This window comes from Streptomyces sp. NPDC001407, from assembly GCF_042895325.1.
Lineage (GTDB): Bacteria > Actinomycetota > Actinomycetes > Streptomycetales > Streptomycetaceae > Streptomyces.
The window spans coordinates 113,182-168,746 of the sequence record NZ_JBIAWF010000013.1 but is presented as its reverse complement, the minus strand read 5'-3'; the positions used below and the strand labels follow the sequence as shown (position 1 = coordinate 168,746).

Here is a 55,565-nt window from a genome sequence, read left to right as displayed (position 1 = left end):
GGCGTGTCCGGCCCTTCCCTACGAAGGGCCGGACACCCGCTTTCGGTTGGGCTGCCGGGATGGAAGCAGTTCGGCGCCCCAGGAAGTCCCTGCCGAAAGCGGAGTGGGTACCCGCCCCTGCCGAGATTCCGAATTGATGCGGGGGAGCATGTTTCGGTGACGTTCGGCAGGGACGGGAGATTAGTTGCGGCCGGTCGCTGCTACAGCGATTACGAATCCGCAAGAGCCGCTGATAGCGATGATCAGCAGCGGACCGGCGAAGGCGGCAACGCTGGCGTAAATACGTTTCATGGCGTGCTCTCCTTATCTCGGCATCCCTGCTTGCAGTTCTCCCACCGGCAAGGCACATGCTTGGAACCACGCGGGATGTAGACCACGCCGGAACGCACGTCCAGCGCTCCCCCGTACTCCGTCCACCACCCCTTGGGGCTGTTCTCGTACGGCGTGCCTTTGAAGGGGTCCACGGTGGTCTTCTCGGCGGTCGCAGTGGTCACCGCTCGCCCTTCTCAACGGGGGTGTCGTCGTGCTGGGGGTGCCGCCGCAGCAACACCCGGCAGTCAACGGCTTTCGTCTGGTCGCCGGTCCGTTCTGCTTCCGCCAGTGCGGCGCGTAGCTTTTGGCACTTGTGGCAGCTCACAGCCGCTCCCGCTTCTGACGGGCCATTTCGGCACGCACCCGCCGCATGGTGGGGCTCTCCGAAAGGTCGTCGGCCGCGCGGTCGTGCTGGGGCTCGTCGTCGCCCTGGTGGCCGTCGGGGCACTCCGGGTGCTGGCACATGCACGGTGGCCACTTGAGCGCCGACAGAATCGGGGGCTCCCCGTGTTCGGGGTACTCAGCGTTCACTCCTCCACCCCCTCGTTCGTGATGCGTCGGTGGGGGTGCTGCCTGATGATCCCGTTGAAGTCCCGCACGGTTCCGGCAGCGCTACGGGCACGGGCGGACGTACGGCCGTTCGCTGCCGCCTTGCAGATCACGCACCCGTCCACGGGGACGGGCTCAAGGGTGGGCATGCGGACGGCCGGGGCCTCTTCACTTCGGATCACGGCTAGCAACCTCTCCAGACCGGCCAACGTCGCTTGCAGGTTGGTGCGCGACGCTGCGGCGTACGGGCCACGGTGGACACCAACGGGGTACGGGGCCCAGTGGTTGAGCCACGTCGCGGAGGTCTCCGGGTGCAGTCGCCAAAAGGCACCCACCGCTATGCGTGCGTGCAGCTCGGTCACGCCGTTGTGCGCGTCGCGCTGCGGTAGGTCTCGGCTGGACTGCTGAGGGGTAGTCACCACTGGGGAACCTCTTGCGGTCTGTGGTCGCTCCTGCTGGGGCATCACCGTCTGTACCCCAAGCGTTGCGCTCCGCGCGTACCCTCAACAGGGGGAAAGCCTTAACACTGCGGAAGTTAAGAGACCAAGATCAACAAGGGGGTCGCACACTCGTGCCACAGGAAGACGACAACGGCCAACCCGACGCGCCTGCAAGCCTGTTGGCCTTCTTTGGTAGTCGAGTCTTCAAGCTGCGCAACGAACGCGGCTGGTCACAAGCTCAGTTAGCTCATGAGGCGCACACGACCGGGGCAATGATCAGCTATGTGGAGAACGCGAAGCGGGTGCCAAGTGCTGACTTAGCACGTGATCTTGATGCGGCGTTCGGCACGGACTTCTTCGCCGAGTTCTTCCCGTTCGTCGTCCGGTACGCCTACCCGTCGTGGTTCTTGCCGTTCATCGAACTGGAGCGGGATGCCGCACGGCACCGGGTGTTTGAGAGCCAGATCATCCCGGGCCTTCTCCAAACCGAAGACTACGCAAGGGCCATGCTCACGCCCGTGCGACCAGACAACTTGGATGACCTCGTTGCTGCCCGCATGACTCGACAAGCCCTGTTCGAGCGAGACGACCCGCCGCGTACCTGGTTCATCTTGGATGAGCAGGCGCTACGCCGGACGATCGGCGGGCCGGAAGTGATGGCCGCTCAGTTTGAGCGCCTGCTAGCGGCCGGGCAGCACCCCAGAACCGTGATTCAGGTGGTGCCGGACACAGTGACCGCGCATCCGGGGCTTGCTGGACCGTTCACGCTACTGAGCTTCGACCAGGGCGAGACTTCCCAAGATCGTGAGCGCAAGCCGCCGCATGATGTGCTGTACGTGGACGGCTTCTCACAGGGGCGGACAGCCTTGGACACGGCCGAAGTCTCAGACGCCGCCCGCGCCTATGATCTGCTCACTAGCTACGCACTGTCGCCGGAAGCGTCAGCCGAACGCATCGGCGAACACTTGAAAGGGTTGAAGAGATGACCAGCGCAAGCAAGTTGCCCGTCCGCTGGCGCAAGTCCAGCCACAGCACCAACGGCGGCAACTGCATCGAGATCGGGGAGGGAATCACTGGTGTCGTTCCCGTCCGAGACAGCAAGGACCCGAACGGCCCCGCCCTCATGTTCGCGCCCGACGCATGGGCATCGTTCGTGGGCGATGTGCAGCGGGGGGAACTTCCCACCGTCTGACGTCTGTCCCCTGAGCTGAGCCCCGCCATCCTCCCCTTCGGAGCGGCGGGGCTCTTCGCTACCCTGCGTGAAAAATTGGGCCGGAGCCGGCAAAAAATCCCTAGGGCGAAACGGACATGCCGGGCCCCGCGGCCTCACTTTGCGTGATTACGCGGCGGGTGCGTAGTCGTCCCTCAGCACGTCGGACACCGTGGCGACGGTAGTGACCGTGGCGACCACGGTGACGGCTTCCACCGTGGTCTTCTGCTCCGTCGTCACGCTCTCCCCCGTGGCCGTGTTGGTCACCTCAACGGCGACCGTGGCGGGCTCGTTGGGGGTTTTTGGGGCCGGTGGGGTCACCGTGACCGCTACCTCAAGGGGCGCGCTCTCAGACGGGCCGTCAGCGGTCGTCAGCGTGGCCGTCACGGTCACCGTGTCCGTTGCCGGGTCGGTGGCTGTCACCTCAAGCTGAACGGGCGTTCCGGGCTCAGCCATGGTCACCAGGAACGACCGGAACGGCCAAGCCCAGTCGGGCACCTTCTCAATCATGTCTTCGGTGCCCGGCATGAGCTTGTCCAGCGCACGGCCCACGGTGTCCTTGCTGAGCATCCCGCCGCGCTTCTCCGGCTTGTTCTGCGGCTGGTCGTCCTTGCCGTCTTCGCCGTGGTGCTTGGGCTTGCTGGCGCGGGGCTCGCGCCGGACCTTCGGGCGGGCCGTGGTCGCTTCGGCGGGGCTGGTGCCTTCGTCGTCGTCCTGGTCGGCATCCTTGGCGGGCTCTTCGGTGGGCTCAGGAGAGTCGGCCGGGGCCGTGGGGGCAGCCGGGGCTACTGGGGGCGCAGACCGGCGCTGAGCGGTCTTGCCCGGGGACGCCGGGGACGTGGCCCCGTCGTCGTCCACCATGGGCTCAGTGACGGGCTCAGAGCTGACCCTTTGGGGCTTCACAGGGTGGGGAGTTGGGCCAACCACGGTCATGAGGAACAACAGTCCCCAGACGGTGACCACCACGCCGAACACGACGGCGGGGCGGGCGAGTTGGCGGTGAAACATGTGAAACCCCCTTGTTGCATGACCCGTGTTGGTGGGCCGGTGGTGCGTCGGCGCTGAGCGTCGGCGTATCTCCTGCGGTGAGTTGGTAGCGGCAGCCGGTCACGCGGCGAGCGTGATCGTGGGCTCTTCGTCGTCCTGGTGGTGGTTGTGCTGGCCGTAGTCGCACGCCGACCAGACCCCGCCGGGGTACGGCAGATATGCGCCCGTCTCCGGGCTCACGTACCACTCTGAGAACCCCACAAGGTCCCCTGAGCGGGCGTGGTTTGCCAGCAGCCGGAAGCCGTCGTAACGCGGCCCCCGCTCCAGCAGACGGGCGACTAGCGCCCCCTGAGCACGCAGCAGCGCACCAACCCCTTCGCACGTCGTGACGGGCTCTCCCGCCAAGGGCGAAGGGAAGTCGGCACACGGGTGCCAAGCAAGGCGGTTGTCCCCCAGCTTCGGCGCCCAGACCGACACAAGCACGTCCCGTGCACTCTGTGTAGCCATGCGTTAAACCTAGAACAACCTTTCGTATTGGGGAAGTAAATATCCGGAAACCCATACCCATGGGTAGCAAAGATCGTTTAGCTCCTCCTTTAGGCGTACAAGCCCTACTACCTGCGACGTTACCCCCCACCACTGACAACGCCACCGGGCTGCACTTGTTACAGAAGTGGTCATGTACAGGTAAATTATTAGTTTCACTAAGTAATGTTATGCGGACACAAAGAAAGCCCCCGCCATTTCTGACGGGGGCCCAGTTTGGGGCACCGACTCACGTGAGTCGGTGGTCTATTCGTTGGCGGCTATCAGCATTTCGAGACCTCCCCGAATCACCCACTTGCGCCGGGTGTCGTCGGCCGTCTCTTCATAGTTCGCAATCAGCCAGTCGCAAGCACCCTCCCAATTGGTCGAGTTGCCCAGCTCACGGGCGCCGCCTTTCGCCAACTCATACGCTGCGGCTGCCTGTTCGGGGGTGGTCACATCCCCCGCCGCCTCACCGAAGCGAGCAAGGAACTCCGAGCGGTCATCCTTGGTGGTCATACCTTCATCCCTTCCATTCGTTGCGGGCACCGACTCACGTGAGTCGGTGGATACCGGCGAGACGCGGGCTATGCGGCGGCAAGCCAGAGTTCGGCAAAGCGGTCTTTGGCCTTGCTGCGGACTATGCGGACTTGGTGAAGCGGTATGCCGTGATCGCGCGAAAGCTCTTCGTCCCGTTCGGTTCCGTAGAAGTCCACGGGGAGAATGCCGGTCAGCGCCATGAGTACGGTTCGCTGTTGCTCGCCCATTTTGAAAAGCGTCTTGCGTACCTTCACGCTGGTTCGCTTGCTGCGCTCTCGCGCGAAGTCGTTGGGCTCAAGAAGGTCGGCGGGCACTTCGGCCTCAACGGCAAGCCGATCGGCAAGCGTCACACTCTCACCCGTCTCCGTCTCGCCAAGCGGTGCGTCCAGATACTCAACACCCTGGTAGCTCAGACGGGCCGCGTACGCGGTATCCGCGCTGAGTCGCCGGTCCCCCATGGCTTCCTTTGTGGTAGCCAGCCATTCAGCCTCATAGGGGTCACCACCGGCCAGCGAGAGCGCACGCTCAAAGGCAGCAGCGACAGAGCGGGAAACCCCCTGCCTCATCTCCTCCTTGCGTGTGTCGCTCATGACGCCCTTGAGGGTCCGGTCAATGAAGGTGAAGAACTCCGCCACCGTGTGGCCATTGAAGCGGCTCAGTCCCTGCCAAACGGCTATTCGGCCCTCTTGGGCAAGGTGTTCGGCAAGGGTCTGGTCCGTACGGCCGCCACCGGTCGCGTACTTCCATGCGAGTTGCTTCACTCGCTCTTCCGTGGCCTGAGCGACTGCCGTGATTGCCTCGATGTCGTTCGACTTGGCGGCGGCAATCTGGTCTTCGGAAAGGTCTATCAAGGAGTGCTCCGCGTGTTCCTGGGCTGGTTGCACTCCCGTGGGGAGCGCAAGGGTTGCCCGGAACGGGGCAGAGCGCGCGAGACCGATTGGAGACCGAAGTCACCGAAGCGTCAGGACATGCAGGGGCATGGCAAAGCCCCGTCCGGGATCGCTCCGAACGGGGCTTGCGCATTGCCTTCGTCGTTGCGTTGGCGTTGAACCTAGGCAGCGAAAAGGACACCGACAATCGCGTTGATGCAGGGTTTGACCGCTGGTCTTTTGGAAGGTTGTAGAGAGTTCCGAAGGCGAGACCAGCGCTCACCCTTCGGAGGTAGCGAACCTCTTTCCTGTCATCCTTGAGTAGGAGTCAGATCACGGCGCGGTAACGGGACCACCGACTCACGTGAGTCGGTGGTCAGTAGTCGGCCCCATACAGCGAGCCCCACGAACGGCCCCCCGCATCCGCCTTACTGACAATGGGCACGCCGAAGAGATCAAAGGTCATGGCTTTCTCAAACTCCCGCGCGAACTCTTCCGCCTCACTCGCCGGAACTGACGCGAGGATTTCGTCATGAATCGGCAAGCGCATGGCGTCGAGAAGACCGGCACTCTCGGCGTTCAACAGGGCTTGCCCCAGCAAGTCACGTGCCGCCGACTGGCATTGGTAGTTCACGACGGCATAAGCGCGGTCCCGGTCCAGCGGCATTCGTCGGCCGGTTGCAGACACGGTAACCATGCCGGTTGCGCGTGCTTCTCGCTGCCAGCGTGCGGACGCTCGCCGGATCTCCGGGAACGTCTGGTCATAGGCGTTGACGGCTCGCCTGATCTCATCCTCAGTCGCGCCGGTCTGTCTCGCCAGCGTCGTAATACCCCCGCCGTACACCTTTCCAAAGCCCGCACCCTTGAATAGCTTCCGGTCTTTGTTAGTGGCGGACGGCCCCTTGATGAGCTGAGCCGTGAACATGTGGATATCGAAATCAGACCCGCCGGACTGAAAGCCGTCTTTCATTCGGCGCACGTCGGCCAGCGCGGCGAGTACGCGCATTTCCACGGCCTGAAAGTCCGTGCTCACCATGACGTGACCTTCGTCGGCCAGTAGGCAACGCCGGATCATCTGGTCACTAGACGGCAGCGTTTGAAGCGCCGGGCGAGTGATGCTCATACGTCCCGTGCGTGCGGCCAGCGCCCCTATGAAGGGGTGAATGCGGCCGGTGCCGTCCACAGTGTCTAGGAACGTCTGGGCATACGCCGAACGCCACTTGCCCGCGCGCTTGCTTCTCAAGACCGCTTCGGCAAGCGGGTTGGGCGTGCGGATTCCTAGGCGCTTCCAATGCAAGTCCATATCCGCCAGCGCGAGCAAGACGGCTTTATCGACCTTGACGGCCCCGCCTGCCGTCCGCTCCGTCAGTGACTCGCCCATACCGGCGAGAGCTTCCGCAATCTGCTTGTTCGAGTTGACCGAATCGACGCCGTACCGGGCGGCCAATTCGGCGTTCTCGCGTGCATCCTCGCTGAGAGCGGCGTCTAGCTGACGGGTGAACTCTTCATCAAGGATGAGCCCCTTACGCTGCATGTGCGCGCATATCCGGGCTATCTCGTGCTCATAGTCCACAAGCCGAGAACGGACTTCTAGCCGGGTCAGCTCAGCGGAAAGGCAGGGTTCCAGCCGGGCCGTAAGGATCACGTCTAGTCCCGCGTACAGGTTGTAAGTCGGGTGATCTAGGTCGATGCCAGCCCAGCCGGTTTCCTTCGTGAGCCCCAGCCCCCGGAAGACCGCCGTAAGGTCCCCCTGAGTGTCCGGGGCCGTCCGGTCGATGTAGTACCCGGACAGGGGCTTGAGGCCCGTTCCAATGCCCCCTTCCTGGGGTTGGCGCGGGTCCACTAGAGCGGCCATCACCTTTGTGTCTCGGGTCCGGGGTGCAAGGTCTTCCAAGGGAATGCCCGCGTGCCGATCAAGGACCAGCCAGTCAAAGGCAGCGTTGTGGATACAGAACCGGCGAGCCTTCGTCAACACCTCAAGGGCGGCGCGCCGGAAGTGGCCGCCCCGCTCCCAGTGAATGACCCACGCGTCATGCGTGTCGCCAAACTGGACTGTGCGCAAGCGGTACCCGTCGCTGAACACATCAAGGCCCGTGGTCTCCGTGTCCAGCGCGATCGGCCCGCGTTCCGTCGCCCGCTGAGCCCAGCTCACGAACGTGTCTAGCTCTTCTGGGGTCGCCGGTACGTGGACGTTCACCACGTCCCCGGCTACAGGGTGTCGATACGTCAGCACGGGCACGCTCCTAAACGCAGACAGACCACCGACTCACGTGAGTCGGTGGTCTGCTTGGGTGGTGGGTTACTTGGTGAAGATGCCGGGCCCGTCTGCGGGCGGCGCCGTTTCGGCCACGCGCACACCTGCGAGAGCGACACCAGCGCGCTTGATCACGCGCGTTACGCCCCGTTCCTCAAGAGCGCCGTAGAAGGTCCGTCGCGTCCACCTCTCCTTTTGGGGCAAGTTCTCTGCCTCGCACCAATCCAAGTAGTGATTGAACGCGTCGTTGCCGTTCATTACGTGGGTGTCGTCGCACTGCTCAAGAACGCCGGGCAGGAAGCCCGCCAGCGCGTCACTTGTGCGCCGATATTCGCTGCTGGCCTTTGTGATTACGTCCGGATCCTTGAGCCCACCCCGGTACCACTCGACCGCACCGCGCACCGCCCATGCGGCTATCCCTTCGGCTTCCTGCATGAGCTTGGTATCAAGGCCGTAATCCCGCTGGTGTCGTGCGAAGTATCGCGTAAACGGGATCATCTTCACGCGCCGCCAAAGCCCCTCGTCCTGCCCTTTGAACTTGGGCTTGTGGTTGGTGGCGAGAAGCAATAGGAACGTCGGCTTGAAAGTGAAGAACTCTTGCCTCAGAAAGCGGGCGGCTATCTCGTCCTTTCCGGTCACTCGCTTGAGTACGCTCTCAGACATGGGCTTGCCGGACTCACCCTCAGACGCCATGACGAGACGCGAACCCCTCAGCGCAGCAAGGTCGTTCGGAATCCCTCCGGACGGCTTCTCTTCAAACGTGGCAAACGGCGTGGTCCGGCTGATAGCCCGGAAGACGGCCGTAAGGGTGTCGGTCGCCACTGACTTGCCGTTCGCCCCCTTTCCCCAGAGAACACAGAAGCACTGTTCGGAGTTATCGCCCGTGATGCCGTAGCCAATGAGCCGCTGAAAGTAGCCGGGCAACTCAGGGGCTCCGGGGAAGATTTCCGTGAGGAACTGTTCCCAACGGGCGCACTCCGCTTGGGGGTTGTAGTCGAGATCGAGCCGGTACGTGAGCATGTCGCGCTTGTCGTGCGGGCGGAGTTCGCCGGTCCGGAGATTCACCGTGCCGTTCTTGAAGCTCAGCAAGTCCGGCCGGTTGTCGAACTCTGCCGCATCTACATGCACGGTCGGCACGCTGCGAAGCTCCGTCATGAGGGCATCAATCCGGGTGGTCATCGTGAACCCCCGCGCCTTCTGAGTCTCGCCAGCAAGAACCAGCGCGGCCCCCATACGGTGAATCTCCTGTCGTACGCGGACTTCTGAGCGCTCCCATGTGCGGCCGTTCCACACGTAGTAGCCCAGTCCCGGCGCGTAGCGAATGCAGCCGTCCGACCACGCAACCAACGCATGTGCGTTCATGGCGTCCGACTCGCCATAGCGATTGATGAGCCCGGCCAGAATGCGGGCCGCTTCGCTGCCTTCGTCACGGGTCACCACGTCCGTGCCGGTCCGGTCGGTCAGCTCAGCCGACACCGCTTCGGCTTGCGCTTCCACCGAACTCCCTACGGGGCGGGCGGACTTGACCGCATGGTGAAGCGCGAGGGGGAACGCGTGCGGGTCACGCTCTCGCCAATCCGTAAGGTCGTCACCGGAGTTGGGGACCGTGAGCGTGTAGACGGCAACCCCGTGGTCGGCAAGCCCTTCGGCAAGGCGCTGAGTGAAGCCACGCCCGGCAGCGTCGTTGTCACCGGCCACGATGACTTGCGAGCCCTTGAGTCCGTCAGCGAGTTCGGCGGCAAGGTCCGGGTTACCGGCCAGCGACGCCCCCCGGACGGCAACCGCGTCATAGCCCACGGCGCACGCTGTAAGCGCGTCTCCGGGCCCCTCAGTGACCAGGGTGACCCCATAACCACCCTGCCCCCTGAAAACGCCGTACGGGGCCCACCGCTGGCCTTCGGGGTTGCGGAGCGAGACCCACCGGCCTGGGCATCCCCCGCTCAGGTCCCGACCCTGCAAGCCACGGGCCACGCCCCGGAAGTCGAGAAGGGGCACGGTCAGCCGAGGGTATCGGGTGAACGCCCTTGACCGATAAGGGAAGTTGGGCACGCCGAACCCGTCATCGGCCCCAAGCCTCAGTTCGTCGGCAAGGTCGTCGTCCACGCCGAACCGCTGAGCCGCGTAGGCAATGGCCTGAGCCCCAACCTGGGACGACGGGTCATTAAGCCACTCAACGGAGCGGTCAACGTACAGGGCGAGCAGGGCCGTTGGGCCGGGACCGACCATTGCCGGACGCTCGCGCGGCACGGTCGCGCCGGGGCCGGTGGCGTCGAACAGGTCTCCCCATGTCAGCTTCACCGCGCTGACCACGGCCTCAGTCGGGCACCCTGCCCGGCACGTAATGCGGACCTTGTTGTCATCCCCCCGCCAGATACGCAGCGAGGGGCGCGAGTCCTGGTGTGCCGGGCAGAGCGCGAGGTAACCCCCGTCGTTCTGTTCGGTTACGTCTGTGAACCGGGCGAGTATCTGAGCGAACTTCATTCTTTGGCACTCCTTCGTTCACTCACCCTTGAGCGCGAAGGTTGCTCAGATCAGCCCGTCACTCTGCGTCCGTTCCGCGGGGCCCGACATGTCCGTTTCACTCCCATAGGCCCGGCGCCGGCATTCCCGCGGTTCTCACCGTGCGTGACGGAGTTTCCGCACGTCGGCAAGGAGTAGCCGGAAGTCCTCAAGCTCTGTGGTCATGTACCACTTGCCGGAATCCAGCCCCCGAAGCGAGACCGTGAACGCGTACTGGTCTGCAAACGCACGAGACGACAGACCCAGCGCGAGCCGTACGCGCGTCCATGTCCGGACGCTGAAATGCACCTTGCCGCGCCGGACGTTCAGCCGGGGCACCTTGACCACGGCAATCCCGTACGGGAATCCGGCATGCACGGCCTCAACTTCCGCTTGCCGCAGGAAGGTTGGGACGCTCGCGCGCTTCACGTTCTTGCACTCAAGAATGAACGGCACCGCGTGCACGTCGCCCACGTCGGCCGCCCCTTCTTGCGCCGGACGCCGGACGTTGTGAGCGTCGAACGGGTCCAGGAACTTGCCGTACTCATCTGCCAGCCCTAGCGCGGCGTTGAGGTAGTCGCGCACGTCTGATTCCCACTGAGTCCCCTTCACCTTGTTCGGGTTAGCCACGTCGGCACCGCCCCGCGACCAGGGCGACGGCCACGCCGACCACGCCCAGCGCTGACCCAGCGAGCGCCAACACCAGTGCGACCGCGAACGGTTCCCCTGCCATCAACGCGACCACCGAACCTCAGCGCCACGCGTGACAGCCGTTGCCGCCGCGTCGAGATACCGGCCCCAGTCGGCGCGCCCCTCAACACCGGGGGCGAGCCATACCGTGTCGCCCCGGCCCATCTGCCGAACGTCCCCCAGTGCGGGGGCGGCGTCGGCCGCTATACGTCGTTCCATCTCTCCCCTGTCCACCGACTCACGTGAGTCGGTGCCGATACGCCAAAGGGCCGGACAGTCCCCGGATTTGGGAACCGTCCGGCCCTGGTGTGCCTGTCAGTCGTCGTCGCCCGTGGCGTTCGCCATGATGAGCCGCGCGTGTTCCGCGCTGATCCACTCCGCGCGCATGGTCCGGCGCTTCGTGAATCCGCTCTCTGTGCCGGTCGGCTGCACCTTGAGCATGGGGCGGAGCCGCCCGCCCTCAAGTACGGCCGTCACTTTCTCAATGATCGCGTCGGACACCCGTACGCGGTTCCCCTGCCGGGCCGCGTAGTTGATGAGGTCACCGGGGTATAGCTCTTCCCCGGCGTAGTCGGTAACAACGCCCCTCTTAGCCAACAGCTCTTTCCTTTCGTGCTGCAACCGCGCGGCGTATATTCTCTGACGGGGTCACGGGCTCAAGATGTGCAGGATTTACGCAGAGCGCATTACGACATAGATGGTCAATCTGTAGCCCGTCCGGAACTTCCCCCACCATCAGTGAATACGCGGTTCGATGCGCATAGGTCATGCGCCCCCGGTAGTGGAAGCCCCCATATGGCTTGCAGCCTGCCCGGAACCGATTGCCGCGCAGTACCCCGCGCCACACCCAACACCCCTGATTGTTTGGCTCATAAAGTCCGTGGAGCCTGCTGAGGGCTCGCCGGTCGTACTCATCCTTCGTCACGGCTCAAGCCCTTCGTCATCGTCCACACCGAAGCGCCTACGCCGTTCATGAATTACCGCCTTGCGCGCTTCCGGCGGGAACTCCCAAATGGGCGACGCAACCGTTTCGTCGGTCGCCCCCTTGAGCGTCTTAGCCCAGTCGTACGCGGGCCCCTGATCGAGCTTTGCCACCGGCTTTACCGCTCGTCCGCGATGGCGTCGTTGTAGCTCTTGAGTACGTTGATTACGGGCTTGTAGTAGCTGACGTTCAGCCCCTTGTTCTTACCCTTCTTGATGGTGAACTCGACCAGCTCAAGCGTGAGTTCGGCCAGCGCGGGGCCGTCGATGGCGCGAAGGTCGTTGTCGTACTCGTGAAGAACGGACGCCATGACCCAACTGGACGACTGGAAACGGAACTTGCCAAGCTCCGGGTCATCGGCCAGCCGGAACGTGACGGTGATGGACGGGGCCGGGCCCATGAAGTCCTTCGCTGCCGCCTTCCGCTCAGCGAAGAGTTCCGGGCAGTGGCACGGCTTGCCCTTCTTCTCTTCCGGGGAAAGGAAGTTGGAGCCGTCGCAGTGGTGAACCAGCTTGTTGCGGTTCCAGAGCTTCATGTCCGCGTAAATGGCCTTCGGGCCGTCGAGAACGACCAAGACGGTTTCCCGGTCCGTGAATACGTCGATGAAGTTTTCGCCGGTCGAATCCGTCTCGATGGGCTCGCCCCCGAAGAGCTGAGCAACAGACTTGGCAACCACAGGGTCGCCCGTGGAAATGCGCCACTCCGAAAGCGCTTCGGGCTGGCCGTCCACCTGTCGGCCGGAATGGAAACGGCCCACGGTGTCATCACTGAACGTCTGCTTGGGCTTGGGCTTGGCGTTCGGGTCGGTCTCAAAGATGGTCAGTAGCGACATGCGCGCTTGCTCCTCATTGCTGCGGGATGAAAGAGGGGCGAGCGAGAGGGACCACTAGTCACCGACTCGCGTGAGTCGGTGGGGTCAACCTCTCGCCCGCCCCTTCTAGTTGGCCTAGAGCGCGGGTGTTGCCCGCCTACTTGGCGCGGCGCTGAGTGCCAGTCACGAGACCGCCAGCGCTCTTGGCGATAGCGCGACCGATGACCGTCTTAGAAACGTCACGGTCCCAGGTGAACACCTTCCGCAGCGCAAGAAAGGACGAGAACACCTCTTCGTCAACGCGTACCGGCTTGAACTCCCAGAGTTCCGGCGTGATGTGCAGAACGGCGGCACCGTCGAATTCCGGCATGGGCTCACTCGCGCCGTCCGGTGAAATGATCCGGTCGGCGTTCGCGTAGGCGCTCATCTGTAGCGCCACGTCCGGGTAAGTGGCCTTGCTGGTCTTCCAGTCGGCCATAAGCAGATGTGGCGTACCGGACCGGTCCGGGGTCGGGTTGCCGTCTTCGTCCAGCCATACCGTGAGCACGGCGTCAAAGCTTCCGGCGTACCCATGGGCATCTGACCACGCCACGTCTTCCGCGCGCTCAAGGCGGGGGTTCACGGCCTTGAGGAAGGCGGCGAAGTTGTCCCGGTACGGCGCAAGGTCCGGGTGGACGCTGCCGACGCACTCACCCCGGATCATGCGTTCAAACAGGTCGTGCGCGTCGCTGCCCACGTCGGCGCGCATCTTCGTGTAACGACGGCTGGCACCCTTGAGGTAGTCAACCGCCCCTTGCCGGTCCCGCTCGGCCATCTGAGCCACGAACGGCAGCGAGTCAACGGCGAGTTCGGCCGTCATCTTCGCGGCCCAGAACATCAGGAATGGCTTAGGCAGCATGCCGACCACGCTGGTTACGCCGGGCACCTTGATTTCCGGCCGTTCCGGGTGGACGTAGAAGCGGCTGCCGCCGCGCTGGATTGTGCGTACGCGTCCCACGCGTACCCCCTTGGTCTAGGTGGTCTGTCACCTAGTGGGGAGCGCGAGGGTTGCCGTGCCCCTGAGAGCCGCTGTACGGCCGTCTGTGGACATGAAAGAGCCCCGCCGGACCCACGGGGGCCAGACGGGGCTAGAAGGCGCTCAGGCGGGCACTCGGAGCTTTCGGGGAGACCCGTAGCACTCGGCGCAGTATCGCCGGTTCGGGAGCGCATTCCTAGCGCAGTGCTCAGCCGGGCGCACGCCGAGAATTGCGTTCACCTTGATAGCGGCACACTTGCGTTCACTCATGCCATTACCTCCTAGGCACCGACTCACGTGAGTCGGTGGTCTAACACGGAAACCCCCGGCCCTGCATTGAAGAGTCCGGGGGCTTCCGTTGGCGTCCGGCCGGTCAGCCCTTGATCTCCTTGCGGAGCACAGTAAGAAGGGCGGTCAGTTCGTCCAATGCCTCTTCCTGCTCCTCCGCGTCCTCAAGCGCCTTGATCTCCTTCACGTGCTTCTTCCACGAGTTCGTCATGCGCTTGATGTACGCGGCGCGAATCTCCTTGGGGGTCTTCTGCTCTTCGCCCCCGCCGCTCAGCGTGGCTTCCGCCTCTTCCTCGGAGAGTTCGCCAGCCTTGACGGCCTCTTCGACCTTCTTGCGCTCAAGAGCCTTCTTCTCGCGGTTCGCCTTAGCGATTTCGGCACGGGTCTGAGTCGGCAGTGCCTTGCCTGCGTCTTCGTAGTGCTTGAAAATTGCCTCAGACGGCTTGAGGTCCGGGTGGGCCTCAATCGCCTTGGCGAAGCGCTTGCGCTCCTCAAGGGTCTCGGGGGTGTCCTGGTCCAGCGCCCGAACGTAGCTGACTACCACGTCAGTCATGGCGTTGCGAACGTCCTTCTTGATGTCCCCGATGGCCCCACGGATGATGTCGGCCGTGTCGTCCGTGCCCTCTTCCGGCAGACCGGCGAGCACCGCGTCATAGACGGCCGCCGCTGCCTTCTTGGCCTGGTCGCTGCGGGCGGCAAGGTCCGGGTCTTCGTCCTTGTCGAGAATGTGAGTCCGAATGTCGAAGATGGCTTCCGCCACCTCCTTGCCACGGGCGAACTTCTGAGCGGCAACCTCCTTGACCTTTTCGGCAGCCGCAGTGATCCGGTCGGGGACACCCTCAACCTTCGTGAAGTCCTGAGTGCCCTTGACCTCAACGGCCTTGCTGGCAACCTTGTCGGCCTTGTCCTTGTCGGCCTTCGCCTTCTTGGCTTCCTTCTCCACCTTGTCAGCCTCAGCGCGAAGCTTGGCCTTAATCGCTGCCGCACCGGTTCCGTTGATGGCGTTGATTGCCTTCTTGATGGACTCGCGCATTTCGGCGACCGACTCAGGCTTACCTTCGCCGTTCAGCGAAGCAAGGCGCTCAATGTCCGCCCGGATCTCCTCAGCGGCCTTGTCCTGAGCTTCCTTGAGCATCGTTGCCTTAGCTGCCATGGCGTCCTTCTCCGTCTTCTCTTCGGTGGTGTCGGCGTCAACCGGCGTGATCACTGTAGCGGGAACGGTGCGGCCAAGTCCCGGAATCTCAATATTCGTTGCCGAGACATTCACGGGGCCAGTGGGAACGTGCTTGCTGCAACCCGCGCAAAGCTCAAGTTCGGGGTTTTGCTCAAGAGCGGGGCCCCAGCTACGAAGGGGGTTCTTGAGCTTCGCGGAGCAGTAAGGAACGTTCCCTTTGTCGGTCGTCTCCTTGATGGCGTGCGGCACTCCGCCGCTACCGGTGGCGCTGCCAATGCGAACGTCTCCGCGAACCTCGGACAGCTTGAGCTTTGCAGCCATGTTCCCCGCCTTTTCCAGTTCCGCGCTTTCGCGCTCCATGATCTTCCAGCAAGTGCGGCAAGGGTTGTAGTCCAGCACGTCGGTTGAATCGACGTAGCGGCTACCGGCAGAAATCATCATCTTGCCGCAGAGACCTTCATCGTTGCCGCGCGACAGGTGCACCGACTTGCCCTTGCCGATGACACAGAAGCCACGAGACTTCGGCTTCTCGTCAATCCAGCGCTGAATGTCGGTGACTCCCTGACTCATGACCCCGCCCCTTCGGCCCCGCTCGCTGCGGCGCTTGCGGGGCTAACAATGGCACACGCGCGCGCACGCACGCAAGGCACCGACTCACGTGAGTCGGTGGTCCGAAACGCGAAAAGCCCCCTGCCTGCACGTATGCAGTCAGGGGGCGATTCAGTTCGACCGACGGAGGGTCAGATCAGCGTGTCGGCAAGGGTGTTGAGGTCTGAGAGCGTGCCCACGTTGGCAATGCTCACGTCGGTCGGGTAGTCGTCTAGCGCCGTCTCGCTCTCATGGGCCGGGGCGGCCCCGGCGGCGCCAGGCCGGAGCACTCTTACCAGCCGGAAGCCGCGCGCCCGGAGTGCTTCCGCTTCGTTCGGATAGCGGCAGTCCGTGACCACCACGGGCAGGTTCCATGTGTCAGCCACGGCCACCTTGTCCAGCGCGAGACTGAGCCAGTGCCCGGGTTCTTGGTCCCGTACGGCTTGCCCGGAGCGCTGGAGTGTGCGCCGGACTTCCGGGAACTGGTCTTTGGCTCGCTCCCATCCGAAGCGCTGGACTACGGCGCTCAGCCGTGTCGGCAGGGGCCCGTATCCCGAAGGCTCATAGGCAACGATCGGGTCAAGACTCAAGACCATTTCCTTGAGCGGGTCGGCAAAGGCAATTCGGGTGTAGGAGTACCGGCTTATGAGCCGGGCGGCAATGGTGTCTTTGCCTGAGCGAGCGCGACCGATGAGGGCAATGTGCGGGTGTCCCATGCGGGCTTACCTCCTGTGGCTAGGTGCTGTCTCTAGCCCCGGGAGCGCAAGGGTTTCCCGCCGCCTACTCCTTACGGTGCCGGGCGGCAATTCCGGCCGTCTCAAGCGCGTCAACGGTCTTGCCGTTCTCAACGCGCTGCACCGCCTCACCGGTACCGAGAACGGCCGCAGCAACGCCCAGGATGAGCGCGGACGGCAGCGACGGCACGTAGTGCGCGACCAGGGCAAGCACGGCGACCGCAACGGCGTAAATCCGGGTTGCGTGGTCCTTGATGAAGGTCATTCGTTCTTCTCCTCTTTCGTTACGTTGCGTTAGTTGGAGCCCGGAGCCGGCGTCCGGCCAACCAGGGCAGAAACGGACATAGGGACTTCCGCGGTTCTCACCCAGCGTTACTAGACGCTGGGCACCTTGAGCGCGTCCCACTGCTTCTTGCCGGGCCAGCCGTCGCAGTAGGCGGGCGAGTCGCCTAGCTTGCGCTGCCACTTCCGGAAGCTCTCGCGGTCAGCGCTGGTCCACTGAGCGCCCGGACCGGACGAGTAGGCCGAACACCCCTCAGCCACAAGGCGCTTGCCCATGGCCGTCACGATGGGGCTGTTGGGGTTCCCCTTGAACCAGGCGGCGCCGGGGAACGCCTGATACGCGGGCTTGGGCTTGCCGGTCTTGAGTACCTGACCCGGGTAGATGGTGTAGGGAGCCTTCACGCCGTTCAGGTCGGCAAGCATCTGCCACACCACGCCGACCTTGGCAGCAATGCCGCTGAGAGTGTCCCCCTTCATCACGGTGTAGGTGCCACCAGACGAAGAACCGCCATCGGTGGGCTTGCCGCCAGCGGCCTTGACGATGCCGGGGAAAACCACATTGCGGAACTGTGCCGCTCGCGCGTCTCCGGGGCATGCGGTGCCACCGTCCGACCACTGCGAGAACATGCGGTGAATGCCGAACCCCGGGTCATCGTACGACCGGCTGATACGGAGCGGCACGCCGTGATGGGTGTGCATCCATACGCCCAGCTTGATGAGGGCGGAGACCTGGGCATCCGTCCACGGGTCCGTGTGGTTCAGGTTGCTGGCCGTCTCGACACTCACGGCGCCCGTGCCGTCGCTCCGACGGTTCGCGTACATATTGCTGTCTGCACGCGTCTGGGTGCCGATGTACTGCGCAATAGCGCCGTCGAATCCAACTCCGAAATGGGACTCAAGATTGGTCGAGTCTCGCCAGTATTCGTAAATTCGCTCCGGGGTCCACGGGGCGGCAACAGAATGAAAAATGAGCTGAGTTGGCCGGATGGCAGGCTGAGCGTCGGACTCAGGCTGTAGCTCCATCTTGCGTGCATTGGGGTACCAAGCCATAGGGATTTCTCCTTCGGTTAGATGTTGGCAAGTGCCATGATTGCCGGGTCAATTCCGACTTCGCCGGTAGCCGGATTCACGGTCGGCGGCATGCCGTTGAAGTTGTCGCCAGCGACGGCCCATGCCCGGTTGAAGGTGTTGCCAAGCGAGAAGTTCGCCGGGGCTGAGGCGGATTCGTTCACCACGTGCATGTAGTAGAAATCTGTGGATGCTCCGTTCATCCAGAAGCCCGCCCAGTACCGGCCCGGTTGAAGCGTGATGCTGTTCTGTAGCTTGAGCGGCACGGGTCCGATGTGGTTAGACACTGCTCCGGGGGCTCCGCCAATCCCGGCTTCCGGCAGGCTGGCCATTAGGCCGGTCTCCACCAGGCGCTTGCCGTTCTCGTCATAGATGCCCGCAGCAAAGCGCGCAGCGGGTACGGCAGTTGAGCCAGCCCAACCACGGGAAAAGATGACGACAGCATTGACGCTGGTGGGCTCAGTTATGCAGATGCCACCCATGTAGACCCGCTTTGGCTTGGCAGGCTTGGCTACAGGGTTCGCAATGCCGTACGGGTCACAGGTCCACGCCTCAAAGCCCAGCGTCTGAGGGGTCCACACGTTCTTGAGCCCCGTCACGGGGAGCTGAGCAACGGGAACCTTGCCGGAAGCGTCAAGCGCTGCAACACCGTTGACCGCCCCGCGTGCAGTCACGGCGAGCGCGGACACGTCAGCAGCCGTCAACGTCACGGACGGGCCCGATTTGCTGTTGACCGTGGTCACCACTCCGGACGGGATGGAGAGCTGACCGGCCGGAACCTTGCCCGTGGTGTCGAGCGTGGCAATGCCGTTGGCAACCCCCTTGTCGGCAACGGGGATTGCCCCCACGTCGGACGGCAGTAGGGACACGGCCCCGGTATCGTCCGGCTGTACGCCGTTCACGGCCGTGACGGTGCCCGCTCCGGTGCCATCCTTGCCGGGCTCGCCCTTGTCGCCCTTGTCGCCCTTCGGACCCTGCGGGCCGGTTGCGCCCACGTCGCCCTTGTCGCCCTTCGGGCCGGGCACGGTGCTTGCCGTCCCTGTGTCACCCTTCGGCCCCTGAGCGCCTGCCGCGCCGGTCGCTCCCGTATCCCCCTTCGGACCCTTGAGGTTCGCCACGGGGTTGCCCCAGCCGGACGTACCACGCTGCCACACGTCGCCCGTGTCGGACCTGAGCAGGAAGTCACCAACCTTCGCGTCAGTGCTGGGAGTTGAGGCGTTGTTGACATACCACGCGGCCCCCCGGATCACGTCGCCCAGCTTCGCCCACGCGCCGCCCGCACGGGTCCACATCGTGACCGTGGTGGACGTGACCCCCAGAAGGGTGCGGGTGTCGTACTGCGTGTAGAAGTCGCCGTCACGCCCCAGCACGGACGTAGGGGCGGCGCCGCCGGTGAATATCTGCGAGCCCGCCACCGGCACATAGTTGGGCGTGGTCGGGTCGGCCGGTGCAATGTCGGCAAGGTCAATGTCCGCAGACGCCTTCGGCAGTAGCACGCTGAACGTGCGCCCGCCGATGACCCCCGAAAGGTTCTCCTTGACCACGTAAGACCAGCCGGACGGCTGCATGTTCGGCGCGTCCGTCGCTGGAAGCCGCACGGAGAAATAGCCGTTCTCGTCCAGCACGGCCACGACGGGCCCGGCAACGAAAAGGTCCGAATCCGGGAACGTCAGGAGTGACGGGGCGTTGAACGTGACAGTTCCGGCGAGCGGTCGGCCGTCTGGCCCCATGTACGTACCGTGCACGACGACCGTAGGAATGTTGGCGGGTAGCGCTGTCAATCGAACCCCCTAGGCATGAGAGAGGCCACCGACTCACGTGAGTCGGTGGTCTGGCGTATGAATGAGAGCGGGGCTACCTACTCAGCAGCTCAGCTATCTGTGCGCGTAGTTCTGCGTTCTCGCTCCGCAGTGCGCGAACCTCCGCGTGAAGTGCGGCTAGCTCCATTGACTGCCGCTCCACCTTTCCCCGATAGGCTTCCGCCTCTTCCTTCCAGGACGCTTCCATGCCAGTGCGGAACTTGTGAAGCGAGACGGCCAGGAACACGAGAAGGGGGACGAGTATTTCAGCGATCCCGTACAGCCGGGCGAAGTCCATGATTCACCCCCTTAGACCCCGAAATAGGCTTCCGTGATATCGGGGTCACGGCCCCAAGTACTGTTGGTCCCGCGCGTCCATGCCCAGCCCTTTTCGGTGGCTTCTGGAATGCGGGATTGCGGGAGCCCAACGCAGTAATGCATGGGAGAGATGCTGTAAGAGCCCTCATCCCAGTTCGGCAGAGTCACGAAATCCGGGGCCCATGGGCTGCCGTTTCTATAGGCGGGAATCCACCACCACTTGCCGCCGTCGTCCTGCTTGTATCCCCAGTTCAGAATGTTGCCATTGACGGCTGAGCCTTCGGTGGCGGAAATGGCATAGATGGTCTGACCCTTGGGATTCTCGGGCCCCTTCTTATATCGGTGCTGTAGTTCGATGGTGTAAATGGTGGTGTCGTCTGCGTAGTCCCAGCCGTACGGGATTCCGTGCACCCAGCGCATGACGACGACACCCACCGTCCGGGCCGTGGTCCCCGTGAGGTTCAGAACGCTGGACGCGCTGACGATCTGGCGTTCAGCCTTGCCGGTGTGCCGGAAGGCGGCTAGCCGTACTTCGGCTTCCCGCTTGCCGGTGTAAAGGAAGTCGGTAATGAACTTGCATTCCACGCGGTCAAAGGCGAGCCCGGTTGCGTTGGCGATACTCACGGACGACCAGACGTTTCCGCCTACCTGCGGTCGGCCCTGAGCGGCCCACTCAACGGCGGGGTACCGGTCGAACTTGGTTACCGGCTCAGGGGCTCGCTCAATGGCCGTCATGCGGCGCTTGAGTTCGGCAATCTCGTTCACCAGGGACGGGGGCACGGCGTTAGCTTGGGTTGGCATTGCTCCACAGTTCCTTACTCGCTAGAGCGAGCTTGATGCTCTCGCTTCCGTTCACGTCAACCGTCGTCGTGCATTCGGTCACAACGAATTCGTCGTAAAGGGCGACGTATCCCGCGTCAACGTCAATGGCCGTCACGTCCCCGGGCACGAAGTCCAGGGGGCTGAATTGGTCCGGGTAGAGGGTCAGTTCAGGAATAGCGACGGGCACAGCCCCCGCGTTGATGGTGGCTTGTGCTTTATCTATGAGCGTTTGCGTTTCCTTCACGTCGGTGTATGAGCCGACCATGACGCGCTCAGGCATTCGCGCAGCAAGTGAGGTGTTTCTGAAGATGCCGACCAGTTTTTCCCCGTTGCCCTTGTCCGCGCCGGTCGCATAGGCCACGGTGCAAAGCGCCGTACTGTCGTAGCTCACGCCGGTCACGTTGCAGTTCACGCGGTGCGTCAGCACGTGTGAGGCCGCCGCGCCGGAACGGCTGGTCATGACGAAGCGGTGCCCCAGCTTCTTACCGGCCGTCACCCAGTAGGGCACGTACCGAAAGTTGAACCCCCCGATATTGTCGGCCAGTTGCTCAATCGCTTCGGCAACGTTCTTGAGTTCGTACCGGGTCCACACCGTGGTTCTCAGGTGGCCGGTCGGCTGCAATTGGCTCGCTTCGGTGCCTATGCCGTTGTTGGCGTTGAAGTAGTCAAACCATGCCTTGATGATGTTTGCCTGTTCCAAGCTCTTCGCCGTCCAGCCGTTGACGAAGTGCCGACCCTGGTAGTGCGAGTGAAAGCCGGATGCGCTCAGAGACAGAGTGCCCGCCGCAATGTCAGCGGCGAGAGCCCAGAGAATCCCCGCCCAGACAGGTTCGCCGTTCCGCAGGATGGCAAGCCCGCTCACGCCGGGCGTGAGAGATTCAGGGTCGGCTTCCGGCGCGAAGAGGGGGATTCCCACCGTGGCGGTTCCGGCAGCATTCAGCGAGTGCGTGAACTGAATTGCGGTGACTGGCAGATCTGTAATCACGTTGCCGGTCTTTACGTCCGTCTGGACGACGGAGTATGCAGCGCTGGCCATTAGACCCACCTGTTCCGCCAAGTAATCTCGGCTTTCGTCGGGCTGTTCACGGCCAGCGTGGACAGCGAAAGCCGGTGGTCACCGAATCCGAATTCCGGCCATGTGGACCCCGCCGTAATGCGGTCGTTGAAGTTGGCCCCGGAAGCGGTAGAGGTGAGGGTCTGCGCCTCAGAGTTGATGGTCAGCCCACCGGCTAGATTGGTCATGCCGAACCATGCCCCCGTGATCTCGTCCCGAAGGACGCAATCCTTGGCGTTGGTCAGCTTGATGACGGGAAGCGCGGGCACGGAACCGGCCTGCCGGAAACGTAGCTTGGGGTCCGAACCCTGCCACGGGGCGGAGAGGTTCAGCGAGACCAGCGCGTCACCGTACACATGCGGGTCTGTCGCAAAGAGTTCGACCACGACGTTGCACACCAGGTGCGCGAAGTTCAGATCAATCGGCGCGGTGCGCTTGCGCGGACGGGCGTTCACGAAAGCCGTTCTGTCGCCCGCCACTCCGGGAAAGTGGAACCGAAGGGGCCTTTCCCTGTCGGCCAGCGAGAAAGCCGCGTAGACGGCGCTCAGGGCGTCCGTGAACTCTTCCCGCGTCCGCCCGTACACCTCAAGCGTCAGCGTCACGGCACGGCCGTTCATGTAGTCGTCACCCGGATAGAGCCCGTGCCGCTGGACAAGGGTTAGATCTGCGGTCCGCATGTCCGGCAGCGAGAGCAAGCCGTCAACGGCGACTAGCGATATGGCGGAGCTGGGAGCCCCCATGACGAGACCGTTGTACTCACACGTCCAGTCGCCCAACTCCGCCACATCTACCCCCTGTTGATATGGGCCACCGACTCACGTGAGTCGGTGGCCTACCGGGGCGCGACCCGAAGAGCCCAAGCCACTTCGCGCCCAATTGCGAACGGGTCGGCGTTACTGGTCACGTTGACCGTCACGCCGGAACTTGCCGGGGCGGCATGGTTCGGGACCACGTGGGAACCGCCCGGAAGGTTGACCCACTCGGGGCCACGCTCGCCAACCCTGGTCAGACCGGAAGCCGGACCACCCATTGCGCGAATCTTGGGAATGGGGTTGTGCGGCAGATCGACGCCGATAGGGCCAATGCCGATGCGGTCTGGAATGGCCCAGTTGAGAAGGTCGATTAGCGAGTTGATAGCGGTCTTGATTCCGCGCGCCACGGCCGCGCCGATGTTCTGGCCGAAGCTCGCAAGTTTCGACAGCCCCTCACCTAGCTTGGCGATGATGGATGCGCCGATATTGCGGGCGGCGTTTCCGATGCTGCCGACAAAGCCCATGATTCGACCCGGCAGATCACGGAAGAATCCGATCACCGCGTCTAGGCCAGCCTTCGCCTTGTCCTTGACCCACTGGAAAGCCTCAGCGGTCTTCGTCTTAATCGTGTCCCAATGCTTGATCAAGAGCCCCGGGCCGGTGAAGTTCAGGAACAAGTTCTTGAGCCATTCAAAGACGCCCTTGATTTTGTCCCACACCCACTGAAAAGCCGCTCCGGTCCATTGCTTGATCTTGTCCCAATTGGCCCAGATGAGGGCAGCGAGCCCGACAATGGCAGCGATGATCAGCGGGATTGGCCCCATGGCGAGAAGCCACGCGGCAGCCATCCGGGCCGCCTGAATCATGGACTGAGCACCCATAAGCACCCACTGAGCCACCATGATTGCGCCGTTGGCCACTGCGGCGGCAGCACCGGCTACCCACTGCGCAACAACTACCGCGCCGGAGATGACGGCTTGTCCGCCCGCCTTGATCCACCCGCCGACCACGGCCCAAGACGCGGCCACCTGCGTTGCCGCTGAGCCTGTCGAAGATGCGGCAGACGTGATCCAGGCGGCTACGGCGCGCGCACCGGAGACGGCAGACTGAACCCCCCACTGAATCAGCGCGGGCAGCAGCACGACCGTAATTGCCGTCGCTATGCCAAGGAATATGCCCTTGTGCTCTCCGACGAACCGAAAGGCGGTGCCGGTGGCCTCAGCGAAGTTGCGGACGGCAGGAACCACCGTGTCCACAAAGACAGCCTTTGCCGCGCTCCCGATGGGTGCGAACTTGGTTGCCAGAGATTCCAGCTTCGGCAGCACCTTGCCGCCGATCACATCTACAGCGCCGGTTTGGAGCGTCCGCCAGAATGCCGTAAGGCGCGTCGAGGCGTTGTCGTGCAACGTGTCGCCTGCCGCCTTCGCCGCACCCGCGAACGAGCCCAGAGAGGCAACAGCGGTCTTGGGGTCCATGGCGTGCAACGCGTCGCCCAGGTCTTCGGCCTTGGTGCCGAAGAGCCCCAGTGACACCGTGTTCAGCTCCACCGGGTCCTTGAGCTGACGCATGGCAGCGAAGATCTTGTTCGTCGCTTGCGCGGCCTTTGGCCCGCCTCCGGCAAGCGCCTTGACCATGGCGTCACCGTTCAGCCCCAGCGTCTTGTACGCGTCTCCGGCCTTCGAGAGGTCCAGGCTGTTGAGCGTGAATTCCTTGATGGCGTCGGCGGCAACGTCGGAGTCACGAGCGCCCGCCCGAAGCGCCTGATTCATAAGCCCCAGCGCGGTAGGGCCATTCATTCCGATTTTGCGGAATTGGGTGCTGTACTCGTTGAAGGTATCTAGCAAATCCTCGGACTTGTTGATACCCAGTTGGGTACCGCGAACGAGCAAATCCATGGCTTCGTCATAGTTCTTAACCAAGCCCGTCTTGACCATCTGCCCGGCCGCATTGGCGGTCGGCCCCAGGTCCTCACCCATGATTTGCGCGACGTCCATGAGCTTGGAACCGATTTTGGATATCTCATCGGCCGTGGACCCCGCCGGAATAAGCCCTTGCTGCCAAAGACTCTTCAAACCGTCGTTGACTTGCTCCATGGAGTCGCCAAGCCCGGAAGAGAAAATCTTTCCGGCTGCCTGGCCCAATGTCTTCGCCTGGCCAGGCGTAGCGCCTACCTGAACGGCAAGAAGGTCGTTTGCCTTTTCCCGGTCCATGGCCTCTTTGAGACCGGACCCCAGCGCGGCACCAACGGCACCGCCCACGGCAAGAGCGGCAACACCAATCTTCTTGGCAATGCCCTTGAGCCCTTCACCGGCATTGTCGGCGCTATGGGCGATTTCCTCGCCCATGCGTCCAGCCTCACGAGAGGCGCCCTGCATTGCCCCTTCAACCCTGTTGGCGAACTGATTGACTTCCTGCGTTCCCTGAGACAGAGAACGGCTCAAGTCGTCCAGATCACCGAGAAGGGTGATGGTGATGGGCCTAGCCATGGAACCCCCCGAATATTACTCTGCGTATATCCCGCGGGGCGGCCGGCGTGGGGGTTTGATATACGCAGGGTGAGAATCACGTCATGACAGGGGTTCGGCGCTCCCCCGGCGCCGTACCTCCGGAGCGCCCGCGTGCCGTGCGGCGCTCCGCCTTTTTCTGTGCCTCAATATCGGCAACCATCTGGTCGGCCAGCGTGTTGAAATCCCTCAGCGAGAGAGAGCGCACATCTGACCAAGTGAGCCCCCGGAAGTGGCCGACCAGACGCGCGCACGTGATTACTCGCTGAGCGCGGTAGGGTCCGCCTTCGCCTTTTCCTTGAACTGGATTCGCAGCTTGCCCGCGTCCTCAGCAGTGAAGTTGGGGTCTTCCCGGCGCTTGATGACAACCGCCATAGCGCGGATCATCTTGCCCTTGCGGGCGCCCGGCTTGGCCAGCATGTCAAGCGGGCCGTCCACAATCTCTTCAATGAGGTCAATCTCATCAATGGTCAGGCTGTCGATATCAAGGGCAAGCACGTCGTCAATGCTGCCCACGTCGGTGTTCTTCTTGGTACCCATATCTCAGCTCTCCAATTTCGCTCGAATTACGGCGGAAATCTCGCGTTCGTACGCCTCGGAAACCTTGTCGCTGTTCCGGGCCATGGCCCGGTACAAGAAGCGGTTCGGGCGAATGCCCCTCTTCGGGTAGCCGAAGTGGATTGCCCCCGCGTAGGGGGTGCGGGAAGCGGTTCCCGCCTTGATGGCAGCGGAGTTGGCCGACGCGACCACCTTGACCGACTTGGCGAGTTTGCCGGGCCGGTACTTCTTGTTGTCCTTTGGTGTGCGCGTGTGCTGCGGAACCCCCCGCTGAGCGTCCGGCTTGACTATCTCCGCTGCCTCTTTGTTGACTTCGCGGACCTTCTTGGAAAGGTCCTTGTCCTTGAGTTGGCGAAGGGTCTTCTTTAGCTGGTTCAGTCCTTCGACCTGGACCGAGAACCGCGAGCCCGCCATTCCTCCCCCTTGCTCACCGACTCACGTGAGTCGGTGGTCTCGCCTACTTGTCGGGCGGGGTGAAGCCGGGCGTGGGATCAACGTACGTGACCTTGATTGCCGACCGGCCGTCTCCGGGGTCCAGCACGCGGAACGGAAGCTCAGTAACCGTCACGTCGTCAACGGATGCTTCGGGGCTGTCTCCGGTGAACTGGATTGCCGGGCATTCGATCTTCATTGACGTGCCCGGGGTGAGTCCGGCGAAGTCGATGACCAGGGAAGCCACCTTGCCCGCAATGAAGGCTTCGTACATCTTGAGCGTGTCGCTCGTGAACTCGCCTTCTAGTGTGCCCTCGTACGTCGGCATGGCCGCTCGTACGGGGGTCTTCTTGAGCGCATTGCCGCGCAGGAAGCGCCGGTCAACCTTCATGCCACGATCGCCGGTTAGCTCTAGCTTGTTCGCGTCTACCGTCACGGCCTTGCCGTCGATGGTCAGCGCGATAGCCGTACGCGTCCAGTCGTAGACGTACGCCTCTTCCGGGTAGACGATCGGCAGCGCGTCAGCGGGCTTGTCCGAATGGCTCACGTCCTGAAAGTCGAACGTGGAAGTGAGAGTGACCGCGTTCTCTACCTCGGCGGTCAGTTCCCACTCAGTGACCACACAGCCAACGTGCTTGTAGGCCACCGACTTGCCGTCCGTGGTCGGCCGGATCATCTGAGCCGTGAACGAGGGTGAAGCACTGTTGGCGCCGCTCTCGAAGACGTGAGTGGTAAGTCCCGTGGTCCCGTTGGGGGTTCCGCCGTTGTAGGTGTCGAACGAAGCGGAAAGAACGGCAGCGGCCCCGGCGTCCAGTAGGTCAATCTCTAGCTCACCTTCGCCGCCCATGTTGACCACGTTCCGCCGGTCGGCGCGGGCCGTCTGCATACCGGCGCGAAAGCCCACGCTTTCGATGAACTCTCGGGTGGTCTTCCAACTGTCGGACTTGCCCTCATAGCCCAGTGTGGACGTGGCAGCGGTGCCGTACGTCGTTTCCTTGCCAATGCCAATGGCAGCGTCTAGCGCCATGTGTTCCCCCTAGGTGATCCGGCCGCGAATCCGAACGCGGACAGTCAGCGCGGCGTACGCGCCATCGGTTGATTCGGCCGTCTCCGTCTCGGAGGATTCCGGCCGCACGTCGAGAAGCCCCGGCACGCTCGCCGGTACGACGGAGCGGCAGGCTTCTGCAATGGCGTCACGAAGGCCGTAGACGGCCCTCTCAGCGCCTACCGGGTCGCCGGGCGTGATGACCAGCCCGTGAACGTCCACGTAGCTTGTGACGGCCGTTGGCTTGCGCGGCCCCTGCCGCATGGCGACAGCCGCAAGCTCTTCGTCCCCCGTCGCCCCTAGCCACACCTGTTGGCGCCGGTCGCTCTTGCCGGTCTCAGCGAAGGTGCATTGCACCCCCGTCGGAACGGATGCCTTGAGGCAGTCGAAAAGGGCAACCTTTGCGTCGAATACCAGCGCCACGGATGCCCCCCTTACATGAAGATGAACGGCAGCCGCACCCGGTACCGGTTCAACTGCGCGTTGACTTCCGGCAGGCTGGTCGGCCGCCATGTTCCCCCGGCTTGCGCCAACTGAATTGACCCGAACTCGCTTTGAAGCTGTAGAGCCCGGTCCGGCACGCGCGACACAAGGTCAAGGCAGTATTGCCGGGCGAGCGTACGCACACACCAACGGATCGTTTCCGGGGGCGCGTCGGTCCCCTCCCATTTCCGGCCGCAGTAGCTTTCGACCGTCTCAACGGCGTACGCGATTGCGTCCGTCAGCGTCTCGTTCGGGAAGAGCGCCACATCTTCCATGCCGTCCAGCGAGCGAATCTCTTCAACGGTCGCGTAGGACATGTGCACCCCCTCAGCGAAAGGGGGACCACCGACTCACGTGAGTCGGTGATCTCCCCTCAACTACCCGCCGCGCCTTACGGCTTGGGGGTCACGGTCAGAACCTTCGCGGACCGCTCATCCACTAGAAGGCCGTCAGCCCGCTGAATGAACCGGTAAACGATCTGGTCCGTTGCGAACTTCGCATCCACGGAGCGCTCAACACGGAGCGGACCGGCAAGGCGAACCTTGTACTTGCTCAGGTCACCGAATAGAACCTTGTCGTCCGGCATGGCAACGTCTGTGGCGACATTCTTGCCGTTGAAGGTATCCGGGGCACCGGCCGTAAGCGCCGACTGCCATAGGTACTGGCCGTTGGCGTCCTTGAGCTTGCGCATAAGCGCGGCAGTCTTGTCAGACACGACGAAGACCGCGTTGCCCCGGTAGGACGAAGACAGCTCATAGAACAGGTCAATGAGCGCGTCGGAAACGGTGGTGTCCTTCGCGCCTGCCTGCCAGGAAGCGACGGCAGCCGGGGCAGCGTTCAGAATGCCCTTCGGCTGACCATGGCCGGTACCGGCTAGGAAGTGCTCACCCATGCCGTGACCCAGCGCGGGGCCAGCGTCGCCTACCAGGAAGCCCACAAGGTCTAGCGCCTGATCCTGCACGAACTCCGTAGAGACCACGGACGCATAGGCGTACTTGTAAGCGCCCACGGACCGCTGAACGGTGGTCGGCGTGCTCTCGGGAATGTTGGCATTCTCGGCAACGATGCCAGCCGACGCACGACCGGTCACAACCGTGAAGTCGATCGACTCGCCCCCGGACGTGGTGAGAATCGACGCGCCGTTACGCATGACCGTGGACCGCTCTACAGCCTCAGCGAGAAGCTGACCGAAGAGGGTACGCGGAATGACGTTCCTGCCGGTGTTGGTATCGACAACGGCGCGCTTCTCCGGGGCGAAGGTGGCCGCCTCATAAAGACCCAGCGACCGGAGCTGAGTAGCCGCCTCAGCTAGCTTGTCCTGAGTCTCACGCTTGCCGCTCGCGCTTCCGGCGCCCTTGAGTCCAGCCATGAGGGAACTCACCGACTCAGAAGCCTTGATGGCCTCAACGCCCCGCTTCACGCGGCCGTCATAGTCGGCAATGGCGTCGAGTAGTCGAGTCTCCTTCTCGCGCGCCGAAGCGTCCATGTCCTTACCGGCGAACTCCTCAGTCAGCGCGCGGAGTTCGTTAGCGGCCTTCTCGCGCGCCTCAAAGTTCGCGCTGAGAGTCTGTGCGTCCATTACTGGACACCCCCCTTGTGGTAGAAGTGCGCGAATCGGAAGCGCGCGGGATGAACAGGCACCGACTCACGTGAGTCGGTGCCCTGATCTGAAATGCCGAGTGCCAGCGCGATAGAGCGGCTGAGACCGGCGTCAGTGGTCGGGTAAGCCGGATTCAGGACCGGGCCCAGTTCCACAACGGCCATGCTGGTGATCTCGCGGATTGGTAGCCCCGACTCTTCGTCAAGTTCGTCATGGACTCGCTGGCCCCCGTCGTTCACACGGAAGGTGAACGAAGAGCCGCGTACGTCCCCGCGCTTGAGAAGTTCGGCTAGGTCACGGCCGGTCGTGGTGTTCGGTAGGTCGATCTCATACCAGCCGCCTTCGGCGTCTTCGCCGGTCCGCAGCGTTCCCGAACTCGCTCGCCCAAGAACGTTGTTCATGTCGTGGTTGAACGTGGCGAGCACGTCATTAGCCCTCAGCGAGTCGGCCCCAGCTCCGGGGATGATCCGCTCACGGAATCCGCCTAGGTTGTGGCTCAGCTCGTTGAACCGGTAGGCATACCCGCGCATGGTCACGGCGTCACCATCGGCCCGAACCTCAGCCGGTCGGGCTAGGTTCCTCCGCTCCGTCTTCATCGGACGGTTCCCCCTCTTCGTCGGCCCCGTCATCTGCCGGGGGTTCGTCTGCGGGCGGGGGCTCAATGGCGGCAGGCTTGACAGGCTCTTCGTCAGCCGTCACATCGGAGAGGTTCAGCGGCACGCGGTGCGCTTCTCCCGCGCCGTCCGGCAGGGGCTCTAGGTCTTCCCAGCCGCGCACTTCGTCAATGCTGTAAATGCCTTGCTGCAAGCCGATTGAGTACATGTTCATGCGCTCAGCCGGGGCCCCGCGCTGGATTCCGTCAAGGCTGAACTTGACGAACTTGTGTCGGTCGGCCGTCTCCGCGAAGAGCAAGCGGGTAAAGCCCGCTTCGATGCGTTCAAGCCACGGGCGAAGGCTGAACATTGCGAACGCCTGGTTTTGCTCAGCGAGCCCCGAACCCCAGCTAGTTGAGTTCGTCGCGTCGGCAATGAGGTGAGGCGGAACACCGAAGATCCGGGAGATTTCCGGTACCTGAAATTGCCGGGTCTGCAAGAACTGTGCTTCGTCCGGCGAGAGCGCGACCTTAGAGAACTTGGCCCCTTCGGTCAGCAGCGCCACACGGTGGGCGTTCTCCGCCCCGCTGTTCGCCAGCCTCCACGCCTCACGCGCTCGCGCTAGCCCCTCTTCGGACATTGCGCCGGGCACTTCAATGAGCGCCCCCGGCATAGCCCCATTGGCGAAGAACTTAGCGCCGTAGGTCTGCGCCGCCATGGCAAGCCCGATGGACTCGCGCGCAAACGCGATAGGCGAAACGCCGGTGAACTCTCCCGGCAGCATCATTCCGGGGATGTGCAGAATCTCGCGGGTGGTGAACCAGCCCAACGCGACTTCGTTGCCGTCGTCGTCATAGTCGGCCACATAGAAGACCTTGCGGCGCTTGCCGTCCACCACGACCGTATGCGTGTCGATGCGGTTCGGGTCCAGCACCTCAAGCCCGACGATGTTGGGCCCGTCCCACAGAACCGCTAGATACGCGTTGCCGTCCAGCAAGAGGGAGAGCACCACCTGAGACAGAAGGTCGATGCGCCCAAGCCCGCCCGGCTCAGCGTTCGGATAGTCAAGCCACGTAGGCGACTTGATCTCTTTCCGGACCCCGCCCCTACGGGAGTAGGTAGCCACCGGCAGCGTGCAAATCGTCTCGCTCAGAAGGCGAACGCACGCGAAGACAGCCGAGACCGTAAGCGCGCTGTTCGCATCCACCTTCTGACCGGATGCCGACACCACGCCGGGCAGCGGGAAGAGATCCGATACCGGGTCCCACTGCGCCCGCTTCTCGACTTCCTGAGACGGCCCCCGGAAGAGCGCACGCCAAAAGCCCATGTGAGCCACCCCCCGCGTGACTCACATGGGCACCGACTCACGTGAGTCGGTGGTCTGAGTCCTGCTATTCGTCGTCTAGGTACTGGTCGAATTCCGGGGCGCCCACGTTGAACACGCGGCCGTCTCTGTCCTCCCACGTGGCGACAATGGCCGTCTCAATCAGGTGGGGGTTCTCTTCCCGGAACATCACTGCGCCGTGAACCGCAAGGATCATGGCGATTGCAAGGTCAATCTTTCGGCGCGAACTCGCATGCTCTTTCGTCACGCGTGCGCCGTTCTTGTCCTCCCGCAGCACGGCGTTACCAATGTGCCGGGCAAGTGCCGGGTCTCCGTCGTGCGAGAGACGGCCGTCACGGCACGCGTCGTAAACGATCTGCGTTGCCGGAACCATGCGCTTGAGAGAGTTGGTCGGGAAAGCCTCAACGGGCCACCCCTCAGCCTCAAGGTTGTCTAGCGTCTCTTCCCAGCGGTACGGGTCGGCCACCAAGTTCCGCACGTGGTAGGTGTCCAGCGCGGAGCGGAGAGCGTCACGCACGTCAGCCATAGGGACGCGCCAATGCGCATCATCGGCCGGTGCCTCCCAGTGCCCCAGCACGAACACGCGAAGGTCACTCACGCGGGCAGCCACAAGGGCCGTGCTGTCACCCTTCCAAGAGCCGTCAAAGCCCAACACCACGGCGTCACCGGGACTCAGGGTGTCGTCTACCGCCAGGGAATCCCAAAGGCCGTGAGGCAGCCACGTGGAGGCGCCACGGACGAACTGAGACAGACGGTAGATCCGGAAACTTGCCTCCGTGCTCCGCTGAGCGGCAGCCTTGAAATCCTCTTCGTTCAGGATCTCGTACGACGGGTTGCACGCGCGCCACACGTCCGGGTCTAGGTGGTCCACCTGTTCCCCGATGCGCGGGCCCCAGCTCCGGTAAAAGAGTGTCGGGTCCGTGGCCTCACCGGAGTTGACCCGCTCGCCTTGCTCGCAGAGCTTGGCGAAGGGGCCGTCAGGGTCGGGGCCAGCCGTCGAGACAACCCACGTAATCGGCTGGCGTCGTGCGGCGCTACCCAGCGTGAGCGCGTCGAATAGGTCAGCCGACTTGCTGAACGCGTACTCATCAAGGCTGACCGCTGAGGGATTGAGCCCCTGTTGCCGTCCGGCATCTGCCGACACCACGCGATAGGTGCAGTCCTTGAACTTGATCACGTCACGCTGAACGTCACATACAGCACTGAGCTTAGGGCTCGCGTTCACCATCTGCTTAGCGGCATCGAAAACCATTCGAGCCTGATTGCGGTCATTCGCGGCAGCGATGATCTGACGCTGAGAATCAGCACGGTCGGCTATCAGGTGGTAAAGCATGATGGCCGCCGCAAGCGTGCTCTTGCCGTTCTTCCTGGCAATGCACACGACGGCCATTCGATGCTTGCGAACCCACCGACCGAAGGCGTCTTGCCGGAGTTCGTACGCGTCAACGAGTAGCGAGCGCTGCCATTCCAGAAGCCGGAACGGCTGACCGGCGAATGAGCCGGTAAGGCGGCAGAACTGTTCGATCCAATTAGCAACCCGGTAACCCTCGCTCGGGAACGGCGCGTCAGCCGGAATGTGGCGAGCGATCACAGAATCAATGCCGGTCACGCTCTCCCCTCCCCACGGGCACCGACTCACGTGAGTCGGTGGTCTAGAAGTCTTCGGGACCGGCAGCCACGCGGCGAGCCTCAGCCGCCACGATGCCCAGCCGCATACGCGCTTCGGGCGTGAAGCCGATTACGGTCTCTATGGCCCGTAGCTCCTTCTCCGTGGACTCCACGTAACGCAAGGCCGGATGAACGGCGGGCTGACCGGTTGAACCCACGGTCATGAGTCCGTCATTGGACACGGCGGCAAGCAAAGCCGCGCGCCGGTCGTGCAGTTCGCAGTACCGCAAGATGATGTTCCGGTCAGTCTCTGGGGAGTACGCGCCATTACCCGCCGACCAGACGTTTCGCCAGACCTCACGACCGACGCGCTTGAGCCCGGTAGGGACTCGCGGGGCCCGACCCTCGTACACGACGGGGGCGGCAGTCTCGGCAGCCGTGTTGGCGTTACCAGTGCGCACGTCGGGGCTCTTGCTTCGGGACACGTTGACACCACCTTCACGGGCCTTACCGACCCCTTAACGGGTGCCTTTCTCGCGGGTCTCAATGCGGGCTTGCCCAGCATTCACACGGGCCGGGCGCCCAAAAACGGCGTCACACCTAGCGTGCGTTTTTCGAGCTTGGGCCGGGATCGCCGAGCGGCACCGGTCGGGAACTTCCGACGCGCCCCGCCCTCCCCGCATGATCAGAACGGACGCTTGCCGAAGTCCATTGCCGTCTTGATGACGTGGCAACGCTTGCAGAGCACTTGCACATTGCTCGACACGTCCTCGCCGCCAAGAGCAAGGGGCTTGATGTGGTCAATGTCCACCTGACTAGGCAGGTAGGTCACGCCACACATGGCGCACGTTCCGGCTAGCGCCTTACGCACAGCCTTACGCAAGAGGGCTGCCGCGTTATGGCCACGGGCTATCGCCTCACACCTCTTGCGGTGCGAGCGATAAGAGCGACCACTCTCGTAAGCCTTGTGATGCGCATGGCACCGACCCTTGCGCGTTGCCCACTCCCGACAGTCAAGGCACCGGGTGCGCATAAGATACCCCCCCACCCAAGAAGCCCCCCTATCCAGGGAGACCCCCCTACCCCTCAATGGACCACCGACTCACGTGAGTCGGTGCCCATGCGTAGCCACCCCCGGACTCGAACCGGGAACCTCACGGGTCTAAGCCGTGCGCCTCGTACCATTGGGCTAGGCGGCCAAGGAGAGCGCGGGGAACTCGGTCCGCCGTGACCTATTGGAAGGGTGCGCGGTATCCCCCGCTCTCTACTATTACTAGAGCGCAAGGGTTCCCTAGGGCACCCTCGTTGCCGCCCTTGAGGGGGCTCAATTGAGTGAGGCCAGTCACAGTGCGGTGAAGTGGTGATTTGATGCTCTGTTTGGTTTTCCTTGTGACTTTCTCAAGGGATATTGATTTCAAGGTACGAACCACCGTTCCACCGCACCACCCCCGCTGAATACACCCGGCCGCTCACACTCGGTAACCGGAGCCTCACCCTCCGCATTACGCGTGCATGACAATAGTGCGGGATAGAGAAAGCCCCCGAACCCCGAAGGGCTCAGGGGTCGCCAGCGGGCACGACGGAGGGCACTCGCCCAGTTCCGCCCGGAAGTCGTCTCAGGCGCTCTCAGGGGCCGTCAGTGGCCGCCTTGCCGTCGTCCGGCCACGCCACCGAATCAAGGTGTGCGTCCAGCTCCGCCACGTCCGGCCGCTCAAGTAACCGCGCTGCCGCTTCGTTGTCGGCCAGCTCTCCCGCTGCCGCCTGTTCGATCTCTGCCACGGTGACCCCCAACGCTGCCGCCAGCTTGGGCGCGTCCACCACGGCAACCCCACTCGTCCGGATGAGCGCCGCCGACAGGCGAACGGTGTTGCGCGCCTCCTGGTCGTCGTCCACGTCCCACCCTGCCGCCCGCGCCTTGTCGAGTAACCAGCGGGTGAACTCGCTGTCCCTGATGATGTATTCGCGTTCCATGGGGCCAGCCTAGAAGGCCGTTCAGCGCCCGTCTGCGGGTACGAGAAAGCCCCGGCAAGGTCGATGCCTTGCCGGGGCCGTCTCAGGGGCTCTCAGGGGGAGTGGTGGCCGTTCCTGCCACACTGTGAGAGTCCCGGCGTGTTAGCCGCACGCCGGGACGCTCCCAGCGCTACGCGGCGGTTTCCAGCTCCGCCGTCTCTTCCTCCTTGCTCTCGGGTTGCACCCACTCAACGACGATGCGCGGTGCTACGTCGTAGCCGCCGCGTACGCGGCCCTGGTGGGAATTGGTCACCGTCTTGACCTTGATCCGGTGCACGAAGAGTTCAACGAACTTGCGCTTGTCGGCCAGTTCGGCGCGCGCCCACCACGACCCCTTGCCCAACGGGTCGCCGTTCTCTGCACCGTCCAGCCATTCAGCGATAGGCAGCGCTACCGACTCTGGGTCGGCCAGTTCCTCAAGCCGGGTGTCAGCGGCCTTGATTCGCAGCTCAATGCGTGCCTTCGTCTTCTTGAATCGCTCACGGCCGACCGGCCCGGAGTAGAGACCCGCGTCAAGGTCGTCGTACAGGTCCGTGAGGGCGTTGTTAGCGTCGGCCCGCTCCGCCACTACCTCAGTCCGTTCGGCTGCCGTCTCCGGGCGCTCAACAGAGCGAGAGAACACCCGCGTTGCTTCGGTGATGACGGCCACCGTATCGGCGTCAGCGTCCCCAGCGGTGAAGCTCTGAATGAGCGCGAAAATCTTGCCCGCAACATGGGCATCAAGGTGGGATTGCATGACCGCGTTCAGCGCGTCGTGTTCACCCTTCTTGCTGGGCACGGTCGTGCCACGCGTGCACCGATACACGGGCTTCTTGCCGCTATTGAGTGCCCCTTGCGGCCGTTCACAGGCGCACGTGAGGATTGCCTTTCGCTCAGCGTTCCGAAGACCGCTGAGAAGAGAGGTTCCCCGCGCAAGACCTTCGCCCCGCCCCCGACCCCTCAGCCACTCCCGAAGTGCAAACCACTGGGCCGGGGGAATGATCGGCTCACAGATCATTTCGGGCCGCCCGTCTTCGTCCCGGATGATCCGGTAATCGATGAGCGTGCCGGTACGCGTTCCGTTATCCCGCATCTTGTAAACGGGTTCGGCCCGCATACCGGCAATCGCGGGGTTCATCAAAATGCCCTTGAGCGTCCGAACCTGCCAGGTCGAGTTGGAACGCTCCTTCCCCTTTCGCTGCCCGCGCGTCGGGACCTTCTTTTTGTTCATGTCGTCGCAGAGCGCGGAAAGAGTTCCGGGGTTCCGCTGACCGGCCTTGCGCGAAACCGGGTCCTTCATGTGCTTGAAAATCAGCGCCACAATCCGCCGAAGGTTCTTCGCCTCAGCCTTGTTGTGAATCAGGCGCATACACGTGAGCTTGCCGTCAATGTACGACTCAGCGTCGAGACCGTAAGGGGTCTGGCCACCAAGCCACGAACCCTTTTCGCGCTGCGCCGCCTTTACGTCCCGGACCTTCTTGGACTTGACGGCAGATTCCTTGTTCACGGCGTCCAGCCGCATAATCAAGTAGATCAGCGCCATTGTGTCGCGCGGAGCGAATACACCCTCTGTGACGCTGACAATCGTGATTCCAAGCCGGTGAAGTTCCAGAACAATCGGGGCAGCGTCTTCGATTTCACGTCGGGAAAAGCGGCTCACGTCGTAGACGACGAGCATGTTGAACGCGCCCGCGCGGGCAGCCTTGAGCATTTCCTCAAAGCCGGGCCGCTCAGCGTCCGGGTTCCACCCGGAAATACCAATGTCTTCGTAGTGCCGGACGAACCGCGCGTTGAGTTCAGCGGACCGGCCCTTATTGGCCGCACGCTGAGTGAGCGGGGACGCTTCGGTCTTGTTGGTCTTGGCGGACGACTGCCGTATGTAGCTGACGGCTACAGCTTCAAGCGCCTGGGCTGAGAGGAAGCTCGCCGGTACGCCTGCCGGGGCGGTGGTGACCACGCCTGCACTCCTAGGGGTCGTAGTGGACCCCTCGGGGTCACGTCCCTAGGTGGGGAGCGCAGACGTTGCCTGAACGGTGGTGCCTATGTGGCAAGCCCGTAGGCGGTTCCCAGATAGGCCCCGCCGACGCTCCCCGACCGTGAGGCCGTAGTGGGAAACCCGAAGGCATTGCCCAGCACGACATTGGCGGTCTTCCGGCCGACGCCGGGCAGCGACACCAGATCCTCCAGCCGCCCCGGCACCTCACCGTCGAAGCGGTCACGCAGGGCCACCGAGAGCCCTATGAGCGACTTGGTCTTGGCCCGGAAGAAGCCGGTCGGCCGGATCAGCTGCTCCAGCGCCTCGGGGTCGGCCGCGGCCATGTCCTCCGGCGTCGGATAGGCGGCGAAGAGCGCCGGGGTGGTCTGGTTGACCCTCAGGTCCGTGGTCTGCGCGGAGAGGACCGTGGCGACCAGCAGCTCGAAGGGGTTCTCGAAGTCGAGCTCGGGATGGGCGTACGGATAGACCTCGGCGAGCTCGCGGTTGATGCGGCGCGCGCGGCGGACGAGAGCGGCCCTGGACTCCGGCTCGGCGGGCTTCACCGGAGCGGCCGTCCCGGCGGGTGCGGCGGCGGCCTTCACCGGCTTGGCGGCGCGCTTCGCGGGCTTGTCACCGCCCGGCTTTTTGGTCTGTCTCGCGGCATTCGCCTGCTGTGCGGACGAGCGTTCGCCCACAGCGGAATCGCGACTCCCGGTCACCCTCCCGGCCCCCTTGCCCTGTGCTCTCACCGGCGTATTGGACACCCGGCCAGACTAGAGCCCCGCACTGACATCCGGCCCGTGCGCAGGAAAACCACAGCCCAATCGGACCCCTGCCGTAGGGCTTCGGTCGACGATGCGCGACACTTGTGTTTGATCACACAGTTTTACCGACGGGCATCATGGGGACCACGGTCCTCTGTGCATGTCGACAAGGAGAGAACTCGTGGACGACGTTCTGCGGCGCGCCCCGCTTTTCGCGGCGCTCGATGACGAGCAGGCCGCTGAGCTGCGCGCCTCCATGGGCGAGGCCACCCTCGCGAGGGGCGACGCCCTGTTCCACGAAGGGGACCCAGGCGACCGCCTCTACGTGGTGACCGAGGGCAAGGTGAAGCTGCACCGCACCTCGCCCGACGGCCGCGAGAACATGCTCGCCGTCCTCGGCCCGGGCGAGCTCATCGGAGAGCTGTCGCTCTTCGACCCGGGGCCGCGCACCGCCACCGCCACCGCCCTCACCGAGGTCAAGCTGCTCGGCCTCGGCCACGGCGACCTGCAGCCCTGGCTCAACGCCCGCCCGGAGGTGGCCACGGCGCTGCTGCGCGCCGTCGCGCGCCGCCTGCGCCGGACCAACGACTCGATGTCGGACCTCGTCTTCTCGGACGTCCCCGGCCGTGTCGCCAAGGCACTCCTGGACCTGTCCCGCCGCTTCGGCGTGCAGTCCGAGGAGGGCATCCACGTGGTGCACGACCTCACCCAGGAGGAGCTGGCCCAGCTGGTCGGTGCCTCCCGCGAGACGGTCAACAAGGCCCTCGCGGACTTCGCGGGCCGTGGCTGGCTCCGCCTGGAGGCCCGCGCGGTGATCCTCCTCGACGTGGAGCGGCTCGCCAAGCGGTCCCGCTGACGCGCGGGGGCGCACGCCCCTGGCGCGCCCCCTGAGGGACGCGCCCGCAGACGCACCGAAGGCCCCCGTCGAAGACGGCGGGGGCCTTCGGCATGCGCTCACGCCGCCGGGCGCGCGTGTTCCCTGGCGAACGCCCGTCAGATCAGGCCGTGCTCCCCCAGATAGTCCAGCTGCGCCCGTACGGACAGCTCCGCCGCCGGCCACAGCGAGCGGTCGACGTCGGCGTAGACCTGGGCGACGACGTCCTCCGGCGTCCGGCAGCCGTTCTCGACGGCCGTCTCGACCTGGGCGAGCCGCTTCGCCCGGTGCACCAGATAGAAGTCGATGACACCCTGGGCGTCGTCCAGCACCGGGCCGTGGCCCGGCAGCACCGTCTCCACGCCCTCCTCGACCGTCAGCGCGCGCAGCCTGCGCAGGGAGTCGAGATAGTCGCCGAGCCGCCCGTCGGGGTGGGCGACGACCGTGGTGCCGCGGCCGAGGACCGTGTCACCGGTGAGGACCGCGCGGTCCGCCGGGAGGTGGAAGGCCAGCGAGTCCGCGGTGTGGCCGGGCACGGGGACGACGTGCAGTTCGAGACCGCCCGTGGTGATCACGTCGCCCACCCCGAGCCCCTCGCCGCCCAGCCGCAACGCCGGGTCCAGCGCCCGTACGCGCGTGCCCGTCAGCTCCGCGAAGCGGGCCGCACCGTCGGAGTGGTCGGGGTGCCCGTGCGTGAGCAGCGTCAGGGCGACGCGCTTGCCCGCAGCCTCCGCCGTGGCGACGACCGCGGCCAGGTGGGCCTCGTCCAGCGGGCCGGGATCGACGACGACCGCGAGGTCGGAGCCGGGCTCGGCGAGGATCCAGGTGTTGGTGCCGTCCAGCGTCATCGCGGAGGGGTTGTCCGCGCGCACACAGGTCGCGCGGGCGGTCGCGGGGCCCCCGATGGCGCCGCCGCGCGGCCTGCCGGGAAGGTCGGCTGTCGTGGTCATGAGTCGGCTCCCAAAGCTCGCGGGGTTCCCGTGGGGGCACCGGGCTCCGGCGGTCCCGGAGCGATGTGTTTGGTGAATTCGTCGTGCCCCGGCCAGCTCAGCACGATCTCCCCGCCGACGAGCCGGGCTTGCGCCAGAACAGGGGTGAGATCCCGCTCACCCGACGCCTCCAGCACCTCCCGCACGCTGCCGTAGGGACGCAGCGCGCGCAGGGTGGCGATGGTGGGCGGCATCATCAGCAGCTCGCCCCGGTCGTAACCGTCGGCCGCCGCGGCCGGCCGGATCCACTCGGCGCGGTCGGCCTCGGTGGAGGCGTTGCGGGTGCGCTGCCCCTCGGGGAGCGCGGCCACGAAGAACCAGGTGTCGTAGCGGCGCGGTTCGAACTCCGGGGTGATCCAGTGCGCCCAGCCCCCGAGGAGGTCGCTGCGCAGCACCAGGCCACGCCGTACGAGGAAGTCGGCGAAGGACAGCTCGCGGCTCACCAGGGCGGCGCGGTCTGCCTCCCAGTCGGCGCCGGTGGTGTCCGCGACGACCGTGCCGGGCGTCGGGCCCGCCAGCAGCACGCCCGCTTCCTCGAAGGTCTCCCGCACGGCCGCGCAGACGATGGCCTGGGCTCCGGCGGCGTCCACGCCGAGGCGGTGCGCCCACTGCGCGCGCGACGGCCCGGCCCAGGGCACCTCACGCTCGTCACGCGGGTCGACGGAGCCGCCCGGATACGCGTACGCGCCTCCGGCGAAGGCCATGGAGGCGCGTCTGCGCAGCATGTGGACGGCGGGGCCGTCGGCTCCGTCACGGAGCAGCAGGACGGTCGCGGCGCGCCGCGGGGCGACGGGCCGGAGCTCGCCGCCGGCGAGCGCTCTGATCCGGTCCGGCCACTCCGGCGGGTACCACTGGCCGTTCGAAGTCGACATGGCCGGATGCTATGCGCTCGTGCGCGGATGTTCGAGGGGTGGCCGGGCCGGTGCGCGTCCCGCGCGGCGGCCCGTACGCCCTCGGGATCAGCCCGCGACCTCGACCAGGATCTCGACCTCCACCGGGGCGTCCAGCGGCAGGACCGCCACGCCCACGGCCGAGCGCGCGTGGACGCCCTTGTCGCCCAGCACCTCGCCCAGGAGCTCGCTGGCGCCGTTGAGGACGCCGGGCTGGCCGGTGAAGTCCGGGGCGGAGGCGACGAAGCCCACGACCTTGACCACTCGGACGATCTTGTCGAGGTCGCCGACGACCGACTTCACGGCGGCGAGGGCGTTGAGCGCGCAGGTCGCCGCCAGCTCCTTCGCCTGCTCGGCGCTGACCTCGGCACCGACCTTGCCGGTCAGCGGGATCGAGCCCTTGACCATCGGCAGCTGGCCGGCGGTGTGGACGTACGCGCCGGAGCGCACGGCCGGCTGATAGGCGGCCAGCGGCGGCACCACGTCGGGCAGCGTCAGACCGAGCTCGGCGAGCCTGGCCTCGACGGCACTCACGCCTTCTCCCGCTTGAGGTAGGCCACGAGCTGCTCGGGGTTGTTCGGGCCCGGGACGACCTGGACGAGCTCCCAGCCGTCCTCGCCCCAGGTGTCCAGGATCTGCTTGGTCGCGTGCACAAGGAGCGGCACAGTCGCGTATTCATACTTTCGGTGGCACGGCGTGCCCATGGTCACTCCAGAGGTAGGCAAACGTATGGCGATCCACGCAGCAGGATACGGGCGGCAGTCTTACGGCCGAGCAAACGGGAGCGAGACCAGCCCGGCCGTGCAGCGCACGGCGCAACGAAGCCGGTTCGATCAGATCCGCGACGAGTACGCCAGGAAGGACATCGAAGCCGTCTGGCACGGCCACTACGAAGACATCGGCATCTCCGCCTACAGCGGCAAGGAGCGCCCCGACTTCGAACGGATGCTCAAGGACTGCCGGAGCGGGCGGATCAACATGATCATCGTCTACAACATCGCGCGGCTGTCCCGTCTCGAACCCACCGACGCCATCCCGATCGTCAACGAGCTGCTGGGCCTCGACGTAACCATCGTGAGCGTCAGCGAGGGTGTTTTCCGCAAGGGAAACATCATGGACCTCATCCACCTGATCTTCCGGCTGGACGGCGCCCACCAGGAGAGCAAGAACAAGAGCATCGGCGTCCGCGGCGCAGTGAAGGCCGCGCGGGACCTGGGCGGCTACGTCGGCGGGAGGGCACCGTTCGGCCGGAAGCTCGTACCCGTCACCAGGTACAACGCCGAAGGCAAGCCCGTGGTGATTCAGCTTCTCGGCACCGAGAAGAAGCAAGCCAAACTCGTCCAGGGCGTCTGGGACGAGATCAAGCGCCACAAGCGGACACCGCTCCCCAGCAAGCCGACCGGCCGCTCCGTGCCCGGTTCACTCGGGAACATCATCGGCAGGCTCAACCGCGACGGAGAGCCGACGTCAGGAGCCCACAAGGGCAAGAAGACGAAGAACGGTTCTTGGCACATCAAGACCCTTGCCTCAATCCTTCGGCACCCGCACCTTGCCGGCTTCGCCACGGACCCCGTCTACGAGCCCCAGAAAAAGGATCCGTCCAAGAAGCGGGTAGTGGGCCATCGCATCCGGCTGGACGATAAGGGACTCCCCATCCAAGCGTGGGAGCCGATCCTCGAACCGGGCGACTGGTTCGAGCTCCAGGCATGGTTGGACGAGCGCCCGGCTCGGAAGTGGGAGAACCGGACCACATCGCTTTTGTCATCCATGGAAGTGCTGTACTGCGAGAGCACATGCAACCGCCCCATGGGTGCCAACAGCGCCGCCCGCCCCGTAGGCGGGTCGTATTTCTGCTCCCGACCGTCCGGCTACCGACCCAAGAAGGGTGAACACGAGGGCGGTTCGTACATCAGCAGGGCTGGAGTTGACGAGTACGTGGCCCGTTCCATCTTCGCTCGACTCATCACTTCGGAAGACGACCCTGAGACAACCGACATCCTCGCTGCCGCCGCCGAACGGTTCAGCGAGGCCACAGAGGATCCGGAGAAAGCACAAGAGCGACAGCGTGTGATCGGGGAACGCATGACCGCTGTGCGAGCGCTGGAGCAACTCTACGACGAGCGGCGGCTCTACGACGGAGACGAGATCGGTCGCCGTCGCTGGAAGGAGGATGTGGAGGCGCAACAGCGACTCATGAAGCAAGCCGAGGAACGCATCGCGGAACTCGGTGAATTGGACGTCCCCGTGCTGCCCATCACCCAGTGGTTGAGCCACGATCCCGATTGGGACGGCGACCCGATCGGGAAGGGATCGTGGTGGGAGAAGGCGCCGCTCGACGAGAAGCGCGCACTGGTCAAGTGCTTCCTTGTTCGGATCACCATCCGCAAGGCACGGGAAGACGAAAAAAGCCTGGGCAACAAGGCCGAAGCGGTGATCGAACCCCGGGTCACACTGGAGTGGGCCAAGCCGCAGAAGCGTAAATCATCGGTGACGGCACAGCCATAAAGAAGCTGACGGGACCCCCGGCGAGCCGAGCTGGCCGGGGGTCTTCAACGGCTCTCAGATTCCGAATCCAGCTGATGGACCACGACTCCTGGCTTGCGGTACGCGACAGTTCGGCCGCCGCTCGTTGTCAGCTCCACGAGGTCCAAGCAGAGTTCGGCCAGTGCTGGGCCGCTTGCTCGCCCGAGCGTTTCCAAAGCGCCGCAGGCGTCCTCAGCAAGCTTCCAGCTCATCGATCGGAGAAGGAAGAGGCCAAGGCTCGGAGCATCGGCCAACCGGAAGGTGAGGGACGTGATTGGCTGCGGACCCCTGAATGCCTTCGCGGCTGCTTTGCGCTCTGCCATCGTCGGAGGGCATCCACAGGGATATCCCTGAAGCTCTTCAGGGCTCAGTAGGGACGTTCCGTCGCAGTGGTGCACCAACTGCGATCGCTTCCACAGACGCATTTCTGTCGTCAGAGCTGATGGGCCTTCGATGATGACGCAAGTTCTGGCGGCGCTGGTGAGAACTTCCAGATAGTCCCCGCAGCTGGAATCCCATTCCTCCGGTAGCCCACCCATCAGTCGGGCGACTTCCTTCGCTACCTCGGCATCGCCGGTCGTTATGCGCCAACCGGGGAGAGACTGCGGACGGTTGTTGACCAAACGACCGCAATGAAAGTAGCCCGCGAACTGGTCAGGCACCCCAGCCCCCGTGCTCGACTCGGGCGATGTCCCGGTTGGTGGCGATGTCTTCGGCGATTCCGGCGGCGATGAGGGCGGCGCCGGGGGTGTGGCCGGAGCCGAGGTAGCGCCAGTGGGCCTCGGTGACGGCCTCGGGGGTGTCGGGGAGTTGGAGTCCGGCGCGTTCATGGTCGGCGCGTTCGGCGCGCAGTGCTGCGTAGGTGGTGGAGTAGGCGCGGGATTTGGTGAGGATGTGACCTCGGTAGCCGAGGGTGTGGGCCCAGGAGCGCAGGCGGAGTTGGGCGTATTCGGGGAGGCCGCCGAGGTGCCAGCAGGTGCGCATGAGCGCCTGGACGTGCGGTGAGGCGGGTACTGCGGTGATGTCTTCCCAGGTCAGGAGCCGATGGTCTGTGCCGGCTGTGGTGTCGGCGGCGCCTTTGGTGACGTACTTGGCGATGTAGGCGGCGACCGCGTCATCGGCCGGGCCGTCTGTGTCGGCGGGGGCGCGGAGGGGGCGGGCGTCGAGTTCGGTGCCCCAGCGGAGGGCGTGTTCTCCGGCGGCCGGGCTGTACGGGGTGCGGACGGCGACGGACCGGGCCACCGTACGGACCGCGGCTGTGAGGAGGTCGGCAGTGGCCCAGGGCGGGGGCGGGGTTTCCGGACCCTCCGGGCCGTCGAGGCGTACGACCGCGTGGACGTGGACTGCGGCGCGCTTCTGGTATTCGGCGACTTTGGCGAAGGAGAGCCGGGCGTGCTCCGAGAAGCGGGACTGTGGCAGTCCTACGGCGGTGGCGAGGTGGCGGCGCGTGGCGCGGGTGAAGCGGTCCCAGAGCTGTCCGGCGTGGGCGTGCCACAGGACGTGGCCCGGGTAGTCGTAGCAGCCGGGGCAGAGCGGCTGTCCGACGAGCCGGTCGTCGGTGGCGTGGACGGCCGTGCAGGCGAGGGGCTGTCCGTGCTCGCACTCGCCCGCGTCGCGCCGGGGGCGGCACCGCTTCCCGCCGGCGATGGCGTGATGGACGGGGCCGAAGGAGGGGGCGGTGAGGGTGACGAAGAGGCGGGGGTGCTCGCGGACCTCTTCGGGGACGGTCTTGCCGCCGGTGAGCCCTGCTCGGACGAGGTGGAAGGTGTCTCCGGCGTGGAGGCGGGAGCACGGGGCGCAGACGGTGGCGCGGCGGTTGCGGCAGCGGACCAGGAGGCGTTCGCCGGGCTCAGTGCGGGTGTCGTAGTGGTGGAGGATCTCGCCGGTGGCCGTTGCTCGGGTGGTGGTGGATCCGGTGAGGTGGACGGGGTGGGCGCAGCCGCCGGTGGCGGTGATCTGTTCGAGCCAGCGGGGGAATTGGGGGTCCTGGGCGAGGCGGAGGGCGTCGCGGTCGGTGTCGGAGAGCTGACGCAGGCGCGCCGCGCGATCGAGGGCAGCACGCCTGTCAGCCGTGGCGGTGGTGATGGTGGTGATCTCCCGGGGTGGGCCGCCGGAGCGGCACGGATGAGGGTGGGTGGTGGGCCGGTGTCGTCCATGGGGTGGTCCTCTCGGTCAGGGGTTGGATCTTGGGGGTTAGCGGATGGTGCCGGTGCCGTGGCAGCAGCGGCAGCGCCGCCAGCGGCCGGTACGGGTCTTCAGTCGTCGTTCGCCCTTGCAGATGGGGCAGCGCACGCGGTGCATGGTCATGCGGGCTCCTCGGGTCAGGTGTGGGTGAAGCCGGACAGGCACCAGGTGGCGAGGCTGTTGATCGTGTAGATGGCGGGGGTCTGGCCGATGTAGAGGCCGAAGAGCGCGATCATCACCGCTTCCCAGGCTTTGACGTCGCGGGAGCGGACCAGGAGGACGGTGATGATCCCGAACACCGCCACCAGTGGAAGAGCGGCAGCACCGTTCACGCCTCCTCACCCGCCCCGGCCGTCAGCAGCGCCCGCCGCACCCCGATAAGCCCCGGGGTGATGTGCATGCAGGCGGCCGCGGCCTTGCGGGCGTCCTCAACCGTCGTCAGGTGCGAACGCGCCCGCCCCCAGCCGCCGTCGGCACCCGTGCACACAGCCACACCTTTCTCTTCAGAGGTGATCGACTGGGCGACGGTCACGGCGTCCTTGTTCAGGTCACCGAGGGTCATTTCGGCGGTGCCGGGGTCGTTGACGCGGTGGCAGACGCGGCCGGAGAGCTGAGCTCGTAGGGCCGTGACCCCGGGCCCGAGGTCGGAGCCGACCCGTTGCCCGGCGATGACGAGGTGCAGGCCGAGGGCGGCGCCGAGCTGGGCGATGCGCAGGAGGTAGGTGGAGCACTTCTCCGCCTCCGCCTTGCCTTCCCTGGTGCCGTCGGAGAGGTAGAGCTCTGCTATCTCGTCCACGAGGACGACGACGGGCACGGGGCGGAGCTTGTCGGGCAGTTCCCAGATCGAGCGGACCCCTTCGAAGCGGCACAGCTCCATCCGGGCCTGCATCTCTTTGACGAGTGCGCCGAGAGCGGCGACCGCCTCCTTGCGAGACGTCGTCAGCGCCGACAGGCGGGGTTCGAACAAGCCCAGCTCCATGCCGCCCTTGCAGTCGATGCCGACCAGCGCGACGAGCTGAGGGGCGAGCTGCACCACCAGGCGCGCCAGCAACGTGGACTTGCCCGACTGTGTGGCGCCGACGATCAGCCAGTGGGGTACCTGTCGCAGGTTCATCACCCACGCCCCGCCGCTTTCCAGGATGCCGATCAGCGCCGAGAGCAGTGCGGCGGGCGCGTGCGCCAGACCGGGCCGTTGGAGCGGGTCTCCGGCGGTAGCGACGAGGACCACGAGGCCGCGTTCGGGGGAGGTGACGCGTACGGCGTGGACCTTCCACGCGTGGGCCAGGGCGTCCGCCGCCGCGATGAACGGCCCCGGGGTCTGCCCAGGATGCAGCCGCACCACCACACTCAGCCCCGTCCGCGTCGCTTTGGGGAAGGAGATGCGTGGTGCGACGGGGCGGAGTGCTTCGCCCTTGACGACGAGGTCGCCGACCAGGCCGCGGGAGGGGCGGGGGGAGACGGCGAGGTCGGTGTACTGGGCGACCTTGCGCCAGGTCCGCACGACCCGCACCGCTGTGACCGGGTAGCCGGTCAGGTACCAGAAGAGCACCGGGTGCCGCTCACGGAGATGGAAGCCGGCAACCAGGACCCAGGCCAGGGCCGCGAGTAAGAACGCCAAGGTGATGGGCCCCATCAGGCACCACCCGCCTTCGACGCCGCCGCCGAAGCGGGAGCCGGAGCGCTGGCGGGGGTGATGGCGGCGGCGCGGAAGCTGATGCCGTGCCGGTCGCCCATGGCCCAGGAGAACGCCTCCAGGCCCGTCACCCGCACCTCACCGCCCTCCACGACACCCTTCGGCTCGCCCGTGACGGAGATTTCGATGACCGAGATCCGGCGCCCTTCCTGCCGGACCGTCACGGCCACGGTGTAGATCGTGTTGCCCTCCTTGTCCTTCTTGACCTCCTTGGTCTCGAAGCCGGTGAGCTTCGGTTCCGGCGCGACAGCGCACCGCAGTACGCCGAGCCGGGAGACATCAACCGGGATGGACTGCATGGGGTGTTGGCCTCCTTGGCCAATCGGACGCCCTCGCCATCAGGACGTCACTCGTGCTGACGAGTGACGACTATGCACCTGTTGTGCTCACCGCGCAAACACTTATGCTGACGAGTGACGTACAGCCCAACCGGGCCGTCACACCAAGGGAGTTCGACTGTGGGAGAGATCCAGCGACCCGGCGCCCTGTACCAGCAGGTCGCCGCCGAAATCCGCAACGCCATCACCGCAGGCGAGATCCCGCCCGGCGCCCCTGTCCCCTCCGAGACCCAGCTCATGGACCGGTACAAGGTCTCGCGGCCGACCGTCCGCAACGCCATTGCCGCGCTCAGGTCCGAGGGGCTGATCGAGGTCATCCACGGCAAGGGCAGCTTCGTCCGGGCCCTGCCCGCACCCGTCAACACCCTCAGCCGGGGCGTGGTCGGCAAGGGCCGTACGTTCAGCGTGCTGGGTGACGAGGTATGGGAGCCGGTCGAGGAACCCACCGTCCACCGCACCACCACCAGCGCCGTCACCGGCCGCCAACTCGGCCTGGACGAGGGAGAGGAACTGTTCTCCTGTGACTGGCTGCTGGCCGACCCGAGCACGGGCACACGGCTGATGCACCGGGTGCTGATCCCGTTCGCCACCGCCGAAGGCACCCCACTGGCCGAGGCGCCCGACAGCCCGCCGACCGAGATCTACGCGATGCTCGCCAAGGCCGGGCACAAGCTGTGGTGGTCGGAGACCGTCGGCGCCCGCATCCCCACGCCCGACGAACGCACCACCCTCCAACTCGCCGACGCCACCCCGGTACTCCACGCCGCCCGCACCACCCACGGCAACGACGACCGCCCGCTCCTCCTCGAAGAACTCCGCGTCAGCGCCGACCGCGCCCAGCTCACCTACCGCATCAACGCCGAGAAGACCCCAGCCGCCCGCCGCAGCCGCGCCTGAAATCCGGCGATCGGTCGAAACCTTCTTCACTTACTCAAGGGCGCGCCTGCGGCGCGCCGGGCCGCCCCGGACCGGGCTGCGGCCTGACGGCCGGTCCCGGCCGGGCGCCCACCGCCCGCACCCGCACCCCACACCCAGCGACGACCAGAGCCACGAACTCCACGGCCAGCAGGACGCCTGCCGAGCTAGGGCCGGTCGCCGGGCTACGGTCGGGGGCGTTGGTCTGTGGCTTGGCTCGCTTCGCGCGTCGGCACCGTCGCCGTCCGCAGGAGGGGGACAGCACCACCGCCGCGGAGTCTCGGGCGGTACCGACCGTGACGTGAGGGAAAGACATCGTTAGCTTGGCTGAGACCGGAACATGGTCCAGGTGCACACGTGACGGGTGATCGTCCGGCCGCCCCCATCGCCGTGGCTGACTTTCCGTGGCCCAGGCCCAAGCCGGCCACCATCCCAGCCCCCGCCGTCATCCCCGCTCAGCTCGCCTTCCCGAACCGCGCAGCCAGCCGCGCCACCTCCCGCGCCGCCGCCGTCGACAGCTCCAGCCGCACCACCCCCGAACCGTCCGCCCCCGAACCCGCCCGCAACCGCACCCCGGACACCCCCACACCCGCCGACACCAGCGCCTCCCCCAGCTCCGCCGCGACATCACGCGCCGCAGCCCAGCCCGCCACGTAATCCACCCCACGCACCCACAGCACCGAATCCGGGTCGAACTCCTCAGCCCCGAACTCCACGTCGCCGATCTCGAACGCCTCATCACCCGGCCCGGACATCAACTCTCCACCCCTCAAAGATTCTCGACTGATCACGGATCTTGTCGGGGCATCGCACGAACACACGACGAGTGCCCCGGTACCATCGGCACCGGGGTCCTCGCGATCCCTTCCGGACCACCCCCGCCTGCCAAGGATCAAGGGGTGGTCCGGTCTCACGTTCAGATGTGGCGTGCGGTCCTGCTCCGGTCACCAACCCGAGCAGGACCGCAGGCGGCGCACTGGACAACACCGCCTCCCTCGCACGCAGCTCGCCGACCTGCCCAAACATTTGGAGGCGAGCCCGAGGGTCAAAGGGCAGAGGCCGTCGTACCCTCCCAGGAACTGACGGCCCCTGCCCCGTCTACGGGGGCGACGGCCGCGCTTCGGCCTGCGTCGCACGGAAGAAGCTCATATGCAGGGCTCTGAACATCGTGTGCCCGGTACGACCCGCATGCTTCAGGGCCCATTCCTGCGGGACCGCAGGATTCTCCGACGCCTCGGACGAGATGCCGCACGAAGTGCACTCCATTTCGAAGATCGGCGGACTTCCCGTGACATCGAACTGCAACTGCCAGTCCACGAACCGCAACACCGACCGGGCCGCCATCACCGCGCCCCACGCCCGCCGCGCAAGACATCAACACGCTGCGTCAAACCCACCCGCAGAGCATGCTCGCCCTTGAAAACGAGCACGACTTCCCGCTTGCCCAGCCGGTCCCGTTCTTTTCGCACCGCCTTGACTTCCTGCCACTTGCCACGGATGTTCACCATGTCCCCCGCCCGGACCGTCGTCCCCAACACCTCTGCCATCACGCGTCCCTTCTCGTCCGGGGGCCGTCAGCACGGCCCATACCGACTTACCGACCCCGTCCCGATCGCTCACGCCCCACTGATCCGACAGGCCCGCCACGAGCGCCAGGCCCCGGCCGCCCTCCGCGTCGGGGGCGCGCGCCACGGGCCGGTTCTCGTCCGCGTCGTCGACTGCGATCCGCACGCCGCCGACCACGTGCCGGAAGGACGTCTGGATCTCTCGTCCGGGTGAAACGCGCGCGTGCACGACAGCGTTGGTGAGGATCTCGGAGAGCACCAGGACGGCCGCGTCTTCGACGGCAGCCAGTCCCCACTCCGCCAATGCCTTGCTCAGCTCCGCGCGGGCCAGGCCGACGCAGCGAGGGTGGCGAGCCCAACGCCGCATCACCTCTTGCCTGTTAGCGTCTTCCTGCTTTCTCTCCATGCCGAGGAGTCTCACGTGCGGGTGTTCGCGTAACCAGCTCAGCTCGGTTACCCACCATGGGTAAACTCGCAGGTAACGCAGCTCACATGGCCCCGAAGCAACTCCGTCCCTCCCCGGAGCGCCGCTCATGCCCACATCAGACGTGCCGCAGGGTTTCCCACCACGCTTGCTGAGAGAGCCCGAGTTCGTAGAGGCGTGTCGAGAACGCGACTTCACCACGATCTTCAAGGTGGCGAAGCGGGCCGGGTTCTACCCCTCACTCATCGCCCGGCGCGTAGACCTCACGCCGAGCGCGGTCGGCGAGGTGATCAAGGGGAATCGCGGAGTGATGGACATCCGCGTCATCGAGCGCGTGGCCGATGGGCTGCGCATCCCAGGGGACATGCTGGGGCTCGCTCGACGCGAGTGGGAATCCGACGGCAACGAGGGCTTCTCGGCCGCGCTTGCGGTGGCCGACGAGGCAGCGATGCCCCCGGCCGGCTACCCGGGCGCCCTTGATGAGGATGATCCAGGCGGGGACGCCGTCGACCCCGAATTCGTCGCCGCGCTCGTGGACAGCCAGTTGCCCGAGCACTACAAGGGCGCGAATTTCTTCGGCGCCCGCTCCACGATCCCGACCGTCGCGCAGCAGGCACAGAGCATCACCAGCCTCCTGGAAAGCGCCACAGGAACGACGCGGCAGGCACTCCTGCGCACCGGTGGCCAGGTGGCCGAGTTCATCGGGTGGCTGTACCAGGATCTCGGGGACTTCCGACGCGCCGCTCTGTGGTCCGACCGCTCGATGGAGTGGGCCCAAGAGGCCGCGGACGACCACATGCAGTCGTACATCCTGTTCCGCAAGAGCAACCAGGCCACTGCGAGGGCCAGCGCGGAGAGGACCGTCGGACTCGCCAGGGCCGCTCAGCGACTGCCCGGCCTCACGCCGCAGATCACGGCGCTCGCCGCCCAGCAGGAAGCCCAGGGCTATGCCTTGATGCGCAACCCCAAGGCCGCACTCGCCAAGTTCGACGAGGCGTACGCGCTCGCCTCCGAGTCGCCGTCCGACGGGCGGGGTGCGGCGGTCGACACCTCGTACTGCACACCGACGTACATCGAGATCCAGCGCGCCAACTGCTGGATCGATCTTGGCAAGCCCCGGCGGGCGATCGAGCTCTTCGAAGGCCAGCTTGCCGAGCTTCCCGAGGTCTACCGCAACGACCGGGGCGTCTACCTCGCGCGGCTCGCCCGTGCGTACGTCGCGGCCCGTGAGCTCGAGAGCGGAGCCGAGGCGGCGACCAAGGCGCTCGGGATCGTCAGGCACACCGGATCGGCCCGTACGTTTGCCGAACTCTCCTCAGTGGCGCGCTCCGTGGCGCCGGAGCGCAGCCTGCCGACGGTGACGACATTTATCGATCGGTTCGAGGCTGTTCGCGATCAGTTTGTGGCCTGACGAGCTCAGTTTTGATGAGGGATGCTGAAGCCATGGACGAACTGATCACGCAAGCCACCAGCGGCGACGAGCGCCGACGCGGCCCCGCCGTCGCAGTCCTTCCCGTGGGCAGCTTCGAACAGCACGGCGATCACCTGCCCTTGATCACCGACACGGCTATCGCCTGCCTGATCGCTCGCCGCCTTGCCGACGATCACGACTTGTTTCTCCTGCCGCCCATCACGATCACCTGCTCCCACGAGCACGCCCCGATGGCGGGCACCGTCAGCATCAGCGCGGCCACGCTGTACGCAATGGTCAATGACATCTGGCGATCACTCGAAGCAGCCGGGCACCCGGGCCTGATCATCGTCAACGGCCACGGCGGCAACTACGTCCTGTCCAACGTCGTCCAGGAGCTCAACATCAACGGCCCGCGCGTAGCCCTCTTCCCCGTCAGCGAGGACCGCGCCCAGGCCCGTGCGGACGCGGCGCTGGAGAGCACCGGAGCCGAAGACATGCACGGCGGTGAGTTCGAGGTCTCACTGCTCCTGCACGGCGCGCCCCACCTCGTACACGAGGGCATAGAGGCAGACGACCACTCGGCGCCCAAGCGACCCTACCTGCTCACCCTGGGCATGACGGGCTACACGACCAACGGCATCATCGGTCAGCCCTCGCTGGCGACAGCGGCGAAGGGCAAAGCGCTGATGGACAGCTTCTCGCGAACGGCCCGTGCCCACTTGGACGTGATCACTCAGCACTGAGCGACAGCGAAGCCGGCGGAGGCCCGTCGACGAGCTCTTACCTCCCACTCAACCGCTGAGTGAGTCACGTCACAGTGCTGCGAGCAGTGTCCGCACTCCACTCACGAAATCAGGCCCTCGGCCGCTACGCTATGCCAAGGTAAGTGGTGTAACTCTCGCGTATTCCCACTTCGTCATGGGCCCGACTGTAATGCCTGGCACCGACAGCCCCGCGCGTAGCCCGCGCGGCGGCCTCGTGCCACCGGCTCAACGGGCGAGCACCGGACCGGTGGTGGCGTCGCGAAGAGCGCGCTTCCCAAGGGCGTGACGGGCCTCACCGCTCGAACCAGGCCATGTCGCCACCTGACGCCACACGGCCGTTGCGAAGGAATTAGGCTCCGAATCATGAGCAGGCTCCATGTCGTCAGCGGCAAGGGCGGAACCGGCAAGACCACGGTCGCCGCGGCACTCGCGCTTGCCCTCGCCGCCGAGGGCAAGCGGACCCTTCTGGTCGAAGTGGAGGGGCGGCAGGGCATCGCGCAGCTCTTCGAGACCGAGGCGTTGCCGTACGAGGAACGGAAGATCGCGGTCGCGCCCGGCGGGGGCGGCGAGGTCCACGCGCTCGCCATCGACGCCGAGCGGGCCCTCCTCGACTACCTCCAGATGTTCTACAAGCTCGGCAGCGCCGGGCGCGCGCTCAAGAAGCTCGGCGCGATCGACTTCGCGACGACCATCGCGCCGGGCCTGCGGGACGTCCTGCTGACCGGCAAGGCGTGCGAGGCGGTGCGCCGCAAGGACCGCACGGGCCATTACGTCTACGACCACGTGATCATGGACGCCCCGCCGACCGGCCGCATCACCCGCTTCCTCAACGTCAACGACGAGGTGGCGGGGCTCGCCCGGATCGGCCCGATCCACAATCAGGCGCAGGCCGTGATGCGCGTCCTCAAGTCCCCGGAGACCGCGGTGCACTTCGTGACGCTCCTGGAGGAGATGCCGGTCCAGGAGACGGTGGACGGCATCACCGAACTGCGCGCTGCGCAGCTCCCGGTGGGCAGCGTCGTCATCAACATGGTGCGCCCGGAGATCCTGGACGAGGCGGCCGTGGAGGTCGCCGCGAACGGCCGTCGTGCCGAGGTGGCCCGCACGCTGTCGCACGCCCTGGAGCGCACCGGTTTCGGTGGCGCGCGCCACGCGGGTCTGGCCGAGCGGCTCGTCGACCCGCTGGTGGCGCAGGCGCGCGAGCACACCGAGCGGCTCGCCCTGGAGCAGCAGGGCCGCGCGGAGATATCGGCCCTCCGGCTGCCCACCTACGAACTGGAACTGCTCGGCGACGGCGTCGATCTGGCGGGCCTCTACCGCATGGCGCGCGAACTGCGGAAGCAAGGAGTCTCCGAGTGAGCCTGGACACGGCGTCCGTGCTGGACGTGGATCCTGTCCTCGACAACCCCCGCACCCGCATCGTGGTGTGCTGCGGCTCCGGTGGCGTCGGCAAGACGACGACCGCGGCGGCACTGGGCGTACGGGCCGCCGAGCGCGGCCGGAAGGTCGTCGTCCTCACCATCGACCCGGCCCGCAGGCTCGCGCAGTCCATGGGCATCGAGGAACTCGACAACGTGCCGCGCCGGGTGCACGGAATCGACACCTCCGCCGGCGGCGAGCTGCACGCCATGATGCTCGACATGAAGCGGACCTTCGACGAGATAGTCGAGGCGCACGCCGACGGGGAGCGCGCCCGCGCCATCCTGGAGAACCCCTTCTATCAATCCCTGTCGGCCGGTTTCGCGGGCACGCAGGAGTACATGGCCATGGAGAAGCTCGGCCAGCTCCGCGCGCGGGACGAGTGGGACCTGATCGTCGTGGACACCCCGCCGAGCCGCTCCGCGCTGGACTTCCTGGACGCTCCGGGGCGCCTGGGGTCCTTCCTGGACGGGAAGTTCATCAAGGTGCTGATGGCCCCGGCGAAGATCGGCGGCCGGGCCGGGATGAAGTTCCTGGGCGTCGGCATGTCGGTGATGAGCGGCCCGCTCAACAAGCTGATGGGGGCGCAGCTCCTGCGCGACGTGCAGACGTTCGTGGCCGCCATGGACACGATGTTCGGCGGCTTCCGGACGCGCGCGGATGCCACGTACCGGCTGCTCCAGGCGCCGGGTACGGCCTTCCTGGTCGTCGCGGCCCCGGAGCGGGACGCGCTGCGGGAGGCGGCGTATTTCACCGAGCGGCTGGCCGCCGAGCGGATGCCGCTGGCGGGCCTCGTCCTCAACCGGGTGCACGGCAGTGACGCCGCCCGGCTCCCCGCGGACCGGGCGCTCGCCGCGGCGGAAGCGCTGCTCGACGGCGCGCTCGGCGCACCCGGTGAAGCCTTGGCGACGACCGCGATGGAAACATCGGAAAATCTTGATTCCGGCGGCATTGTGGATCGTGACAGCGGGCAAGCTGCCTCACGTACCGTTGATGCCCAGGGTGCCGACGCTCCCACGGCCCCGTCCACTCCCGAGAGCGGCCTCCCCCAGCCCGCCCCCTCAGGAGGCTCCACGGCACAGGACTTCACCGCGCAGGATTCCACCGCACGGCTCACCGCCGGTCTGCTGAGGCTGCACGCCGAGCGGATGCAGGTGCTCGCGCGCGAGCGCCGCACACGGGACCGCTTCACCGCGCTCCACCCCGAGGTCGCGGTCGCGGAAGTCGCCGCCCTGCCGGGTGATGTGCACGACCTGGCGGGCCTGCGCGCGATCGGCGAGCGGCTCGCCTGTCAGAGCGTGGGTGACCGGGCCGCGGGTGACACGACAGGGCCGCACACGGCCGCAGGGAGCGCATCGGAAGAGCGCGCCGAGGCGACCGACTGAGAGCCGCGGCCTGCCCGCCGCGCGGGCGGCTCGAAACCGCCGACTGACGTGCCGAGGCCCCCGACTGACGGCGCCGTGGGTAATGCCGTCGGTGTCGGGGGTCTGACGATCGGCGCTCTCAGCGGCTAGCCGACTGCCGCGTACGCGTCGTAGTCCTCGTCGCTCAGCGGCAGGATTCCCGCACCGCGCTCGTATTCCGTACGAGCGGTCTCCAGGAGCCTGCGCCATGAGGTGACGGTCGGCCGGCGCCTGAGCAGCGCACGCCGCTCCCGCTCGGTCATCCCGCCCCACACCCCGAACTCGACGCGGTTGTCCAGCGCGTCGGCCAGGCACTCGGTGCGCACCGGGCACCCGGTGCAGACCGCCTTGGCCCGGTTCTGTGCTGCGCCCTGAACGAATAGTTCATCCGGATCGGTAGTGCGGCAGGCTGCCTGCGCACTCCAGTCGGTTACCCAGCCCATGCTGGCGCCGTCCTCTCCCGAATTGAGGCTCCCCCACGGCGGCAGCGGCATATTCACCGTTGCCAGTTGAGGACGTTACGGAAGGCAGGCAGGGGACAACACCCCCTTCGGGCCCAATCTTGGATGGCCCGAACGGACTATGCGTAGACGGCAGATCACCCAACGGAGTGAGCTGGCGACATCAGCGACTTTCCCCGGTATATCGGGGCACTTCTCCCATGTCGCGGCGGGCACCGAGTGACACAGGTGGCAATACGGACACGTCTCAT

59 protein-coding genes, 1 tRNA gene and 2 pseudogenes are annotated in these 55,565 nt (G+C 65.5%); 9 read left to right on the top strand and 53 right to left on the bottom strand.

Annotated features, from left to right (window positions below; translation table 11 throughout):
* Positions 1-287: 287 nt before the first annotated feature.
* From ACFY1P_RS19635 to ACFY1P_RS19625, 3 genes are all read right to left on the bottom strand, one after another.
* Positions 288-494 carry a hypothetical protein gene (locus tag ACFY1P_RS19635; RefSeq protein WP_390751277.1) on the bottom strand — a complete coding sequence of 69 codons (207 nt, stop codon included), beginning with the start codon at positions 492-494 and terminating at the stop codon, positions 288-290.
* Between the two features lie 139 nt (positions 495-633).
* The gene (locus ACFY1P_RS19630; RefSeq protein WP_390751276.1) at positions 634-843 is read right to left on the bottom strand and encodes a hypothetical protein; all 210 of its coding nucleotides are present in this window, start codon (positions 841-843) and stop codon (positions 634-636) included.
* Positions 840-1,280, bottom strand: coding sequence for a hypothetical protein (locus tag ACFY1P_RS19625; RefSeq protein ID WP_390751275.1), 441 nt, complete (start codon positions 1,278-1,280; stop codon positions 840-842). The genes ACFY1P_RS19630 and ACFY1P_RS19625 overlap by 4 nt, the downstream gene beginning before the upstream one ends.
* A 152-nt stretch (positions 1,281-1,432) precedes the next feature.
* Here ACFY1P_RS19625 and ACFY1P_RS19620 point away from each other — a divergent pair, with 152 nt between their 5' ends.
* Together ACFY1P_RS19620 and ACFY1P_RS19615 are read left to right on the top strand one after the other, a co-directional pair.
* On the top strand, positions 1,433-2,287 hold the full coding sequence (locus ACFY1P_RS19620; RefSeq protein ID WP_390751274.1) for a Scr1 family TA system antitoxin-like transcriptional regulator: 855 nt from the start codon (positions 1,433-1,435) through the stop codon (positions 2,285-2,287).
* The gene (locus tag ACFY1P_RS19615) at positions 2,284-2,493 is read left to right on the top strand and encodes a DUF397 domain-containing protein (RefSeq protein ID WP_390751273.1); all 210 of its coding nucleotides are present in this window, start codon (positions 2,284-2,286) and stop codon (positions 2,491-2,493) included. The genes ACFY1P_RS19620 and ACFY1P_RS19615 overlap by 4 nt, the downstream gene beginning before the upstream one ends.
* A 147-nt stretch (positions 2,494-2,640) precedes the next feature.
* On the opposite strand, the gene ACFY1P_RS19610 is transcribed toward ACFY1P_RS19615, so the two are convergent.
* The 36 genes and pseudogenes from ACFY1P_RS19610 to nth form a co-directional block, all read right to left on the bottom strand.
* A complete protein-coding gene (locus ACFY1P_RS19610) occupies positions 2,641-3,372 on the bottom strand; it encodes a hypothetical protein (RefSeq protein ID WP_390751272.1) in 732 nt (243 codons plus the stop codon).
* A gap of 246 nt (positions 3,373-3,618) precedes the next feature.
* Positions 3,619-3,759 carry a hypothetical protein gene (locus ACFY1P_RS19605; RefSeq protein ID WP_390751271.1) on the bottom strand — a complete coding sequence of 47 codons (141 nt, stop codon included), beginning with the start codon at positions 3,757-3,759 and terminating at the stop codon, positions 3,619-3,621.
* 531 nt (positions 3,760-4,290) lie between these two features.
* On the bottom strand, positions 4,291-4,542 hold the full coding sequence (locus ACFY1P_RS19600) for a hypothetical protein (RefSeq protein WP_390751270.1): 252 nt from the start codon (positions 4,540-4,542) through the stop codon (positions 4,291-4,293).
* Between the two features lie 68 nt (positions 4,543-4,610).
* Positions 4,611-5,414 (bottom strand): sigma factor, encoded by an 804-nt coding sequence (locus ACFY1P_RS19595; RefSeq protein ID WP_390751269.1) that lies wholly within the window; start codon positions 5,412-5,414, stop codon positions 4,611-4,613.
* Positions 5,415-5,808: 394 nt separating this feature from the next.
* Entirely contained in the window at positions 5,809-7,665 is a 1,857-nt protein-coding gene (locus ACFY1P_RS19590; protein WP_390751268.1) for a DNA polymerase, read from the bottom strand.
* Between the two features lie 66 nt (positions 7,666-7,731).
* A complete protein-coding gene (locus ACFY1P_RS19585) occupies positions 7,732-10,167 on the bottom strand; it encodes a phage/plasmid primase, P4 family (protein ID WP_390751267.1) in 2,436 nt (811 codons plus the stop codon).
* A gap of 135 nt (positions 10,168-10,302) precedes the next feature.
* Positions 10,303-10,770, bottom strand: coding sequence for a hypothetical protein (locus ACFY1P_RS19580; RefSeq protein WP_390751266.1), 468 nt, complete (start codon positions 10,768-10,770; stop codon positions 10,303-10,305).
* Between the two features lie 420 nt (positions 10,771-11,190).
* Positions 11,191-11,472 carry a hypothetical protein gene (locus tag ACFY1P_RS19575; RefSeq protein WP_390751265.1) on the bottom strand — a complete coding sequence of 94 codons (282 nt, stop codon included), beginning with the start codon at positions 11,470-11,472 and terminating at the stop codon, positions 11,191-11,193.
* A complete protein-coding gene (locus ACFY1P_RS19570) occupies positions 11,465-11,644 on the bottom strand; it encodes an HNH endonuclease signature motif containing protein (protein WP_390751264.1) in 180 nt (59 codons plus the stop codon). Before ACFY1P_RS19570 ends, ACFY1P_RS19575 begins: the two co-directional genes overlap by 8 nt.
* Positions 11,645-11,975: 331 nt before the next feature.
* Positions 11,976-12,689, bottom strand: coding sequence for a hypothetical protein (locus ACFY1P_RS19565; protein ID WP_390751263.1), 714 nt, complete (start codon positions 12,687-12,689; stop codon positions 11,976-11,978).
* Positions 12,690-12,825: 136 nt separating this feature from the next.
* Complete coding sequence (locus ACFY1P_RS19560; RefSeq protein WP_390751262.1) at positions 12,826-13,665, bottom strand: hypothetical protein; 840 nt, start codon at positions 13,663-13,665, stop codon at positions 12,826-12,828.
* Positions 13,666-14,056: 391 nt separating this feature from the next.
* Positions 14,057-15,715 (bottom strand): hypothetical protein, encoded by a 1,659-nt coding sequence (locus tag ACFY1P_RS19555; RefSeq protein ID WP_390751261.1) that lies wholly within the window; start codon positions 15,713-15,715, stop codon positions 14,057-14,059.
* Between the two features lie 170 nt (positions 15,716-15,885).
* Positions 15,886-16,449 carry a hypothetical protein gene (locus ACFY1P_RS19550; RefSeq protein WP_390751260.1) on the bottom strand — a complete coding sequence of 188 codons (564 nt, stop codon included), beginning with the start codon at positions 16,447-16,449 and terminating at the stop codon, positions 15,886-15,888.
* Positions 16,450-16,513: 64 nt separating this feature from the next.
* Positions 16,514-16,732 carry a hypothetical protein gene (locus ACFY1P_RS19545; RefSeq protein WP_390751259.1) on the bottom strand — a complete coding sequence of 73 codons (219 nt, stop codon included), beginning with the start codon at positions 16,730-16,732 and terminating at the stop codon, positions 16,514-16,516.
* Positions 16,733-16,842: 110 nt separating this feature from the next.
* On the bottom strand, positions 16,843-17,799 hold the full coding sequence (locus ACFY1P_RS19540; RefSeq protein WP_390751258.1) for a peptidoglycan-binding protein: 957 nt from the start codon (positions 17,797-17,799) through the stop codon (positions 16,843-16,845).
* 17 nt (positions 17,800-17,816) lie between these two features.
* Positions 17,817-19,448 (bottom strand): hypothetical protein, encoded by a 1,632-nt coding sequence (locus ACFY1P_RS19535; protein WP_390751257.1) that lies wholly within the window; start codon positions 19,446-19,448, stop codon positions 17,817-17,819.
* 223 nt (positions 19,449-19,671) lie between these two features.
* Positions 19,672-19,914, bottom strand: a complete 243-nt coding sequence (locus ACFY1P_RS19530) for a hypothetical protein (RefSeq protein ID WP_390751256.1) — start codon at positions 19,912-19,914, stop codon at positions 19,672-19,674.
* An 11-nt stretch (positions 19,915-19,925) separates the two neighbouring features.
* Positions 19,926-20,699, bottom strand: coding sequence for a hypothetical protein (locus tag ACFY1P_RS19525; protein WP_390751255.1), 774 nt, complete (start codon positions 20,697-20,699; stop codon positions 19,926-19,928).
* Positions 20,700-20,718: 19 nt separating this feature from the next.
* Positions 20,719-21,792, bottom strand: coding sequence for a hypothetical protein (locus ACFY1P_RS19520; protein WP_390751254.1), 1,074 nt, complete (start codon positions 21,790-21,792; stop codon positions 20,719-20,721).
* Positions 21,792-22,487 carry a hypothetical protein gene (locus ACFY1P_RS19515; RefSeq protein ID WP_390751253.1) on the bottom strand — a complete coding sequence of 232 codons (696 nt, stop codon included), beginning with the start codon at positions 22,485-22,487 and terminating at the stop codon, positions 21,792-21,794. The genes ACFY1P_RS19520 and ACFY1P_RS19515 overlap by 1 nt, the downstream gene beginning before the upstream one ends.
* Before the next feature lie 155 nt (positions 22,488-22,642).
* Complete coding sequence (locus ACFY1P_RS19510; RefSeq protein WP_390751252.1) at positions 22,643-25,048, bottom strand: phage tail tape measure protein; 2,406 nt, start codon at positions 25,046-25,048, stop codon at positions 22,643-22,645.
* A gap of 276 nt (positions 25,049-25,324) precedes the next feature.
* Positions 25,325-25,606, bottom strand: coding sequence for a hypothetical protein (locus ACFY1P_RS19505; RefSeq protein ID WP_390751251.1), 282 nt, complete (start codon positions 25,604-25,606; stop codon positions 25,325-25,327).
* 3 nt (positions 25,607-25,609) lie between these two features.
* Entirely contained in the window at positions 25,610-26,038 is a 429-nt protein-coding gene (locus ACFY1P_RS19500) for an HK97-gp10 family putative phage morphogenesis protein (protein ID WP_390751250.1), read from the bottom strand.
* Positions 26,039-26,081: 43 nt separating this feature from the next.
* Positions 26,082-27,083 carry a phage tail tube protein gene (locus ACFY1P_RS19495; protein WP_390751249.1) on the bottom strand — a complete coding sequence of 334 codons (1,002 nt, stop codon included), beginning with the start codon at positions 27,081-27,083 and terminating at the stop codon, positions 26,082-26,084.
* A gap of 9 nt (positions 27,084-27,092) precedes the next feature.
* Positions 27,093-27,524, bottom strand: a complete 432-nt coding sequence (locus ACFY1P_RS19490; protein ID WP_390751248.1) for a hypothetical protein — start codon at positions 27,522-27,524, stop codon at positions 27,093-27,095.
* A gap of 11 nt (positions 27,525-27,535) precedes the next feature.
* Entirely contained in the window at positions 27,536-27,901 is a 366-nt protein-coding gene (locus tag ACFY1P_RS19485; RefSeq protein WP_390751247.1) for a hypothetical protein, read from the bottom strand.
* Between the two features lie 74 nt (positions 27,902-27,975).
* Positions 27,976-29,163, bottom strand: a complete 1,188-nt coding sequence (locus tag ACFY1P_RS19480; RefSeq protein ID WP_390751246.1) for a phage major capsid protein — start codon at positions 29,161-29,163, stop codon at positions 27,976-27,978.
* The gene (locus tag ACFY1P_RS19475) at positions 29,163-29,780 is read right to left on the bottom strand and encodes an HK97 family phage prohead protease (protein ID WP_390751245.1); all 618 of its coding nucleotides are present in this window, start codon (positions 29,778-29,780) and stop codon (positions 29,163-29,165) included. The genes ACFY1P_RS19480 and ACFY1P_RS19475 overlap by 1 nt, the downstream gene beginning before the upstream one ends.
* Positions 29,743-31,104, bottom strand: coding sequence for a phage portal protein (locus ACFY1P_RS19470; RefSeq protein WP_390751244.1), 1,362 nt, complete (start codon positions 31,102-31,104; stop codon positions 29,743-29,745). Before ACFY1P_RS19470 ends, ACFY1P_RS19475 begins: the two co-directional genes overlap by 38 nt.
* 64 nt (positions 31,105-31,168) lie before the next feature.
* A complete protein-coding gene (locus ACFY1P_RS19465; RefSeq protein WP_390751243.1) occupies positions 31,169-32,731 on the bottom strand; it encodes a terminase large subunit domain-containing protein in 1,563 nt (520 codons plus the stop codon).
* Between the two features lie 43 nt (positions 32,732-32,774).
* Positions 32,775-33,143, bottom strand: a complete 369-nt coding sequence (locus ACFY1P_RS19460; RefSeq protein ID WP_390751300.1) for a phage terminase small subunit P27 family — start codon at positions 33,141-33,143, stop codon at positions 32,775-32,777.
* A gap of 272 nt (positions 33,144-33,415) precedes the next feature.
* Positions 33,416-33,571, bottom strand: coding sequence for an HNH endonuclease (locus ACFY1P_RS19455; protein ID WP_390751242.1), 156 nt, complete (start codon positions 33,569-33,571; stop codon positions 33,416-33,418).
* A gap of 284 nt (positions 33,572-33,855) precedes the next feature.
* A tRNA-Leu gene (locus ACFY1P_RS19450) sits at positions 33,856-33,929 on the bottom strand.
* A 427-nt stretch (positions 33,930-34,356) separates the two neighbouring features.
* The gene (locus tag ACFY1P_RS19445; protein ID WP_390751241.1) at positions 34,357-34,701 is read right to left on the bottom strand and encodes a hypothetical protein; all 345 of its coding nucleotides are present in this window, start codon (positions 34,699-34,701) and stop codon (positions 34,357-34,359) included.
* Positions 34,702-34,870: 169 nt separating this feature from the next.
* Positions 34,871-36,676 (bottom strand): recombinase family protein, encoded by a 1,806-nt coding sequence (locus ACFY1P_RS19440; RefSeq protein WP_390751240.1) that lies wholly within the window; start codon positions 36,674-36,676, stop codon positions 34,871-34,873.
* A gap of 152 nt (positions 36,677-36,828) precedes the next feature.
* A pseudogene (nth, locus tag ACFY1P_RS19435) lies at positions 36,829-37,413 on the bottom strand (endonuclease III domain-containing protein); the annotation flags it as partial.
* Positions 37,414-37,639: 226 nt separating this feature from the next.
* Between nth and ACFY1P_RS19430 the strand changes: the two are divergent.
* On the top strand, positions 37,640-38,314 hold the full coding sequence (locus ACFY1P_RS19430; RefSeq protein ID WP_030367278.1) for a Crp/Fnr family transcriptional regulator: 675 nt from the start codon (positions 37,640-37,642) through the stop codon (positions 38,312-38,314).
* A 137-nt stretch (positions 38,315-38,451) separates the two neighbouring features.
* On the opposite strand, the gene ACFY1P_RS19425 is transcribed toward ACFY1P_RS19430, so the two are convergent.
* The 4 genes from ACFY1P_RS19425 to ACFY1P_RS19410 form a co-directional block, all read right to left on the bottom strand.
* Positions 38,452-39,282 carry an MBL fold metallo-hydrolase gene (locus tag ACFY1P_RS19425; RefSeq protein WP_361525367.1) on the bottom strand — a complete coding sequence of 277 codons (831 nt, stop codon included), beginning with the start codon at positions 39,280-39,282 and terminating at the stop codon, positions 38,452-38,454.
* Positions 39,279-40,193 (bottom strand): NUDIX hydrolase, encoded by a 915-nt coding sequence (locus tag ACFY1P_RS19420; RefSeq protein WP_390751239.1) that lies wholly within the window; start codon positions 40,191-40,193, stop codon positions 39,279-39,281. The genes ACFY1P_RS19425 and ACFY1P_RS19420 overlap by 4 nt, the downstream gene beginning before the upstream one ends.
* Before the next feature lie 87 nt (positions 40,194-40,280).
* Positions 40,281-40,745, bottom strand: a complete 465-nt coding sequence (locus ACFY1P_RS19415) for a RidA family protein (RefSeq protein WP_361525360.1) — start codon at positions 40,743-40,745, stop codon at positions 40,281-40,283.
* Positions 40,742-40,915, bottom strand: coding sequence for a DUF4177 domain-containing protein (locus ACFY1P_RS19410; protein WP_390751238.1), 174 nt, complete (start codon positions 40,913-40,915; stop codon positions 40,742-40,744). Before ACFY1P_RS19410 ends, ACFY1P_RS19415 begins: the two co-directional genes overlap by 4 nt.
* A 25-nt stretch (positions 40,916-40,940) precedes the next feature.
* Here ACFY1P_RS19410 and ACFY1P_RS19405 point away from each other — a divergent pair, with 25 nt between their 5' ends.
* Positions 40,941-42,716 (top strand): recombinase family protein, encoded by a 1,776-nt coding sequence (locus tag ACFY1P_RS19405; RefSeq protein WP_390751237.1) that lies wholly within the window; start codon positions 40,941-40,943, stop codon positions 42,714-42,716.
* Positions 42,717-42,760: 44 nt separating this feature from the next.
* Here ACFY1P_RS19405 and ACFY1P_RS19400 read toward each other — a convergent pair whose 3' ends face one another.
* The 5 genes from ACFY1P_RS19400 to ACFY1P_RS19380 all read right to left on the bottom strand — a co-directional run bounded on the left by ACFY1P_RS19400 (position 42,761) and on the right by ACFY1P_RS19380 (position 46,910).
* Entirely contained in the window at positions 42,761-43,396 is a 636-nt protein-coding gene (locus ACFY1P_RS19400; protein ID WP_390751236.1) for a hypothetical protein, read from the bottom strand.
* Complete coding sequence (locus ACFY1P_RS19395; RefSeq protein WP_390751299.1) at positions 43,389-44,768, bottom strand: replication initiator; 1,380 nt, start codon at positions 44,766-44,768, stop codon at positions 43,389-43,391. The genes ACFY1P_RS19400 and ACFY1P_RS19395 overlap by 8 nt, the downstream gene beginning before the upstream one ends.
* Before the next feature lie 287 nt (positions 44,769-45,055).
* A complete protein-coding gene (locus tag ACFY1P_RS19390; RefSeq protein WP_390751235.1) occupies positions 45,056-45,250 on the bottom strand; it encodes a hypothetical protein in 195 nt (64 codons plus the stop codon).
* The gene (locus ACFY1P_RS19385) at positions 45,247-46,551 is read right to left on the bottom strand and encodes an FtsK/SpoIIIE domain-containing protein (RefSeq protein ID WP_390751234.1); all 1,305 of its coding nucleotides are present in this window, start codon (positions 46,549-46,551) and stop codon (positions 45,247-45,249) included. Before ACFY1P_RS19385 ends, ACFY1P_RS19390 begins: the two co-directional genes overlap by 4 nt.
* Positions 46,551-46,910: a hypothetical protein gene (locus ACFY1P_RS19380; RefSeq protein WP_390751233.1), complete on the bottom strand. Its 360-nt coding sequence runs from the start codon at positions 46,908-46,910 to the stop codon at positions 46,551-46,553. Before ACFY1P_RS19380 ends, ACFY1P_RS19385 begins: the two co-directional genes overlap by 1 nt.
* Before the next feature lie 159 nt (positions 46,911-47,069).
* Here ACFY1P_RS19380 and ACFY1P_RS19375 point away from each other — a divergent pair, with 159 nt between their 5' ends.
* Positions 47,070-47,846 carry a GntR family transcriptional regulator gene (locus ACFY1P_RS19375; protein ID WP_390751232.1) on the top strand — a complete coding sequence of 259 codons (777 nt, stop codon included), beginning with the start codon at positions 47,070-47,072 and terminating at the stop codon, positions 47,844-47,846.
* Between the two features lie 473 nt (positions 47,847-48,319).
* On the opposite strand, the gene ACFY1P_RS19370 is transcribed toward ACFY1P_RS19375, so the two are convergent.
* The 3 genes and pseudogenes from ACFY1P_RS19370 to ACFY1P_RS19360 form a co-directional block, all read right to left on the bottom strand.
* Positions 48,320-48,619 (bottom strand): hypothetical protein, encoded by a 300-nt coding sequence (locus tag ACFY1P_RS19370; protein ID WP_390751231.1) that lies wholly within the window; start codon positions 48,617-48,619, stop codon positions 48,320-48,322.
* A 588-nt stretch (positions 48,620-49,207) separates the two neighbouring features.
* Positions 49,208-49,411, bottom strand: a complete 204-nt coding sequence (locus ACFY1P_RS19365; protein WP_390751302.1) for a hypothetical protein — start codon at positions 49,409-49,411, stop codon at positions 49,208-49,210.
* A 46-nt stretch (positions 49,412-49,457) separates the two neighbouring features.
* A pseudogene (locus ACFY1P_RS19360) lies at positions 49,458-49,796 on the bottom strand (ATP-binding protein); the annotation flags it as partial.
* A gap of 166 nt (positions 49,797-49,962) precedes the next feature.
* Between ACFY1P_RS19360 and ACFY1P_RS19355 the strand changes: the two are divergent.
* Positions 49,963-51,264, top strand: coding sequence for a hypothetical protein (locus ACFY1P_RS19355; RefSeq protein ID WP_390751230.1), 1,302 nt, complete (start codon positions 49,963-49,965; stop codon positions 51,262-51,264).
* Between the two features lie 5 nt (positions 51,265-51,269).
* On the opposite strand, the gene ACFY1P_RS19350 is transcribed toward ACFY1P_RS19355, so the two are convergent.
* Complete coding sequence (locus ACFY1P_RS19350; protein ID WP_390751301.1) at positions 51,270-51,461, bottom strand: hypothetical protein; 192 nt, start codon at positions 51,459-51,461, stop codon at positions 51,270-51,272.
* On the opposite strand from ACFY1P_RS19350, the gene ACFY1P_RS19345 reads away from it, so the two are divergent.
* The 3 genes from ACFY1P_RS19345 to ACFY1P_RS19335 all read left to right on the top strand — a co-directional run bounded on the left by ACFY1P_RS19345 (position 51,369) and on the right by ACFY1P_RS19335 (position 54,835).
* Positions 51,369-52,010, top strand: coding sequence for a creatininase family protein (locus ACFY1P_RS19345; protein WP_390751298.1), 642 nt, complete (start codon positions 51,369-51,371; stop codon positions 52,008-52,010). The two genes, ACFY1P_RS19350 and ACFY1P_RS19345, sit on opposite strands and share 93 nt — an antisense overlap.
* A gap of 384 nt (positions 52,011-52,394) precedes the next feature.
* Positions 52,395-53,390 (top strand): ArsA-related P-loop ATPase, encoded by a 996-nt coding sequence (locus tag ACFY1P_RS19340; protein WP_361525358.1) that lies wholly within the window; start codon positions 52,395-52,397, stop codon positions 53,388-53,390.
* Complete coding sequence (locus ACFY1P_RS19335; RefSeq protein ID WP_390751229.1) at positions 53,387-54,835, top strand: ArsA family ATPase; 1,449 nt, start codon at positions 53,387-53,389, stop codon at positions 54,833-54,835. Before ACFY1P_RS19340 ends, ACFY1P_RS19335 begins: the two co-directional genes overlap by 4 nt.
* Before the next feature lie 125 nt (positions 54,836-54,960).
* On the opposite strand, the gene ACFY1P_RS19330 is transcribed toward ACFY1P_RS19335, so the two are convergent.
* Positions 54,961-55,296, bottom strand: a complete 336-nt coding sequence (locus ACFY1P_RS19330; protein WP_361525423.1) for a WhiB family transcriptional regulator — start codon at positions 55,294-55,296, stop codon at positions 54,961-54,963.
* Positions 55,297-55,565 lie beyond the last annotated feature (269 nt).

Bases quoted from the DNA above. Each gene is read 5' to 3' on its own strand.
- ACFY1P_RS19505 (WP_390751251.1), bottom strand. From the start codon at position 25,606: ATGGGTACCAAGAAGAACACCGACGTGGGCAGCATTGACGACGTGCTT.
- ACFY1P_RS19385 (WP_390751234.1), bottom strand. From the start codon at position 46,551: ATGGGGCCCATCACCTTGGCGTTCTTACTCGCGGCCCTGGCCTGGGTC.
- ACFY1P_RS19545 (WP_390751259.1), bottom strand. From the start codon at position 16,732: ATGACCTTCATCAAGGACCACGCAACCCGGATTTACGCCGTTGCGGTC.
- ACFY1P_RS19510 (WP_390751252.1), bottom strand. From the start codon at position 25,048: ATGGCTAGGCCCATCACCATCACCCTTCTCGGTGATCTGGACGACTTG.
- ACFY1P_RS19495 (WP_390751249.1), bottom strand. From the start codon at position 27,083: ATGGCGCTAGACGCTGCCATTGGCATTGGCAAGGAAACGACGTACGGC.
- ACFY1P_RS19355 (WP_390751230.1), top strand. From the start codon at position 49,963: ATGCCCACATCAGACGTGCCGCAGGGTTTCCCACCACGCTTGCTGAGA.
- ACFY1P_RS19370 (WP_390751231.1), bottom strand. From the start codon at position 48,619: ATGTCCGGGCCGGGTGATGAGGCGTTCGAGATCGGCGACGTGGAGTTC.
- ACFY1P_RS19475 (WP_390751245.1), bottom strand. From the start codon at position 29,780: ATGAAGACGGAGCGGAGGAACCTAGCCCGACCGGCTGAGGTTCGGGCC.
- ACFY1P_RS19365 (WP_390751302.1), bottom strand. From the start codon at position 49,411: ATGGCAGAGGTGTTGGGGACGACGGTCCGGGCGGGGGACATGGTGAAC.
- ACFY1P_RS19570 (WP_390751264.1), bottom strand. From the start codon at position 11,644: ATGACCTATGCGCATCGAACCGCGTATTCACTGATGGTGGGGGAAGTT.
- ACFY1P_RS19530 (WP_390751256.1), bottom strand. From the start codon at position 19,914: ATGGACTTCGCCCGGCTGTACGGGATCGCTGAAATACTCGTCCCCCTT.
- ACFY1P_RS19555 (WP_390751261.1), bottom strand. From the start codon at position 15,715: ATGAGTCAGGGAGTCACCGACATTCAGCGCTGGATTGACGAGAAGCCG.
- ACFY1P_RS19445 (WP_390751241.1), bottom strand. From the start codon at position 34,701: ATGGAACGCGAATACATCATCAGGGACAGCGAGTTCACCCGCTGGTTA.
- ACFY1P_RS19380 (WP_390751233.1), bottom strand. From the start codon at position 46,910: ATGCAGTCCATCCCGGTTGATGTCTCCCGGCTCGGCGTACTGCGGTGC.
- ACFY1P_RS19615 (WP_390751273.1), top strand. From the start codon at position 2,284: ATGACCAGCGCAAGCAAGTTGCCCGTCCGCTGGCGCAAGTCCAGCCAC.
- ACFY1P_RS19485 (WP_390751247.1), bottom strand. From the start codon at position 27,901: ATGTCCTACGCGACCGTTGAAGAGATTCGCTCGCTGGACGGCATGGAA.
- ACFY1P_RS19470 (WP_390751244.1), bottom strand. From the start codon at position 31,104: ATGGGCTTTTGGCGTGCGCTCTTCCGGGGGCCGTCTCAGGAAGTCGAG.
- ACFY1P_RS19515 (WP_390751253.1), bottom strand. From the start codon at position 22,487: ATGCGGACCGCAGATCTAACCCTTGTCCAGCGGCACGGGCTCTATCCG.
- ACFY1P_RS19540 (WP_390751258.1), bottom strand. From the start codon at position 17,799: ATGGCTTGGTACCCCAATGCACGCAAGATGGAGCTACAGCCTGAGTCC.
- ACFY1P_RS19610 (WP_390751272.1), bottom strand. From the start codon at position 3,372: ATGGTGGACGACGACGGGGCCACGTCCCCGGCGTCCCCGGGCAAGACC.
- ACFY1P_RS19330 (WP_361525423.1), bottom strand. From the start codon at position 55,296: ATGGGCTGGGTAACCGACTGGAGTGCGCAGGCAGCCTGCCGCACTACC.
- ACFY1P_RS19480 (WP_390751246.1), bottom strand. From the start codon at position 29,163: ATGGACGCACAGACTCTCAGCGCGAACTTTGAGGCGCGCGAGAAGGCC.
- ACFY1P_RS19410 (WP_390751238.1), bottom strand. From the start codon at position 40,915: ATGGGCACGCCGTGCCACCGAAAGTATGAATACGCGACTGTGCCGCTC.
- ACFY1P_RS19425 (WP_361525367.1), bottom strand. From the start codon at position 39,282: ATGACCACGACAGCCGACCTTCCCGGCAGGCCGCGCGGCGGCGCCATC.
- ACFY1P_RS19405 (WP_390751237.1), top strand. From the start codon at position 40,941: ATGGCGATCCACGCAGCAGGATACGGGCGGCAGTCTTACGGCCGAGCA.
- ACFY1P_RS19565 (WP_390751263.1), bottom strand. From the start codon at position 12,689: ATGTCGCTACTGACCATCTTTGAGACCGACCCGAACGCCAAGCCCAAG.
- ACFY1P_RS19420 (WP_390751239.1), bottom strand. From the start codon at position 40,193: ATGTCGACTTCGAACGGCCAGTGGTACCCGCCGGAGTGGCCGGACCGG.
- ACFY1P_RS19455 (WP_390751242.1), bottom strand. From the start codon at position 33,571: ATGTGTGGCGTGACCTACCTGCCTAGTCAGGTGGACATTGACCACATC.
- ACFY1P_RS19600 (WP_390751270.1), bottom strand. From the start codon at position 4,542: ATGACCACCAAGGATGACCGCTCGGAGTTCCTTGCTCGCTTCGGTGAG.
- ACFY1P_RS19550 (WP_390751260.1), bottom strand. From the start codon at position 16,449: ATGGGACACCCGCACATTGCCCTCATCGGTCGCGCTCGCTCAGGCAAA.
- ACFY1P_RS19520 (WP_390751254.1), bottom strand. From the start codon at position 21,792: ATGGCCAGCGCTGCATACTCCGTCGTCCAGACGGACGTAAAGACCGGC.
- ACFY1P_RS19500 (WP_390751250.1), bottom strand. From the start codon at position 26,038: ATGGCGGGCTCGCGGTTCTCGGTCCAGGTCGAAGGACTGAACCAGCTA.
- ACFY1P_RS19340 (WP_361525358.1), top strand. From the start codon at position 52,395: ATGAGCAGGCTCCATGTCGTCAGCGGCAAGGGCGGAACCGGCAAGACC.
- ACFY1P_RS19585 (WP_390751267.1), bottom strand. From the start codon at position 10,167: ATGAAGTTCGCTCAGATACTCGCCCGGTTCACAGACGTAACCGAACAG.